Source organism: Occultella gossypii, assembly GCF_019947135.1.
GTDB lineage: Bacteria > Actinomycetota > Actinomycetes > Actinomycetales > Beutenbergiaceae > Occultella > Occultella gossypii.
Genome location: NZ_JAGSHT010000007.1, coordinates 226,591 through 281,855, shown reverse-complemented (window position 1 = coordinate 281,855; position 55,265 = coordinate 226,591). Strand labels below are relative to the sequence as shown.

The 55,265-nt window shown below is 71.2% G+C and carries 56 protein-coding genes (1 of these 56 running past the window's edge); 33 read left to right on the top strand and 23 right to left on the bottom strand.

Annotated elements, in window-relative coordinates:
• Positions 1-174: the end of an ASCH domain-containing protein gene (locus tag KCQ71_RS07990; RefSeq protein WP_223404598.1), read on the top strand. 420 nt of this gene lie to the left of the window's left edge; 174 of the gene's 594 nt are visible here — the last part of the coding sequence; its start codon lies off the left edge, out of view; its stop codon occupies positions 172-174.
• Here the strand turns inward: KCQ71_RS07990 and KCQ71_RS07985 are convergent.
• The 6 genes from KCQ71_RS07985 to KCQ71_RS07960 all read right to left on the bottom strand — a co-directional run bounded on the left by KCQ71_RS07985 (position 171) and on the right by KCQ71_RS07960 (position 6,138).
• Positions 171-1,460, bottom strand: a complete 1,290-nt coding sequence (locus KCQ71_RS07985) for a phospholipase D-like domain-containing protein (RefSeq protein ID WP_223404597.1) — start codon at positions 1,458-1,460, stop codon at positions 171-173. The two genes, KCQ71_RS07990 and KCQ71_RS07985, sit on opposite strands and share 4 nt — an antisense overlap.
• A 10-nt stretch (positions 1,461-1,470) precedes the next feature.
• On the bottom strand, positions 1,471-2,328 hold the full coding sequence (locus KCQ71_RS07980; RefSeq protein WP_223404595.1) for an ABC transporter ATP-binding protein: 858 nt from the start codon (positions 2,326-2,328) through the stop codon (positions 1,471-1,473).
• Positions 2,325-3,479 (bottom strand): putative F420-0 ABC transporter permease subunit, encoded by a 1,155-nt coding sequence (locus tag KCQ71_RS07975; RefSeq protein ID WP_372453960.1) that lies wholly within the window; start codon positions 3,477-3,479, stop codon positions 2,325-2,327. Before KCQ71_RS07975 ends, KCQ71_RS07980 begins: the two co-directional genes overlap by 4 nt.
• Positions 3,476-4,501, bottom strand: coding sequence for a putative F420-0 ABC transporter substrate-binding protein (locus tag KCQ71_RS07970; protein ID WP_223404593.1), 1,026 nt, complete (start codon positions 4,499-4,501; stop codon positions 3,476-3,478). Before KCQ71_RS07970 ends, KCQ71_RS07975 begins: the two co-directional genes overlap by 4 nt.
• Positions 4,502-4,750: 249 nt before the next feature.
• Complete coding sequence (locus tag KCQ71_RS07965) at positions 4,751-5,599, bottom strand: hypothetical protein (protein WP_223404591.1); 849 nt, start codon at positions 5,597-5,599, stop codon at positions 4,751-4,753.
• Positions 5,596-6,138, bottom strand: a complete 543-nt coding sequence (locus KCQ71_RS07960) for an RNA polymerase sigma factor (RefSeq protein WP_223404590.1) — start codon at positions 6,136-6,138, stop codon at positions 5,596-5,598. The genes KCQ71_RS07965 and KCQ71_RS07960 overlap by 4 nt, the downstream gene beginning before the upstream one ends.
• Positions 6,139-6,302: 164 nt before the next feature.
• Between KCQ71_RS07960 and KCQ71_RS07955 the strand changes: the two genes are divergently transcribed.
• The 11 genes from KCQ71_RS07955 to KCQ71_RS07905 all read left to right on the top strand — a co-directional run bounded on the left by KCQ71_RS07955 (position 6,303) and on the right by KCQ71_RS07905 (position 17,451).
• Entirely contained in the window at positions 6,303-7,004 is a 702-nt protein-coding gene (locus KCQ71_RS07955) for a hypothetical protein (RefSeq protein WP_223404588.1), read from the top strand.
• Positions 7,005-7,117: 113 nt separating this feature from the next.
• Entirely contained in the window at positions 7,118-7,903 is a 786-nt protein-coding gene (locus KCQ71_RS07950) for an SDR family oxidoreductase (protein WP_223404587.1), read from the top strand.
• 201 nt (positions 7,904-8,104) lie between these two features.
• Positions 8,105-8,953, top strand: coding sequence for a nitrilase-related carbon-nitrogen hydrolase (locus KCQ71_RS07945; RefSeq protein ID WP_223404585.1), 849 nt, complete (start codon positions 8,105-8,107; stop codon positions 8,951-8,953).
• A gap of 23 nt (positions 8,954-8,976) precedes the next feature.
• Positions 8,977-10,398 carry a dihydropyrimidinase gene (hydA, locus tag KCQ71_RS07940; protein ID WP_223404583.1) on the top strand — a complete coding sequence of 474 codons (1,422 nt, stop codon included), beginning with the start codon at positions 8,977-8,979 and terminating at the stop codon, positions 10,396-10,398.
• A gap of 22 nt (positions 10,399-10,420) precedes the next feature.
• Positions 10,421-11,458, top strand: coding sequence for a TIGR03842 family LLM class F420-dependent oxidoreductase (locus tag KCQ71_RS07935; protein ID WP_223404581.1), 1,038 nt, complete (start codon positions 10,421-10,423; stop codon positions 11,456-11,458).
• Positions 11,459-11,489: 31 nt separating this feature from the next.
• Complete coding sequence (locus KCQ71_RS07930) at positions 11,490-12,443, top strand: ABC transporter permease (RefSeq protein WP_372453959.1); 954 nt, start codon at positions 11,490-11,492, stop codon at positions 12,441-12,443.
• Positions 12,440-13,309 (top strand): ABC transporter ATP-binding protein, encoded by an 870-nt coding sequence (locus KCQ71_RS07925; RefSeq protein ID WP_223404579.1) that lies wholly within the window; start codon positions 12,440-12,442, stop codon positions 13,307-13,309. Before KCQ71_RS07930 ends, KCQ71_RS07925 begins: the two co-directional genes overlap by 4 nt.
• Positions 13,306-14,064 carry an ABC transporter permease gene (locus tag KCQ71_RS07920; protein WP_223404577.1) on the top strand — a complete coding sequence of 253 codons (759 nt, stop codon included), beginning with the start codon at positions 13,306-13,308 and terminating at the stop codon, positions 14,062-14,064. Before KCQ71_RS07925 ends, KCQ71_RS07920 begins: the two co-directional genes overlap by 4 nt.
• 86 nt (positions 14,065-14,150) lie before the next feature.
• A complete protein-coding gene (locus KCQ71_RS07915; protein WP_223404575.1) occupies positions 14,151-15,314 on the top strand; it encodes an ABC transporter substrate-binding protein in 1,164 nt (387 codons plus the stop codon).
• Positions 15,315-15,399: 85 nt separating this feature from the next.
• Positions 15,400-16,716 carry an aspartate aminotransferase family protein gene (locus tag KCQ71_RS07910; protein WP_223404573.1) on the top strand — a complete coding sequence of 439 codons (1,317 nt, stop codon included), beginning with the start codon at positions 15,400-15,402 and terminating at the stop codon, positions 16,714-16,716.
• A gap of 24 nt (positions 16,717-16,740) precedes the next feature.
• Positions 16,741-17,451, top strand: a complete 711-nt coding sequence (locus KCQ71_RS07905; RefSeq protein ID WP_223404571.1) for a GNAT family N-acetyltransferase — start codon at positions 16,741-16,743, stop codon at positions 17,449-17,451.
• Between the two features lie 25 nt (positions 17,452-17,476).
• Here the strand turns inward: KCQ71_RS07905 and pyrE are convergent, their stop codons facing one another.
• Positions 17,477-18,007 (bottom strand): orotate phosphoribosyltransferase, encoded by a 531-nt coding sequence (gene pyrE, locus KCQ71_RS07900; RefSeq protein WP_223404569.1) that lies wholly within the window; start codon positions 18,005-18,007, stop codon positions 17,477-17,479.
• Between the two features lie 104 nt (positions 18,008-18,111).
• Between pyrE and KCQ71_RS07895 the strand changes: the two genes are divergently transcribed.
• The 4 genes from KCQ71_RS07895 to KCQ71_RS07880 all read left to right on the top strand — a co-directional run bounded on the left by KCQ71_RS07895 (position 18,112) and on the right by KCQ71_RS07880 (position 22,427).
• Complete coding sequence (locus KCQ71_RS07895; RefSeq protein WP_223404567.1) at positions 18,112-18,810, top strand: GNAT family N-acetyltransferase; 699 nt, start codon at positions 18,112-18,114, stop codon at positions 18,808-18,810.
• 143 nt (positions 18,811-18,953) lie between these two features.
• On the top strand, positions 18,954-19,667 hold the full coding sequence (locus tag KCQ71_RS07890) for a hypothetical protein (protein ID WP_223404565.1): 714 nt from the start codon (positions 18,954-18,956) through the stop codon (positions 19,665-19,667).
• A 19-nt stretch (positions 19,668-19,686) separates the two neighbouring features.
• Positions 19,687-21,756, top strand: a complete 2,070-nt coding sequence (locus KCQ71_RS07885) for a sensor histidine kinase (protein ID WP_223404563.1) — start codon at positions 19,687-19,689, stop codon at positions 21,754-21,756.
• Positions 21,753-22,427: a response regulator gene (locus tag KCQ71_RS07880; RefSeq protein WP_223404561.1), complete on the top strand. Its 675-nt coding sequence runs from the start codon at positions 21,753-21,755 to the stop codon at positions 22,425-22,427. Before KCQ71_RS07885 ends, KCQ71_RS07880 begins: the two co-directional genes overlap by 4 nt.
• A 24-nt stretch (positions 22,428-22,451) precedes the next feature.
• Here KCQ71_RS07880 and KCQ71_RS07875 read toward each other — a convergent pair whose 3' ends face one another.
• Positions 22,452-22,922, bottom strand: a complete 471-nt coding sequence (locus tag KCQ71_RS07875; RefSeq protein ID WP_223404559.1) for an Rv1443c family protein — start codon at positions 22,920-22,922, stop codon at positions 22,452-22,454.
• A gap of 222 nt (positions 22,923-23,144) precedes the next feature.
• On the opposite strand from KCQ71_RS07875, the gene KCQ71_RS07870 reads away from it, so the two are divergent.
• On the top strand, positions 23,145-24,320 hold the full coding sequence (locus KCQ71_RS07870; protein WP_223404637.1) for an acyl-CoA dehydrogenase family protein: 1,176 nt from the start codon (positions 23,145-23,147) through the stop codon (positions 24,318-24,320).
• 39 nt (positions 24,321-24,359) lie between these two features.
• Positions 24,360-24,737: a VOC family protein gene (locus tag KCQ71_RS07865; RefSeq protein WP_223404557.1), complete on the top strand. Its 378-nt coding sequence runs from the start codon at positions 24,360-24,362 to the stop codon at positions 24,735-24,737.
• 13 nt (positions 24,738-24,750) lie between these two features.
• Here the strand turns inward: KCQ71_RS07865 and KCQ71_RS07860 are convergent, their stop codons facing one another.
• On the bottom strand, positions 24,751-25,581 hold the full coding sequence (locus KCQ71_RS07860) for a phytanoyl-CoA dioxygenase family protein (protein ID WP_223404555.1): 831 nt from the start codon (positions 25,579-25,581) through the stop codon (positions 24,751-24,753).
• A 50-nt stretch (positions 25,582-25,631) separates the two neighbouring features.
• Between KCQ71_RS07860 and KCQ71_RS27570 the strand changes: the two genes are divergently transcribed.
• Positions 25,632-26,468, top strand: coding sequence for a helix-turn-helix domain-containing protein (locus KCQ71_RS27570; protein WP_223404553.1), 837 nt, complete (start codon positions 25,632-25,634; stop codon positions 26,466-26,468).
• Between the two features lie 15 nt (positions 26,469-26,483).
• Here KCQ71_RS27570 and KCQ71_RS27240 read toward each other — a convergent pair whose 3' ends face one another.
• A complete protein-coding gene (locus KCQ71_RS27240; RefSeq protein WP_283248624.1) occupies positions 26,484-26,957 on the bottom strand; it encodes a MarR family winged helix-turn-helix transcriptional regulator in 474 nt (157 codons plus the stop codon).
• Between the two features lie 32 nt (positions 26,958-26,989).
• On the bottom strand, positions 26,990-28,510 hold the full coding sequence (locus tag KCQ71_RS07840; RefSeq protein ID WP_223404551.1) for an MFS transporter: 1,521 nt from the start codon (positions 28,508-28,510) through the stop codon (positions 26,990-26,992).
• Between the two features lie 96 nt (positions 28,511-28,606).
• Between KCQ71_RS07840 and KCQ71_RS07835 the strand changes: the two genes are divergently transcribed.
• Positions 28,607-29,071, top strand: coding sequence for a winged helix-turn-helix transcriptional regulator (locus tag KCQ71_RS07835; protein WP_223404549.1), 465 nt, complete (start codon positions 28,607-28,609; stop codon positions 29,069-29,071).
• 104 nt (positions 29,072-29,175) lie between these two features.
• Here KCQ71_RS07835 and KCQ71_RS07830 read toward each other — a convergent pair whose 3' ends face one another.
• Entirely contained in the window at positions 29,176-29,904 is a 729-nt protein-coding gene (locus tag KCQ71_RS07830; RefSeq protein ID WP_223404547.1) for a class I SAM-dependent methyltransferase, read from the bottom strand.
• A gap of 85 nt (positions 29,905-29,989) precedes the next feature.
• Between KCQ71_RS07830 and KCQ71_RS07825 the strand changes: the two genes are divergently transcribed.
• A complete protein-coding gene (locus tag KCQ71_RS07825; protein ID WP_223404545.1) occupies positions 29,990-31,075 on the top strand; it encodes a PIN domain-containing protein in 1,086 nt (361 codons plus the stop codon).
• Between the two features lie 9 nt (positions 31,076-31,084).
• Here the strand turns inward: KCQ71_RS07825 and KCQ71_RS07820 are convergent, their stop codons facing one another.
• Genes KCQ71_RS07820 through KCQ71_RS07810 form a run of 3 tightly spaced genes read right to left on the bottom strand, consistent with a single transcriptional unit; the run spans position 31,085 to position 32,646 of the window.
• Positions 31,085-31,228, bottom strand: a complete 144-nt coding sequence (locus tag KCQ71_RS07820; protein ID WP_223404543.1) for a hypothetical protein — start codon at positions 31,226-31,228, stop codon at positions 31,085-31,087.
• Between the two features lie 21 nt (positions 31,229-31,249).
• Positions 31,250-31,774 carry a methylated-DNA--[protein]-cysteine S-methyltransferase gene (locus KCQ71_RS07815; RefSeq protein WP_223404541.1) on the bottom strand — a complete coding sequence of 175 codons (525 nt, stop codon included), beginning with the start codon at positions 31,772-31,774 and terminating at the stop codon, positions 31,250-31,252.
• Positions 31,771-32,646: a DNA-3-methyladenine glycosylase family protein gene (locus KCQ71_RS07810; protein WP_223404539.1), complete on the bottom strand. Its 876-nt coding sequence runs from the start codon at positions 32,644-32,646 to the stop codon at positions 31,771-31,773. The genes KCQ71_RS07815 and KCQ71_RS07810 overlap by 4 nt, the downstream gene beginning before the upstream one ends.
• 118 nt (positions 32,647-32,764) lie before the next feature.
• Here KCQ71_RS07810 and KCQ71_RS07805 point away from each other — a divergent pair, with 118 nt between their 5' ends.
• The 5 genes from KCQ71_RS07805 (at position 32,765) to KCQ71_RS07785 (ending at position 38,021) form a co-directional block, all read left to right on the top strand.
• Entirely contained in the window at positions 32,765-33,808 is a 1,044-nt protein-coding gene (locus KCQ71_RS07805) for a zinc-dependent alcohol dehydrogenase (RefSeq protein WP_223404537.1), read from the top strand.
• A gap of 207 nt (positions 33,809-34,015) precedes the next feature.
• Positions 34,016-35,317 (top strand): ABC transporter substrate-binding protein, encoded by a 1,302-nt coding sequence (locus KCQ71_RS07800; protein ID WP_223404535.1) that lies wholly within the window; start codon positions 34,016-34,018, stop codon positions 35,315-35,317.
• Complete coding sequence (locus KCQ71_RS07795; RefSeq protein WP_223404533.1) at positions 35,314-36,240, top strand: carbohydrate ABC transporter permease; 927 nt, start codon at positions 35,314-35,316, stop codon at positions 36,238-36,240. Before KCQ71_RS07800 ends, KCQ71_RS07795 begins: the two co-directional genes overlap by 4 nt.
• Positions 36,240-37,070, top strand: coding sequence for a carbohydrate ABC transporter permease (locus KCQ71_RS07790; protein WP_223404532.1), 831 nt, complete (start codon positions 36,240-36,242; stop codon positions 37,068-37,070). Before KCQ71_RS07795 ends, KCQ71_RS07790 begins: the two co-directional genes overlap by 1 nt.
• Before the next feature lie 69 nt (positions 37,071-37,139).
• Positions 37,140-38,021: a hypothetical protein gene (locus tag KCQ71_RS07785; RefSeq protein WP_223404530.1), complete on the top strand. Its 882-nt coding sequence runs from the start codon at positions 37,140-37,142 to the stop codon at positions 38,019-38,021.
• A gap of 2 nt (positions 38,022-38,023) precedes the next feature.
• Here the strand turns inward: KCQ71_RS07785 and KCQ71_RS07780 are convergent, their stop codons facing one another.
• Positions 38,024-38,881, bottom strand: a complete 858-nt coding sequence (locus tag KCQ71_RS07780; RefSeq protein ID WP_223404528.1) for an amidohydrolase family protein — start codon at positions 38,879-38,881, stop codon at positions 38,024-38,026.
• Between the two features lie 145 nt (positions 38,882-39,026).
• Here KCQ71_RS07780 and KCQ71_RS27565 point away from each other — a divergent pair, with 145 nt between their 5' ends.
• The gene (locus KCQ71_RS27565; RefSeq protein WP_223404525.1) at positions 39,027-39,806 is read left to right on the top strand and encodes an IclR family transcriptional regulator; all 780 of its coding nucleotides are present in this window, start codon (positions 39,027-39,029) and stop codon (positions 39,804-39,806) included.
• 47 nt (positions 39,807-39,853) lie between these two features.
• On the top strand, positions 39,854-41,197 hold the full coding sequence (locus KCQ71_RS07770; RefSeq protein WP_223404524.1) for an FAD-dependent oxidoreductase: 1,344 nt from the start codon (positions 39,854-39,856) through the stop codon (positions 41,195-41,197).
• Here the strand turns inward: KCQ71_RS07770 and KCQ71_RS07765 are convergent.
• Positions 41,172-42,302 carry a glucuronyl esterase domain-containing protein gene (locus tag KCQ71_RS07765; protein WP_372453965.1) on the bottom strand — a complete coding sequence of 377 codons (1,131 nt, stop codon included), beginning with the start codon at positions 42,300-42,302 and terminating at the stop codon, positions 41,172-41,174. The two genes, KCQ71_RS07770 and KCQ71_RS07765, sit on opposite strands and share 26 nt — an antisense overlap.
• 77 nt (positions 42,303-42,379) lie before the next feature.
• Here KCQ71_RS07765 and KCQ71_RS07760 point away from each other — a divergent pair, with 77 nt between their 5' ends.
• Positions 42,380-43,234, top strand: coding sequence for an SDR family NAD(P)-dependent oxidoreductase (locus KCQ71_RS07760; protein ID WP_223404520.1), 855 nt, complete (start codon positions 42,380-42,382; stop codon positions 43,232-43,234).
• Complete coding sequence (locus tag KCQ71_RS07755; protein ID WP_223404518.1) at positions 43,231-45,156, top strand: AMP-binding protein; 1,926 nt, start codon at positions 43,231-43,233, stop codon at positions 45,154-45,156. The genes KCQ71_RS07760 and KCQ71_RS07755 overlap by 4 nt, the downstream gene beginning before the upstream one ends.
• A 37-nt stretch (positions 45,157-45,193) precedes the next feature.
• Here KCQ71_RS07755 and KCQ71_RS07750 read toward each other — a convergent pair whose 3' ends face one another.
• The gene (locus KCQ71_RS07750) at positions 45,194-45,766 is read right to left on the bottom strand and encodes a dihydrofolate reductase family protein (protein WP_223404516.1); all 573 of its coding nucleotides are present in this window, start codon (positions 45,764-45,766) and stop codon (positions 45,194-45,196) included.
• 480 nt (positions 45,767-46,246) lie between these two features.
• Here KCQ71_RS07750 and ileS point away from each other — a divergent pair, with 480 nt between their 5' ends.
• The 3 genes from ileS (at position 46,247) to KCQ71_RS07735 (ending at position 51,321) form a co-directional block, all read left to right on the top strand.
• Positions 46,247-49,504 (top strand): isoleucine--tRNA ligase, encoded by a 3,258-nt coding sequence (gene ileS, locus KCQ71_RS07745; RefSeq protein ID WP_223404514.1) that lies wholly within the window; start codon positions 46,247-46,249, stop codon positions 49,502-49,504.
• A gap of 101 nt (positions 49,505-49,605) precedes the next feature.
• The gene (locus tag KCQ71_RS07740; RefSeq protein ID WP_223404635.1) at positions 49,606-50,934 is read left to right on the top strand and encodes a bifunctional folylpolyglutamate synthase/dihydrofolate synthase; all 1,329 of its coding nucleotides are present in this window, start codon (positions 49,606-49,608) and stop codon (positions 50,932-50,934) included.
• A 12-nt stretch (positions 50,935-50,946) separates the two neighbouring features.
• Positions 50,947-51,321 (top strand): DUF5655 domain-containing protein, encoded by a 375-nt coding sequence (locus KCQ71_RS07735; RefSeq protein WP_223404512.1) that lies wholly within the window; start codon positions 50,947-50,949, stop codon positions 51,319-51,321.
• Positions 51,322-51,328: 7 nt separating this feature from the next.
• On the opposite strand, the gene KCQ71_RS07730 is transcribed toward KCQ71_RS07735, so the two are convergent.
• The 5 genes from KCQ71_RS07730 to KCQ71_RS07710 form a co-directional block, all read right to left on the bottom strand.
• Positions 51,329-52,213: a universal stress protein gene (locus KCQ71_RS07730; protein ID WP_223404511.1), complete on the bottom strand. Its 885-nt coding sequence runs from the start codon at positions 52,211-52,213 to the stop codon at positions 51,329-51,331.
• A 44-nt stretch (positions 52,214-52,257) separates the two neighbouring features.
• The gene (locus KCQ71_RS07725) at positions 52,258-52,971 is read right to left on the bottom strand and encodes an alpha/beta fold hydrolase (RefSeq protein ID WP_223404509.1); all 714 of its coding nucleotides are present in this window, start codon (positions 52,969-52,971) and stop codon (positions 52,258-52,260) included.
• A gap of 70 nt (positions 52,972-53,041) precedes the next feature.
• Complete coding sequence (locus tag KCQ71_RS07720) at positions 53,042-54,454, bottom strand: dihydrolipoyl dehydrogenase family protein (RefSeq protein ID WP_223404507.1); 1,413 nt, start codon at positions 54,452-54,454, stop codon at positions 53,042-53,044.
• Positions 54,451-54,621: a hypothetical protein gene (locus KCQ71_RS07715; protein WP_223404505.1), complete on the bottom strand. Its 171-nt coding sequence runs from the start codon at positions 54,619-54,621 to the stop codon at positions 54,451-54,453. Before KCQ71_RS07715 ends, KCQ71_RS07720 begins: the two co-directional genes overlap by 4 nt.
• Positions 54,622-54,626: 5 nt before the next feature.
• Positions 54,627-55,124, bottom strand: a complete 498-nt coding sequence (locus KCQ71_RS07710) for a VOC family protein (RefSeq protein ID WP_223404503.1) — start codon at positions 55,122-55,124, stop codon at positions 54,627-54,629.
• Positions 55,125-55,265: the final 141 nt, after the last annotated feature.

Below are 55,265 nucleotides of genomic sequence, written 5' to 3'. Positions count from 1 at the left end.
CCGGCCCGCCGCGCCCCGGACCTGGCCGGCATGGTCGGCCGGGAGCGGGACCCGTTCAAGCTGGACGTGCGCAAGCTCAAGAACCTCGGCCTCACCCTGAGCCTGCCGGTCGGGTACGAGCTCTCGCCCCGCGGCCGGGCCTACCTGGCCGCCCGAGCGGCCGAGTCCGGCTAGAGGAGCGGCCCGAACGGCCTGATCAGGTACTCCAGGAGCCGGGTCACCGGGCCGCGCTCGTTCCATTCCTGCGGCGTCAGCTGCCGTGCGTTGGTCAGGTCCGTCTTGAACACGTGCTCCATCTGCGCGGCGAGCTCGTCGTCGTAGAACTCGAGGTTCACCTCGAAGTTCCCGGTCATCGACATCCGGTCGATGTTGGTGGTGCCGATGGTGGACCAGCGGCCGTCGACGGTCATGGTCTTGGCGTGCACCATGGCGTCCTTGAACAGCCAGAGGGTCACGCCGGCTTCGAGGAGACGGGTGTAGTAGGACCGCGCGGCCCAGTCCGCCAGCACGTGGTTGGAGACCTCCGGGATGAGGACCCGGACGTCCACGCCGCGGCGAGCGGCCGCGATGAGGGTGGCAAGGATCTCCCGGTCCGGGATGAAGTACGCCTGCGTGATGTACACGTGGGACTCGGCCCGGTCGATCGCCTCCAGGTACAGGCCGCGCACGGGGAACAGCAGCCGGCTCGGCGCATTCTGTGCCGCACGGATCCGAGGCTCCCAACCATGCGCACCGGTGTCCGGGAGTTCGGGGAGGTCCGCCTTCCGGTGGTCGTTCCAGAAGTCGACGAAGGCGTTCTCCAGCTCCCACACCGACGGGCCCTCGACGCGCACGTGGGTGTCGCGCCATTGGGTCCGGTACAAGGATCCGATGTTGTACCCGCCGACGTAGCCGACGTTGCCGTCCACGACGAGCACCTTGCGGTGATCGAGCCCGGTCTTGCGTACGTTCATGGTGAGCATGCCGCCCCGGAACAGCGGGAAACGGAGCGCGTGCAACGTGGGCAGATCGGGCATCCGGTAGAAACGGGGGTCGACCACCAGGTTCCCGAACGTGTCCCAGATCAGGTAGACGTTCACCCCCCGGCGGGCGGCGGCGATCAATGCCTCCTTGAACTGGTGCCCGACCTCGTCGGCCTTCCAGATGTAGGTCTCGAACAGGATGGTGTGCTTGGCGTTGTTGATCGAGTCGAGCATCGCGTCGAAGACGTCCGCCCCGTAGGTGAACGTCGTCACCTCCGAGTCCGCCACCGGCATGGTGCGCGGGGCGGTGCGCGGGAACTCCCCGGTCAGCGGGGTGCGCCGCTTGCGCATGTGGTCCACGGTCATCACGGTCACGGCCGCACCGAGGTGCACCGTCACGGTGGCCGCGATCCACCAGCGCGCCGCCCTGATGAAGGTCTTGATGCTCGGCCGGGGGATGTCCAGGCGCCAGCGTCGTCCGTCCTCGGTCACAGGCATGCGCCCCAACCTACAGTCGGAAGGCCTCCGCCGACATCGTACGTTCCTGACGAGCCGAGCCGCCGCCGAGCAGGGGTGAGAACACCAGCGCGGACCCGTGTTCGCCGTCGACCCATTCGGCCCGCACACCATAGACGGCGGCGATCAGGTCCGGGGTGAGGACCTCCCGCGGTGGTCCGGCGGCCGCCACCACGCCGGCGTCCAGGACGAGCACGTCGTCGCACACCGTGGCGGCGTGGGCGAGGTCGTGGATGGCCATCAGCACGCCGGTGCCGGCCGCCGCGACCTCCCGCACCAGTGCGAGCACCTGCAGCTGGGCGGCGACGTCGAGATGGTTCGTGGGCTCGTCCAGCAGCAGCACCCGCGGGGTCTGGGCCAGGGCCCGGGCCATCTGCACCCGCTGCTTCTCCCCGCCCGAGAGGGTCGCGAACTCCCGGTCCGCCAGGTCCAGGGCGCCGGTCCGCCGGAGTGAGGCTTCGACCAGATCGAGGTCGGCGGCGCTGTCCCCGGAGAAGGCCGGCCGGTGCGGCGTTCGCCCGAGGAGCACCACGTCCCGGACCCGCAGGTCCACCTCGGCGTGTGCCTCCTGCTCCACGAAGGCCACCCGACGGGCCCGCTCGCGCCGGCTCAGTCGGGCGACGTCCCGGCCCATCAGATGCACGTGACCGCTCGAAGGCGGCAGGGCGCCCACGATCAGCCGCAGCAGGGTCGACTTCCCGGATCCGTTCGGGCCGAGCACCCCGGTCACCCGTCCGGACCGGACACTGACGTCAACGCCGCCGAGGATCTGCGTCGCGTTGATCCGGTACCGCAGCTCGCTCGTCCACAGGTCCGCGACCGTCACGGCCGGCTCCGTCGCCCCGCTCATGCCGCCCTCCTCGAGCGCACCAGAAGCCAGGCGAACACCGGGGCGCCGATCGCGGCGGTGAGGATGCCCACCGGGACCTCCTGCGGCGCGAACACGGTCCGTGCCGCGGTGTCCGCCCAGATGAGGAAGGTGGCGCCGCCGAACGCCGCGACCGGGAGCAGGCGCAGGTGCCGCCCGCCGATCAGGAGCCGCACCACGTGGGGGAGCACGAGGCCGACGAAGCCGATCGCGCCGCTGACGCTGACGAGCGCCCCGGTGAGCAACGCCGTCAGCGTCAGCAGCACCCACCGGGTGCGGGTGACGTGGACGCCGAGGGAGGCCGCCGCGGCGTCACCGAACGCGAACGCGTCGAGCGTGCGCCCGAACGCGAGCACGATGAACCCGATCAGGACCGTCGCGATGCCCGCGATCGCGACCCAGGCCCAGGTGCGGCCCGCCAGCGACCCCATCAGCCAGTTGATGATCTCCCGGTAGGCGTCCCCGCGGGCGCTCGCGAAGATCGTGAACGACACCAGCGCGGAGCAGGCCTGGGCCACCGCGATCCCGGCCAGGATGGTCCGGTTCGGCGTGAGGGCGCCGCCGATCCCGGCCAGCGCGAGGGTGGCGCCGAGCGCAAGCAGCGCCCCACCGAAGGCGGCGACGGGCAGCGCCACGCCGAGCCCGAGGAGCAGGACCGCGACCGCCCCGAGGGCCGCGCCCGAGGACACCCCCAGCAGGTACGGGTCCGCGAGCGGGTTGCGCGTGATCGCCTGCATGACCCCGCCGCACAGGGCCAGCCCCGCACCCACGAACGCGCCGGTCGCCAACCGGGGCGCGCGCCCGGCCCAGACGATCCCGTCCCGGATCTGGGTGAGCGGGTTCGGTGGCACGTCGACGCCGATTCCGAGTCCGTGCAGCCAGGCCAGGAGGTGGTGCCACGCGGACCCCGCGATCTCGGCGACGGTGATCTGCGCCGGCCCGATCGTGAGCGACACCAGCAGCGATGCGACCAGGACCCCGACCGCCACAGGTAGCCAGAGCAGCACCGACCGGGACATCGCCGCTCGGGTGCGACCGGGGCTGCTCAGCGCCGGCTTGCGAGCGCCGGCGGGGTACGGGCCGGGGTCCGCAGTGCCGGGCGCCGGGCCACCGTCGAGGTCGGTCCGAGTCATGATCCGGAGCCCTCCTGCTCCAGCTGTGCCAGTTGCGCGGCGAGCTCGGTCGCCGCGGGCACGCTGCGCACCCCGGCCTCGGTGGCCGGGAAGTCCACGATCAGGTACCGGCCCTCCTGGACCGCGGGCAGCAGTGCCGTCGTCGGGTTCGCCTCGAGCTGGCCGATCTTGTACTCGGCCGTGTTCCAGGCCGAGTCGACCAGGATGATCACGTCCGGCTCGGCGTCGGCGATCGCCTCCCAGGACAGCGACGACCAGGAGTCGTGGACGTCCGCGGCGATGTTCTCCACCCCGATCGCGTCCATCAGCATCTGCGGCGCCCCGATCCCGGCGCCGACGTACGGGGTGTCCGAGCCCGAGGAGTACCAGAGCGCGGTCAGCCCGGCCTCGGACGGCGTCACCTGGGCCAGTTCGGCCTGCTGGGCGGCCACCAGGTCCGCGGCCGCGCCCGGGGCGCCGAGCAGGTCACCGGCCTCGATGATGTCGGCGAACACGCCCTCGAACGTGAGCGGGTCTGGCTGGTAGCCCTCCTCCAGACAGGCCGATGGGTTCACGTAGGTGGCGACGCCGAGGTCGGCCAGGGCAGCCCGGTCCCCGGCCGTCTCGGCGCTCAGGTTCGACTCCCACCCGGCGTAGACGAGGTCGGGCTCGGTGCTCAGCACCACTTCGGACGACGGCGCCTGCTCGGCGAGCACGGGCACGCCGGCTCCGGCGTCGGCCAGGTCGTCCGGCAGCGGGCCGTCGGCGAAGCCGGTCCCGACGAGCCGCTCGCCGAGGCCGAGCGCCAGCACCATCTCCGTCGCTGCCGACTTGATGGTGACGATCCGCTGCGGGGGAGCGTCCAGGGTCACCTCGGTGCCGCAGTTGTCCACCGTGATCGGGTACCCGGCCACGGCCTGGTCGGTGGTCGCCGAGGAGTCGTCGTCAGGCGCGCCACCGGCGCCGGCCGAGCAGGCGACCAGCGTGAGGACGAGCGGAACCGTCGCAACGAGGCGCACGGCGGAGGGTCGAGCAGAGGACATGGGCAGGCTCCAGCGCGGGGTGGGCGTTCGGGATTGCGCATTGGACCTGCCGGCCAGATCGGGCCGGGCTGGCACGGGGCACAGTCAGCCCCGGTGTCCGTCATCTCCCACCTTACAACGGGAGCCGACCGCGCCCCCGCGCGGCCGGCTCCCTGTGGCGCCGGATGGCCCTCCCCACTCCGGTGCCCGGACCTGCTCGATCCCATGTCGACCGAGCCGTCCAAGTTCTGTTCGGTTCTGTGCTCCGCCTCAGTCGGTGTCCTCCGGGTCGGCGGTGTCGTCCGAGGTGCTCGGCACCGCGGCCACCTCCCGGGTGGTGCCGTCGCTCGTGGTCACCGTGAGATCGGTGGTCAGGTCCACGTCGCCCGGGAACCAGACGGCCCACCAGCCGTCTGCGAGCGAGGCGTGCGCGAAGCTGCCCGAGTCGGTGTGCACATCGACGGCCGTCACGTCCGTTCCGGCGGTGCCGAACACATAGGTGATCGCGTCCTCCTCCGAGGTCACGCTCCAGTCGACGCTGTCGTTGAAGACCTCCACCCCGTCGGCCGAGGACGGAGCCACCGCGGAGTCGGCCGGCAGGATGGCACCTTGTGCGGTGGTGATACCGCTGTTCGCGTCGACGAGGCACACGCTGTATGCGGGCTCACCGTCCTCACTCACGCCGGAGGAGACGGCGAACGTGTAGTCGCCGCGCTGCTCGGCCAGATGCAAGGTCAGCGGAATGTCGGTCATGTCGGTGGGGTCCTCGGGTGGACCCTGCATGACCTCCACCGTCGGGCACTCGGCGGCGCGTTCGGCCGCCACCGGGGCGGTGAGCTCCGTGGGGGTCGGTGTCCAGGAGGCGTATGCGGGCGGCTGGCCCGGATTCGCGACCGTGTACACGGCGGCGCCGAGGAGGATCGCCGCTGCCGCTCCGACCACGACCCGTCGGGTGGTGCGCGGGACCTGGCGCGGTGCGAGGTCCGGCATCTCCGCCGGCGCGTCCGCGATCGCCAGCCGCACTCGCGCCAGCAGTGCCTCGCTGTCCACCGGATCCGGATTGGCCTGCGGGTCCAGCTGCTGCACCGCCCGCAGCAGCGTCGAGTTGCGATCGGTCATGACTGGCTCCCCTGCGCCTGACGCCGCGGGCCCGACCCTGAGGATCCGGTTCCGGTGCGTTCCAATAGATGAAGGAGACGACGGCGGGCCCGGAACAGTCGCACGGCGAACGCGCTCTTGGTGCACCCCAGCACCGCGGCGGCCTCGTTGTTGCTGAGGTCATCCCATGCGGTGAGCGCGATGACCTCCTGCTCGGAGTCGGTCAGCAGGTTCCACGCCCGCACCAGGTCCGCACGGCTGGCGATCGACACCGAGAGGTCGTGCTGCGCCTCCGGCGGCTCCTGCTCGAGCCGGATTCGGAGTGCCTGTTGTCGGTTGTCCGTCCGCACGTAGTTCCGGATCGAATTCCGGGCGACGCCGAACAGCCACGGTCGCGCTTCCATCGGCACCTCCTCGATCCGTCGCCACGTGACCACGAACGTCTCGGCCAGAATGTCTTCCGCGACGTTCGGCGAGGTGCGACGGCGGATGAAGGCCAACAGCTCGTGGTGGTGAGTCCAGTACAAGGACTCGAACCGTTCCTCCGGCGTGGCCTTCATCCACCCTCTCCCCGTCCCCTACACCTTGATATGTCCGGCACCCCTGGAGTGATTACATACGTGATGTGTGTCACGATCGTGCGGGTAAGGCTTTAACCGAACTGACCCCGGTCGACCGACCGGCGAAAGGGGAGTACGTGAGTACCTCACGAATGAGGGCGGCCGTGACCGCAGTGGCCGCCGCGGCAGCACTGTTGGCCGGCGCGGTCATGGTGGCGCCGGCCTCGGCAGACGTCCAGGTTCTGGAGCCGGAGGTCGGCAACCAGCCGGCCGCCGACGCGACCGACGCGCAGTGGTACGCGTGGGCAGAGGCGGAGCGCAACGCCGCGCGCGCCACCGATTGGGCAGCGGATGCGGCCCAGCGCGGCTGCACGCTGGTCTCGGTGGAGATCACCGACACCACCATGCCAGACGTCGCCGCCCAGATCGGCGCACCGGCGGACGTGTTGCTGCCGGTGGTCGACCGTCAGGAGAACTGCGCCGCAGCGACGGCCACAACCTTCAGCGACTCCGCCAGCCAGGGGCTCGCCAGCGCCGAGGCACACACCCAGCAGTTCGGCGTGGCCGCCGCCGACTGCTCCACCACGAGCGGGCCCGGTTCGATCTGCGTGAGTCGCAGCGGCAACTATGTGGTGAGCAGCTTCGCCTACTACGGCAGCGGCAACATCTCCGGCTACATCAGCATCTACAAGAGCTGCGGGACGTCCCCGAGGCTCGTCAGCGGCAGCGTCGCGAGCTACTCCTATGGGACGCAGCGCAGCGTCAGCGTCTACTCGGGGGCCGGCACGAACTACAGTGCCCGGTTCTGGCGGCACGTCGGGCTGGGTCACTACACGAACTGGGGCACCGCCTGCGGCTACCTGTGAGCCTCCGCTGACGTCGGTGGGCGTCGTCGACCGACGTCCACCGACCAGTGGCGTGTGTCCCGCCCCGTGGACGGGGCTACCCCAGCAGCCACGGCGGCGGGCACGATGACGGCATGAGCCAGCCACCGGCCACCCGGCCCGACACACCGACCGCACCGCGCGCCGTCGTCACCGGCGCCTCCACCGGCATCGGTGCGGCAACGGTACGCGCGCTACGGGCGGCGGGCTACGCCGTCGTCGCCACCGCCCGACGTGAGGACCGCCTGGCCGCGCTGGCCGCGGAGACCGGCGCCGAGTACGTCGTCGCCGACCTCACCCGGGAGTCGGACGTGGCCGCGCTGGCGGAGGCGGTCGCGGCGGGCGGCCGGCTCGACGCCCTCGTGAACAACGCCGGCGGCGCCCGCGGCGCCGACCGGGTCGAGTCCGCCTCCGTTGCGGACTGGGAGGAGATGTTCCGGATCAACGTCTCCGCGACCCTGCGCGTCACCCAGGCGCTGCTCCCGCACCTTCGCGCCGACGGCGGCGGGGACATCCTGCTGCTCACGTCCACGGCGGCGCACGGCACCTATCCCGGCGGCGCCGGGTACGTCGCGGCCAAGCACGCCGAGCGGGTCATCGGCAACACGCTCCGCCTGGAGCTGAACGGTGAACCGATCCGGGTGATCGAGATCGCCCCCGGCATGGTGCGCACGGAGGAGTTCGCGCTGAACCGGCTCGGCGACCCGGCGCGGGCCGCCGCGGTGTACGACGGCGTCACGCACCCGCTGCTCGCCGAGGATGTCGCCGACGCCATCACCTGGACCCTGACCCGGCCGCGGCACGTGAACATCGACTCGCTCACCATCCGCCCGGTCGCGCAGGCCTCGAACACCCAGGTGGCCCGCGGCGTCGGACTCTGACGCGCCCCCGGGTAGGGCACCAATCGTTGAAGACGGTGCCAGACTGCCCGCCGTTCGATTACGTTGGGACGGACACGAGGGCGTGTCACCCGTGTGACACCGAGTGAAACGTCGTCGTAACACGCACGCCGAAGAATGACCAACCACGAGCCGGGTGTGGGTCGATCGGGCACACATCCGCCGGTAGACGGGAGCCACAGCATGACCGTTGTACGCGCCGCGATCACCCAGACGACCTGGACCGGGGACAAGGAGTCGATGCTCGACAAGCACGAGCAGTTCGCCCGGGACGCGAAGGAGCAGGGGGCGCAGATCATCTGCTTCCAGGAGTTGTTCTACGGCCCGTACTTCGGCATCACCGAGGACCCGAAGTACTACGACTACGCCGAGCCGGCGGACGGGCCGATCGTGCAGCGCTTCGCCGCCCTCGCCAAGGAGCTCGGCCTGGTGATGATCCTGCCCATCTACGAGGAGGACCAGCCCGGCGTCTACTACAACACCGCCGTCGTGGTCGACGCGGACGGCGCCATCCTCGGCTCCTACCGCAAGCACCACATCCCGAACCTCGACAAGTTCTGGGAGAAGTTCTACTTCCGTCCCGGCAACCTCGGCTACCCGGTGTTCAAGACCGCGGTGGGCCCCGTGGGGGTGTACATCTGTTACGACCGGCACTTCCCCGAGGGGTGGCGCGAGCTCGGCCTGAACGGCGCGCAGATCGTGTTCAACCCGAACGCCACCAAGCCCGGGCTGTCCAACCGGCTGTGGGAGATCGAGCAGCCCGCTGCGGCGGCCGCCAACGGGTACTTCGTCGCCGCGCCGAACCGGGTGGGCACCGAGGACAACGAGTACGGGGACCTGGCCGTCACGTTCTACGGCTCCAGCCAGTTCGTGGACCCCCGTGGCAACCACATCGGCGACCTGGGTTCGTCCGAGCACGAGGAGATCGTGGTCCGCGACCTCGACCTGGGCCTGATCCGGCAGGTGCGCAACGAGTGGCAGTTCTACCGGGATCGCCGCCCGGACTCCTACACCTCGATCCCCAAGCCCTGACCGCGATCAGAGAGGAGCACACCATGGCCACCACCCTGATCAGCGGAGGCACCGTCGTCTCCAGCACCGGCCGGCGCGAGGTCGACGTCCTCGTCGACGGCGAACGGATCGCCGCCCTCCTCGAGCCCGGTTCCACCGTGCTCGGCTCGGACCTGCGGTCCACCGTGGACTCGGTGATCGACGCGTCCGGCAAGTACGTGATCCCCGGCGGCATCGACGCGCACACCCACATGGAGATGCCGTTCGGTGGCACCTTCGCCTCGGACACGTTCGAGACCGGTACCCGCGCCGCGGCCTGGGGCGGCACAACCTCGATCGTGGACTTCGTGGTGCAGTACCCGGACCAGGGCGTCCTGGACCAGTACCACGCCTGGCACGAGAAGGCCGCCGGCAACTGCGCCATCGACTACGGCTTCCACCAGATCCTCTCCGACGTGCAGGACTCCTCCCTGAGTGCCATGGACGAACTCGTCAACGAGGGCGTCACCAGCTTCAAGCTGTTCATGGCCTACAAGGGCGTGTTCCTCTCCGACGACGGGCAGATTCTGCGGGCGTTCCAGAAGGGCGCCAGCAACGGCGCCATGATGATGATGCACGCCGAGAACGGCGCCATGATCGACGTCCTCGTGCAGCAGTTGATCGCCGAGGGTAAGACCGACCCGTACTACCACGGGATCTCGCGCCCGTGGCAGGCGGAGGAGGAGGCCACCCACCGGGCGATCATGATCGCCGACCTCACCGGCGCGCCCCTGTACGTGGTGCACGTGTCCGCGAAGCAGGCCGTGGAGCAGATCACCGCCGCCCGGGACCGTGGCATGAACGTCTTCGGCGAGACCTGCCCGCAGTACCTGTACCTCTCCCTCGAGGAGCAGCTGGGTGCGCCCGGTTTCGAGGGCGCCAAGTGGGTCTGCTCCACACCGCTGCGGTCCCGGGCCGAGGGCCACCAGGACCACATGTGGCGCAGCCTTCGCACGAACGACATCCAGATGGTCTCCACCGACCACTGCCCGTTCTGTATGAAGGACCAGAAGGACATGGGCATTGGGGACTTCTCCAAGATCCCGAACGGCATCGGCTCGGTGGAGCACCGGATGGACCTGCTCTACCAGGGCGTCGTCGAGGGTCGGCTCAGCCTGGAGCGGTGGGTCGAGATCACGTCCACCACCCCGGCGCGGATGTTCGGCATGTACGGGCGCAAGGGCGTCATCGAGCCGGGGGCGGACGCGGACGTGGTGGTCTACGACCCGAACGGGCACACGTCCATCGGGCTCGGCAAGACCCACCACATGAACATGGACTACTCCGCGTGGGAGGGGTTCGAGATCGACGGGCACGTGGACACGGTGCTCTCCCGGGGCACCGTGGTGGTCGATGACGGCGAGTACCGCGGGCGGGCGGGTCACGGTCGCTACATCAAGCGCGGCCTGTCCCAGTACCTCGTCTGAGCCCGACCCCGAAGGAGCGCACATGGATCTCGGCATCGTCCTGCAGACCAACCCGCCCGCCTCGCGCGTGGTCGATCTCACCGTGGCCGCGGAGGAGGCCGGTTTCTCCCACGTGTGGACGTTCGACTCGCACGTGCTCTGGGAGGAACCGTTCGTCATCTACTCCGCGATGCTCGCCCGCACGCAGCGGGTGATCGTCGGCCCGATGGTGACGAACCCGGCCACCCGGGACTGGAGCGTCCTGGCGTCGATGTTCGCGACCCTGAACGAGATGTACGGCAACCGCACCATCTGCGGGATCGGGCGCGGGGACTCGGCCGTGCGGGTGCAGGGCGGCAGGCCGACCACCCTCGCCAGCCTGCGGGAGTCGGTCGGGGTGATCCGCGAGCTCGCGAACGGCCGCGAGGCGACCGTTGGCGAGACGACGATACGGATCCCGTGGATCACCTCCTCCGAGCTCGAAGTGTGGGTGGCCGCGTACGGGCCGAAGGCGCTCGCCCTGGCCGGGGAGGTCGGGGACGGGTTCATCCTGCAGCTGGCCGATCCGGAGATCGCGTCGTGGATGATCACGGCGGTCCGGGCCGCCGCCGAGGCGGTGGGCCGGGACCCCGCGGCCATCACGTTCTGCGTGGCTGCGCCGGCGTACGTGGTGCCCGACGGCGGCGCCGAGGCTCGGGCGCATGCGCTGGAGCAGTGCCGGTGGTTCGGTGGGATGGTCGGTAACCACGTCGCCGACATCGTCGCTCGCTACGGCGCCGTGCCGGCCGGCGATGGTAGTGCGGGGGTGGTGCCGCAGGCGCTCACCGACTACATCAAGGGCCGGGAGGGCTACGACTACGCCGAGCACGGCCGGGCCGGGAACACGCACACGCAGTTCGTGCCGGACGAGATCGTGGAACGGTTCTGCATCATCGGCACCCCCGACGAGCACATCGCCAAGCTCCAGGCGCTCGCCGATCTCGGTGTGGACCAGTTCAGCGCCTACCTGCAGCACGATGCCATCGACGCCACGCTGGCCGCCTACGGCGAGCACGTGATCGACACCTTCACCACCGCATGAGGGCACCGGTCGCGATCGGGCGGGGCCGCCGATGAGCGAGCACACCACGGCCACGGCGATCGCCGAGCACAGCGCAGGCCCTGCGGCGGCCCTGACCACACCCACCCGGGAGGGTTCCGGCCGGGCGCGGCGCCTGCTGATGGGCCTGCTCGGGGTCCTGGCCGTCGGCGTGCTGTGGGAGGCGTACAAGTTCCTCGGCCCGGACGACGGGGTCGTCGTGGCTGGGGTGCGGATCCTGCCGCGGACCACGGACATCGCGATGCCGCACCTGTGGGACATGGCCATCCGGATGACCGAACCGGTGACCCGGGCCGAGGGCGCGGACCTGCTCTGGGTGGCCACCGCCAAGGCCGCGGCCTTCAGCCTCGGGGTCGCCGCGCTGAGCTGGGTCATCGGTGTCACGGTCGGCCTGGCGCTGGCCCTGCTGATGCAGCGGCTGCGCACCGCCGAGTCCGCGATCCTGCCCTGGGTGGTGCTGTCCCAGACGGTGCCGCTGATCGCGCTGGCACCACTGGTACGGAACTGGGGCTCGAAGCTGTCCCTCGGCCCGATCTCCTGGGAGAACTGGATGTCGGTGGCGGTCATCGCGTCCTACCTGGCCTTCTTCCCCGTGGCGGTCGGTGCGCTGCGCGGCCTGAAGTCCCCGGACGCGATCCACGCGGACCTGCTGCGCTCCTACGCCGCGTCCTGGTGGCAGACCCTGATCAGGCTGCGGCTGCCGGCGAGCGTGCCGTACCTGCTGCCGGCGCTGCGCCTGGCCGCCGCGAACGCCGTCATCGGCACCGTGGTGGCGGAGGTGTCCATCGGCCTTCGTGGCGGCATCGGCCGGATGATCCTCGAGTTCGCGCAGTCCGCGGCCGGGGACCCACCGAAGTCCTGGGCGCCGATCTTCGGCGCCATCTGCCTCGGCCTGCTCGCCGCCGGTGCAGTCGCGCTGCTCGGCCTGGCGCTGCGCCGCTACCGACGAGGAGAGGAACCAGCATGAGCACCATCGAGACGACCGCGCCGCCCGAACGTGCCGGCGCCGGCGCCCCGGCGGTCGCCGTCACCGGCCTGGACAAGACGTTCACCACCTCCGACGGCCCGACCCAGGCCCTCAAGGGCATCGACCTGGAGGTGGCGGCCGGGGAGTTCGTGTCCCTGATCGGACCGTCCGGATGCGGCAAGAGCACCCTGCTGCGGATCATCGCCGACCTCGAGCGGCCCACCACGGGCGAGGTGCGGGTGTTCGGGACCTCGGCGCCGCAGGCCCGCCTCGACCAGGCCTACGGCATCGCGTTCCAACAGGCCGGGCTGCTCGGCTGGCGCACGGTGGCCGCGAACGTCGAACTGCCCCTCGAACTGCACGGCGTGGGTAGGGCCGCGCGGCGCGCCCGGTCCACGGAACTGCTCGAACTGGTCGGCCTGAGCGACTTCGCGGCCCGGTTCCCCGACCAGCTCTCCGGGGGCATGCAGCAGCGGGTGGCGATCGCCCGGGCACTCGCGGAGCGACCTCGGCTGCTGCTCATGGACGAACCGTTCGGTGCCCTGGACGAGATGACCCGGGAGCGGATGCAGACGGAGCTGGCGCGGATCAGTGCCGAGACCGGCGCGGCCGTCGTGTTCGTCACGCACTCCATCTCGGAAGCCGCCTTCCTCTCCGACCGCGTCGTCGTGATGTCACCTCGGCCCGGCCGGATCACCACCACGGTGACCACCGGACTCGGGCCGGTCGGGGAGCGCACCGACGCCCTGCGCGAGGATCCGCGCTTCTTCGAGGCGGTCACCGCGGTCCGCGAGGGTCTGCACGCGGGCAGCGCCGGCGTGGCGGGCACCGGCGGCGGGTCCGGCGGCACCGGAGCGGCGACATGAACGTCATCGCCCGCCGGATACTGCCACCAGTGCTCCTCGGGATCGTGGTGCTCGCGGCGTGGCAGATCCTGGTCACGGCGCTCGCGATCCCGCAGATCGTGCTGCCGAGCCCGGCGGCCATCCTCGCCGAGACCCTCGCCTACATCCCGGTGCTCTTCTCGGCGGCGCTGGTGACCGGCTGGAACGCACTCGTCGGTCTCGTGGTGGGCAGCCTGCTCGGGATCGGGTTCGCCCTCGTGGCGGCGAGCATCCGGGTCTTCGACGAGCTGACGACGCCGCTGGTCGCCGCGCTCGCCGTGATCCCGATCGTGGCCCTCGCGCCGGTGCTCTACACGATGTACGGCGCGGACGTGCAGTCCGCCCGGCAGGCCGTGGCCGGCATCAGCGTGTTCGTGCCGGTGTTCCTGAACACCCTGCGCGGGCTGCGCCAGACCCGGCCCGTGCACCGCGACCTGATGCGCGCCTATGCCGCCACGCGGTGGCAGGCGATGCGCACCGTGACCCTTCCGACCGCCCGTCCGTTCATCTTCACCGGTCTGCGGATCGCATCCTCCCTGTCCGTGATCGCCGCCCTCGTGGCCGAGTACTTCGGCGGACCACGCGGTGGCCTTGGCACCTTCATCACGGCCTCCGTGGCCGGCAGCGACTACGCGCGCGCCTGGTCCTACGTGCTCGCCTCGATCGTGCTCGGCCTCCTGTTCTACCTGGCCGCGCTCGCCGTCGAGACCCTCGCGGTGCGGCACCGCCCCGCCTGAGGCGACCATCGCCGTCGACCCCTACCCAGGAGCCACCCCGGAACGAACACCCCGACGCACCGCACCACCAACCGGAAGGAACCACGATGAGGCACTCCAGACGACTGGCCATCGGCGCCAGCGCGATCGCGGCGGCGCTGCTGCTGGCCGCCTGCACCGTCGACGACGGCGGTGACGACGGCACCGGCTCGGGCGCGACCGGCGGAGGGGACGACGGTGAGCTGACCCAGGTCCGGCTGCAGCTGCAGTGGCTCACCCAGGGCCAGTTCGCGGGCTACTTCGCCGCCCAGGACCAGGGCTACTTCGCCGACGAGGGCCTCGAGGTGGAGATCGTCGAGAGCGGCGGCGACATCGTGCCGCAGGACGCACTGGTCAACGGGGACGTCGACTACGCGATCGCCTGGGTGCCGAAGGTGCTCGGCTCCATCGAGCAGGGCGCGAACATCACCAACATCGCCCAGATCTTCGAGCGGTCCGGGACCCTGCAGGTGTCCATGGCCGACTCCGGGATCGAGACGATCGCCGACTTCGAGGGCCGCCGGATCGGGTCCTGGGGCTTCGGCAACGAGTGGGAGATCTTCGCCGCGCTCTCCCAGGAGGACCTGACCGTCGACGACATCGAGCTCGTCACCCAGGGCTTCGACATGCTCGGCTTCCTCTCCGGCGACATCGAGGCCGCGCAGGCGATGACCTACAACGAGTACGCGCAGGTGCTCGAGACCCTCAACCCGGACACCGGTGAGTTGTACCAGCCGGAGGATCTGAACGTCATCGACTACAACGAGGTCGGGTCCGCGATGCTGCAGGACGCCATCTGGGCGGACACCGAGCGGCTCGCGAACGAGGATGGCTTCGCCGAGACCACCGTCGCGTTCCTGCGCGCGGTGATCCGCGGGTGGGTCTACGCGCGGGACAACCCGGCCGAGACCGCCACGATCGTCACGAGCGCCGGGTCCACCCTCGGTGAGAGCCACCAGCTCTGGATGACGAACGAGACGAACCGGCTCATCTGGCCGTCCACGAACGGCATCGGGCTCGTGGACCAGGCCACCTGGGACAACACCGTGGACATGGCCCTGCAGACCCAGAACGAGACCGGGTCCACGCTGATCACCACTGCGCCGCCCGACACCGCGCTGGACATGCAGTACATCGAGCAGGCGCTCGAGGACGTGGAGGCGGAGGGCCTGGACGTGATGGGCGCCGACTTCCAGCCGATCGAGGTGGAACTGGTCGAGGGCGGTAACTAGCGGCCACCTGCCAACCTCTCCCACGCGGGCCGTACCCGGCGATAGCCTCACCGGGTACGGCCCACTCCAGAACAGAAGGTCATCGATGACGGAATCCGATCTCGGCGCCGAGGCATTGGCGCTGGACAAGCAGGTCTTCCACTCCTGGTCCGCGCAGGCGCACCTGAACCCGATCGCGATCGCCCGCGGCCAGGGCTCGCGGCTCTGGGACCACGCCGGTCGGGAGTACCTGGACTTCTCCTCCCAGATGGTCAACGTCAACATCGGGCACAGTCACCCGAAGGTGGTCGCCGCGATCGCCGAACAGGCCGCCGAGCTGGCCACCATCGCGCCGCCGACGGCGAACCTGGTGCGGGGCCGCGCCGTCGCCGAGATCCTGCGGCACGCACCGGAGGGCTTCACGAAGGTGTTCCTCACCAACGGGGGGGCGGACGCCGTCGAGAACGCGATCCGGATGGCGCGCCTGCACACCGGACGGGACAAGGTGTTGTCCACCTACCGCAGCTACCACGGGAACACGGGCGCCGCCGTCGTCGCCACCGGGGACTGGCGGCGGATCCCGAACGAGTACGCCCGCGGGCACGTGCACTTCTTCGGGCCGTTCCCGTACCGCTCGGAGTTCTGGTCGGACTCCGCGGAGCAGGAGACCGAGCGCGCCCTGCACCACCTCGAGCGGGTCATCCTCAGTGAGGGCCCGAACTCGATCGCGGCGATCCTGCTCGAGACCGTGCCCGGCACCGCCGGCGTGATCGTGCCGCCGCCCGGGTACCTCACCGGCGTCCGGGAACTGGCCACCCGGCACGGCATCATGCTCATCCTGGACGAGGTCATGGCCGGGTTCGGCCGCACCGGTCACTGGCTCGCCCTGGACGGGGTCGACGGCGGCACCGTGGCCCCGGACCTGGTCACCTTCGCGAAGGGTGTCAACTCCGGCTACGTGCCCGTCGGCGGGGTGATGATCTCCGAGCCGATCACCAAGACCTTCGATGACACGGTGTTCCCCGGTGGGCTCACCTACTCGGGGCACCCGTTGGCCGCGGCGTCCATCCTCGCGGCCCTGCAGGCCATGGAGTCCGAGGGCATCGTGGCCAACGCCAACCGGATCGGGACCGACGTGCTCGGGCCGGGTCTGCGCGCGCTCGCCGCCAAGCACCCGATCATCGGCGAGGTGCGGGGGATGGGCGTGTTCTGGGCCCTCGACCTGGTCACCGATCCCGAGGCACGCACCCCGGTGCCGCCGGCCACGATCGGCGCGATCAAGGCCGCGTGCGCCGACCGTGGCCTGCTCGTGTTCGCCGCGGAGAACCGGATCCACGTGGTGCCGCCGTGCATCGTGACCGACGACGAGGTGGCCCAGGCGCTCGCGATCTACGACGAGGTGTTCGGTGTGATCAGCGTCTGAGTGACCTCTCGTTAGGGTGCAGGAGTGCTGGAGCATCCCATCGAGTCCGACCACGAGACCACCACGCAGGACGCGGAGCCGAGTGCAACCGTCCCATGGCCGTTCCCGGACCTCTCGGCGCGCTCGGGCGGCCTCGAACTGCGCTACCCCGACGACGAACTACTGGTAGCGGTCGCGACCGTGGCCGCCGCCGGCCTGCACGCCGAGCACCTACTCCCGTTCAACAGCCCATGGACGCGTGGGACCCCGGTGGAGGTGGCTCGCAGGGTGCTCGCCTACGCGTGGGGCAAACGAGCCGCGATGTCACCCGCGGACTGGACGATCGACCTGGCTGTCCTCGTCGACGGCGTCCCGGCCGGGCTCCAGGGAATGACCGCACGGGACTTCGCGGTGGCGCGCACGGTCAAGACCGGTTCTTGGCTGGGCCGTGCCCATCAGGGCCGTGGCCTGGGCACTCGGATGCGCGCGCTGATGCTGCACCTGGCGTTCGCCGGGCTCGGGGCCGAGGTCGCCAGCACCGCCGCCTGGGCGGACAACGGCCCCTCCATCGGGGTCACCCGCAAGCTCGGCTATATGCCGAACGGCCGGCAGGTGGAGTCCCGGGACGGCAGAGCCGCCGAGAAGCTGCAGTACCGGCTCACCCGCGCCGACTGGGAGGAGAACGCGGCTGTTCGGCTTCCGGACGTCACCCTCACCGGAACGGAGCAGGTGCGGGAGTTCCTGCGGATTCGCTGAACCTCTGCTCGGCGTCGGGGTCGGCTCAGCCGCGGCCGGCGTCCAGTTGCGCCTTGGTCAGCACCCGGCGCACCTCGAGGCCGACGTCGGCCAGCGGGTTCAGTCCGGCGGCCGAACGGTCGATCGCGCAGACCACCACGGTCACGACCGCGCCTCGTTCTCGCAGTGCCGTCGTCGCGGCACGGACCGCCCCACCGGTGGTCAGGACGTCCTCGATCAGCGTCACCCGGCGGCCGGCCACGTCCGGACCCTCGGCCAGCTTGCGGGTGCCGTACTCCTTGGCCTCCTTGCGGACGAAGAGCGCGGGTAGGCCGGTCTTCGCCGACACCATGGTCGCGATCGGCACGCCGCCGAGCTCGAGTCCACCGAGGAGGTCCGTGCCTTCGGGCAGCAGGTCGACCATCTGGAGGGCGACCCGGTCCAGCAGCCGTGGGTCGGCCTCGAAGAGATACTTGTCGAAGTACTCGTCCGACACCTGACCGGACCGGAGCGTGAACTCGCCGCTCAGGCGGCAGACGGCGTCGATGTCAGCGGCGAGGGTCTGATCAGCGGCCATGCGCCAGAGGCTACCGGTGCGCGGGCAACCGACGGTCGCCGGCACCACGGGCAGGCGCGAATTCAGCGTGATCGAGGCTAAGGGACGCCGTTAGGGTGGCGCCCATGCCCGCTCCGATCGAACCCGAGACCGCCGACGAACCGGACCTGAGCCCTGCGGCACTCTGGCCCTTCACACGCCTGTCCGCGCGGTCGGGCGACCTCGAGTTGCGCTACATCGACGACGAACTGCTGGCCGCGGTCGCCGCAGTGGCCGCGCGAGGGGTGCACGCCGAGGACTTCATGCCCTTCGACTTCCCGTGGACGCGAGGCACCCCGGTGGAGGTGGCTCGCAGCGTGCTCGCCTACGAGTGGGGCAAGCGGGCCGCGATGTCACCGGATGCGTGGACCATCGAGCTCGCGGTCCTCGTCGACGGTGTCCCCGCGGGCATCCAGGCGATCGACGCCCGTGACTTCGCGGTGGCGCGCACGGTCGAGACCGGCTCCTGGCTGGGCCGCGCCCATCAGGGCCGGGGCATCGGCACCCGGATGCGCACGCTGATGCTGCACCTGGCGTTCGCCGGGCTCGGGGCCGAGGTCGCCACCACCAGCGCCTGGGCGGACAACGGCCCCTCCAACGGGGTCACCCGCAAGCTCGGCTATTCCCCGAACGGGGTGCGGCTGGAGTCCCGCGAGGGCAACCCGGCCGAGAAGCTGCTCTACCGTCTCGCCCGCGCCGACTGGGAGGCGAACGAGGCTGCCCGGCTTCCGGACGTCACCCTCACGGGCACCGAGCAGGCGCGGGAGTTCTTGCGGATCTCCTGAGCGCACCGGTCCCACCGGAACTGCCCGGAGTCCCGGGACAGCATGCCCTGCCGGCCGGGACAGTGGGCCGTTCAGCATGACTCCGAAGGGCCCGCACGCCTCGGTCACGGTGACCGACCCCGTCGGGTCGAAGGAGAACGATCATGTCCACACACGCCGTTGCGCCCCGCACAGTTCCGCCTGGAGGTCCGGTATCGGAGCCACCGTCTCGCAGTTGGGCCCTCGCCGGCATCGGCGCCGGCCTTGCGGGGATGCTGAGCATCTACCTGTCGCTGTCACTCAGCCCGGCGTACGACCCCGCGGCACCGCCCACCCCGGAGTCGATCACCGAGCACCTGTCCACCCAGGTGCCGCAGTTGCTCGGCTTCCACGTCGCGACCATCGTGGCGGCACTCCTGCTGATCCCGTTCGCGGTCGGCCTGCACCGTCACCTGGCCCGCCGGTCCCCGGCCGGATCGCTGCTGCCGGGCGTCGCCGCGGCGGGACTCGTGGTGCTCGCCACCGTGCTGGTCCTGGGGTCGGGCCTGAACACCGAGTTCGTCTTCGGGTTGACCGAGCCGGAGCTGCTGATCGCGACCGACGTGTCGTTCTACTCGCACTGGGTCGCGACGATCCCCTGGCTCTGGGTCACGGCCGGCGTCACCGGCCTCGCGCTGGGTCTGGCGGCCGTCCGGCACCGCGCCTACCCACGCGGGATCGGCGTCGTCAGCCTGGTGCTCGGCGCCCTGATCGTCCTGGTCGGGGTGTCGCCGCTGCAGTACATGGCGGGCTTCGTCGGACCGGTCTGGCTGTTCGTCGTCGCGCTCGCCGCGCTGCGCACGCAATCCCGGCCCGATACGACCACGCCGGGACGCTGACCGTCCCTACAGTTTGCTCATGTCAGAGCCAACCGAGCTCGGGCGCGGCGGTCACGGACTGCCGCGCCTGGCCGTCCTCCTGGGCGGGACAGCGTGGCTGCTCGCCCTCGCCGGGCTGCTGCTGTTCCTGTCCTCCCGGCCGGCCGGCACCGTCGACGACCTGTTCCTGATCGTGGACGTCATGGTCGGGCTCGTCTACGGGACGGTCGCCACCGTGGTGCTGCTGCGCCGCAGCCACGTGGTCGGCTACCTCGCGGCGCTCACGGCGGTCGGTGGTGGGCTGTCCGCGCTCGGCGGCGGCTGGCGCATGTTCGCCGAAAGCCGGGGCCTGACGCCCGGCCCGCTCGCCGACACGTTCGGCTGGGCGTGGGTCCCGGGCACCCTCGCGCTGTTCCTGGTGGTGCCGTGGCTGGTCCGGGAGCGGCCGCTCGGCCGCGCCTGGTGGGGACCTGCGACCGGCGGCCTGATCGCCGCGGCCGCCCTGGTGGCGAGCCTGGCCGGCAACTACGCGGTGCTCGCCGGGGTGCTCGTCGTCGCCGTGGTCTTCGGGCTGACCACCGCTGTCGCGGTCGAGGCCCGACGGCGCAGGTCGCCCGAGTCCGAGGCCGTCGGCCTGGGCTGGCTCGGCCTGGGCACGCTGGTGCTGGCCGTGTCCTTCGTGCCGCTCCTGCTCCCGGTGGGAACGGTGCCGGACTGGCTCACACCGGCGCTGCACCTCGCGAGCCAGGCGCTCTTCCCGGCAGCGATCCTCACGGTGGTGCTGCGCCAGCGGTTGTGGGGGATGGAGCTCGCGGTGTCCCGGGCACTCCTGGCCGGGGTCCTGACGGCGGCGCTCGCGGGCATCTACCTCCTGGCGGCGCTGCTCGCCGGGGTCCTGATCCCGGGACAGGGCATCGCCCAGGCGGTTGCCGCCGCCGCCGTCGTTATCGCGGTCGGCCCCACCCGGCTGTGGTTCGCGGCACGGATCCGGCGGCTCGTCTACGGTGTCGCCCACGACCCCTGGCGCGTGGCTAGCTCGATGGGGACCCGGATCGGGCGAGGCGGCACGGACGACGGCCTGCTCACCTCCCTCGTGGAGAGCGTCGGGACCGCGCTCCGGCTCGAGTCGGTCACGGTCCGCGGCACAGACCCGGCCGAGACCTCCACCGGCGGCGACCTCAACCCGGAGGTGGCCCCGGTGCTGGCCGCCTGGGGCCTGCCGACCGGCGGCCCCGTCGCCGTTCCACTGATCTCCGGGGACCGGACGATCGGCACCCTGGAGGCCACGCCTCGACCCGGCGAGACCCTCGACGCCACCACTCGCCGCGCATTGGACGAGCTCGCCGCCGTCGTCACCGCCGGCCTTGTGCTGATCCGCACGGCCGACGAGCTCACGCGGACCCGTCGCCGGCTGACCGACGCGCGGCTCCAGGAACGCCGGGTGATCCGACGCGAGCTCCACGACGGGCTCGGCCCCTGGCTCGCGGGCCTGCGCCTGGGCCTGCAGGGCGTGGCCAACACGATCCGAACCGACCCGGACGGCGCCACGAAGATGCTCCGGGCGCTGCAGGGCGAACTCGATCAGCGGATCGAGGATGTCCGCACCATCGCCCGCACCCTGCTGCCGCCGGTGCTCGAGGAGCTCGGACTCGAGCCCGCGCTCGCGGAACTGGCGGCGCGGCACCGGCGCAGCGGCTTCGACGTGCGCCTGCGCTTCGCCGTCGACGCCGACCTCCCCGACCCCGTCGCCGCGGCCTGTTACGGGATCGCCGCCGAGGCCGTGTTGAACGCGGCCCGGCACAGCGGCGCCGCCGAGTGCGAGCTGGAGGTGTGCGAGGTCGAGGCCGCGGTGCGCGTGTCCTGCCGGGACGGCGGCGTCGGCTATCGCGAGGACGCGCGCGTCGGCGTCGGCACCCTTTCGATGCGTGAGCGGGCCGAGGAGCTGGGTGGGGCGGTCGAGGTCCGCCACCTGGCCCCACACGGCACCGCGGTCGAGGCCACGATCCCGGTTCGCCCGCCGGGCATGGCCCTGCCCGACTCGCAGGTCGGTACGGGCGCCGGTGCCGGGGTGAACGCGGCAGGCACACTCGGAACCGCGGGCTCCACATGACCGGGCCGATCCGCGTCGCCATCGTCGACGACCACCCGGTCTTCCGGCTCGGCATGACCGGGCTGCTCGACTCGCTGCCCGGGGTCACGGTCGTGGGTCAGGCGGCCGACGCCGCCCAGGCCCGGGTGGCGATCACCCCCGAGGTGGATGTGGTGCTGATGGACCTGCACCTCGGGGACGACTCCGGCATCGAGCTCACCCGGGAGATCGTCCGCGAGCACCCGGGTCTCGGGGTCCTGGTGATCACCATGAGCGACGACGACGAGGCCGTCGTCGCGGCCATGCGCTGCGGCGCGCGTGGCTACCTCCTCAAGACGGCCGGCCCGGACGAGGTGGAACGTGCGATCCGCGCGGTCGCCAACGGGGAGATGATCCTCGGCCCGCAGGTCGCGGCCCGGGCGATGTCCACGCTCGTGTCCGGGCGCACCGCCGTCCGGTTGCCGTTCCCGGAACTGTCCGCCCGGGAACGGGAGGTCCTCGATCTGGTCGCACGCGGCCATGACAACGCGGCCATCGCTCGCCGGCTGGTGCTCAGCCCGAAGACCGTCCGCAACCATGTGACGACCATCCTGACGAAGCTGTCGGTATCGAGCAGGCCAACACTGATCGTGCGCGCCCGGGAAGGCGGTCTCGGCGGCACGGATCCCACAGCTGTGACGGATCCGGCCTGAGACCGGCCCAAGCCGCGCACACCGTCAGCGCGAGTCGGCCCACGCCCGCAGCCGGCGGTGGCGGTGCGCGAAGAGGGCGTCGATCAGCGCGTGCACGGCACGCCCGGGCAGCGGGAATCGGGGGATCATCGTCACCTCGTCGGTGACCCGGGTGAGCCCATCGGCGAGGCTGACGAGTTCGCGCCGGTGCTCCCAGACGCGGGCCGTGAGCATCTCCGAACGCTCATGGAACATGGTCGGGGCCGACACCGCGACGAGGAACAGGTCGTCGTACTCGACCGGGATCAGGCCGGCCAACCGGAGGTGGGCCTTGCCCAGGTGTTGGCCGACCGGCGCGGTCGCGATCGTCCCGGCCTGCCAGCGCGCAGGCATGGTCATGGTGAGGAACGGCGCGAGTTCGTCGTTGATGCCGGCAGGGGTGGTGACCCGGTGCCACACCTCGGCCAGCGGTGCGGCGACGCCGACGCCGCGGGTCACGTGCACGGGTGGGCTCACCCTGTCGATGGTAGGTGCCGGGTGCCTTTCCCGGCCCACCGGGCGGTGCCGCCGGTAGACTCGGGCCCGGACGCCGTCGTCGAGGAATTGCTCTGGCGGAGCACCGGTCAGAGGTGACCGGGCGCCGCGGACCGGTCGATCGCCGTCGACGCCCCCCGGGACCGACCCACAAGGTCACCACCCGGGCCACGATCCACAAGATCCGACGAGGGAGTCATGAGCATGTCCTATGGGTTCACGCCGCAGCAGCAGGAACTGATCGAGCAGGTCCGCGAGTTCGCCGACACGGTGGTCCGGCCGGCCTCCTACGAGTACGACACCAAGCGCGAACTGCCGTACGGCATCATCAAGCAGATGGGGGACCTGGGCCTGTTCGGCCTGCCGTTCCCCACCGAGTACGGCGGCAGTGGCGGTGACTACGTCTCCTTCTGCCTGGCCGTGGAGCAGATCAGCCGGATGGACCAGAGCCTCGGGGTGACCCTGGAGGCCGGCGTCGGGCTCGGCGCCATGCCGATCATGCGGTTCGGCACGGAGGAGCAACGGCGCGAGTGGATCCCGCGGTTCGCGTCCGGTGAGGCACTCGGCGCGTTCGGGCTCACGGAGGCCGCGGCCGGCTCCGATGCGGGCGGCACCTGCACGACGGCGGAACTCGTCGACGGCGAATGGGTCATCAACGGCTCGAAGCAGTTCATCACGAACTCCGGCACGGACATCACCCGCCTCATCACGATCACGGCGGTCACGGGCCGGACCACCCGGGCCGACGGCACGGTCAAGAAGGAACTCTCCGCGATCCTGGTGCCGGTCCCGGCCGAGGGGCTGACGGTCGGGCCCGCCTACGACAAGGTCGGTTGGCACACGTCCGACACCCACCCGCTGACGCTGACGAACGTGCGCGTGCCCGAGGCGAACCTGCTCGGCGAGCGCGGGCGCGGGTACGCGAACTTCCTGGAGTCCCTCGACGAGGGCCGGATCGCGTTCGCGGCCTTGTGCACCGGTGCGGCGCAGGGGTGCCTTGAGGAGGCGATCCGCTACGCCCAGGAGCGTGAGGTGTTCGGACGGGCGCTTGCCGAGAACCAGCACACCGCGTTCATGATCGCCAGGATGCAGGCGCGGGTGCATGCCGCCCGGCTCACCTGGCTGAACGCCGCCCGGCAGATGGCGGCGGGGGAGCCGTTCAAGATGCAGGCGTCCATCGCGAAGCTCACCGGCAGCGAGGCGGCGATGGCGAACGCCCGGGACGCGTCCCAGATCTTCGGTGGCTACGGTTATCTCAACGAGAACCTCGTGGCCCGGCACTACCGTGACTCGAAGGTGCTGGAGATCGGCGAGGGCACCACGGAGGTGCAACTGATGGTGATCGCCCGCGGACTGGGCCTGGCCGGCGCCGGGCTCTGAGTCGGCGCGAGGGTCGCGTCGCGGGCGAGGAAAGGAACCATGACCGATCGACCGAGTCTGACGCTGACCACGATCAACATCGGCTCGCCCGACCCGGCGGCGCTCGCGCACTTCTATGCGGAGCTGTTGGACTGGGAGGTGGCCCGGGTGGAGGAGACCGACGCCTACCTGCGCAATCCTGCCGGCGGGATCTCGGTGGCGTTCCAGCTCGAGGACGTCTTCACGCCACCGGTGTGGCCCAACACGGCCGACCACCAGCAGATGATGATGCACCTCGACATCATGGTCACCGACCTGGACACCTCGGTCGAGTTCGCGCTCAGGTGCGGTGCCACGCTCGCGCAGTACCAGCCGCAGGAGGACGTGCGTGTCTGCGTCGACCCGCACGGCCACCCGTTCTGCCTCTGGCTCGGCTGACACGGCCCGGGCATCAGGGCCCGGACGCGCCGACCCCATCCCCGCATGGGCCGCCGCCGAGCGCCTCGGCGATGAACACGTCCCTCCGGTCGGGGTGCACCAGCGGGTGGTAGAACGAGGCGATCTCGGTGCTGGCCTCCGGGACGTAGTGGAAGATCAGAGACCGGCGGAACCGGTCCGGCGAGGTGTTCGCGAGCGACCCGTGCACCACGCTGCCGTGGAAGAACAGCACGTCGCCGGCCCTCATCACGGTCTGCACCTTCGACATGCCCTCCGGGATCGGCACCTCGGCGTTCGTGAACGACTGGGTCATGTCGGCAGGTTCGGGACAGACCAGCTCGGTCCGGTGCGAGCCCGGCACCACGGCCAGCCCGCCGTTCGCAGCGTCCACGTCGTCGACGGCGATCCACGCGGCCAAGCAGGTCTCCGGGTGGGTCCGCAGGAACAAGTTGTCCTGGTGCATCGCCTGGCCCCGGGCGGTGGGCGGCTTGAAGTAGAACATGGACTGGGCGCCGAGCGCCGGCCCGATCAGTCCGGTGACCACGTCGAGTAGGCGCCGGTCCAACATGACATCAAGGGCCAACCGGCCCACCGCGAGGTCCGGGCGCCGGTGGGGATGGATGAACCGTGGGAAGCGGGCCAGCACGTCGTCGTCCGGCACGCGGTCGTCGATGGCCAGCGAACGGTCCGCGTCGACCTGGGCCATGAAGGCTGCGCGGATCCGCTCAACCTCCGCGTCGCTGAACACGGCGGGGACCTGCTGCACGCCGTCGCGATCGTAGTCGGAGAACTCTGTCCTGGCCGGGGCGCACACTGCGACCGGGGTACTCGTTACGGTAGACATACCGTCGAGTCTGCCGCCGCGTTGCGTCGGGAATAAGAGGTGATGCGCTTGTGACCCTTCAAGATTCTGCTGCCCGACCGGAGTCGCACACGCCCATCGTGCGCCGCGTGGTGGCCGGCGAGTTCGACGAGGATCCCCGGTACGCCACCTACCGGGAGCGGGGCACCACAGACTGGCTTCTGGTACACACCCTCGAGGGTGCCGGCCGGTTCGGTGCCCGCAGCACGGATGTGCCGGCCGTCCCCGGACGCACGCTGCTGGTACGGCCCGGCACCCTGCACGACTACGGCACCGCCGTCGGGCAGGAGCGCTGGCACTTCCTGTACGCCCACTTCCACCCGCGCGACGACTGGCTGCCGTTGCTGTCCTGGCCGCAGGCGGCGGCGGGCATCGGCGCCATCGAGGCGACCGGTGAGGTGCGGCGCGGCATCGAGGTGGCTCTGCGCGCCGCAGTCGGCGGGCGGGGCACCGCCGGTCGCAACGGCGAGCTCGCCGCCGTGAACGCACTGGAGTCGGCGTTGCTGTGGTGCGACCGGGTGAACCTCTCCCGGGAGTTGGCGGGCACCGACGAACGGCTGCTCCGGGCGGTCGCCCTGATCGATGCGGACCTGCGGGCCGCTCTGCGGGTGGCCAACCTGGCGCGGGCGAGCTCGCTCTCCCCATCCCGCTTCGCCCACCTGTTCGTCAGCCAGTTCGGGGTGAGCCCGCAGCGGTTCGTGGAACGCCGCCGGCTGGCGGAGGCCGCCCGGTCGCTGGAGCTGACCAGCCGCACCGTCACGTCCATCGCCGCGTCGTGCGGGTTCGAGAGTCCGATGTACTTCGCCTCCCGGTTCCGGGCCCGGTACGGGATGAGCCCCAGCGAGTTCCGGGGCCGGAGGGAGCTCTGACGACGCCGTCGGGCGCTAGTCCCCGGCCCCGCCGGTGCCCAGCGTGCGGTCGACCGCCGCAACGAGCTGGGCGTCGGCCGCGGCGAGCGCACGGAGCGCGTCGGTGTCCAGGCCGGCGAGGATCTCCCGGCCGAGCCGGGATCGGGAGTCCTCGAGGTCCCGGAACAGCCGCCTGCCCTCAGTGGCCAGGCCGATCAGCCGCACCCGGCGATCGGTCGGGTCCTCGCGGCGGCTCACCAGGCCGCGCTCCACGAGTCGGTCGACGGCGGCGGAGACCGTGGGCGGCGAGAGTCGCATCGCGTCGGCGAGCGCCGTCATCGTCTGTTCGCCATGGAAGTGCACGACGGCGAGCAGCCTGAACTGCTGCATCGTCAGCGTGCTGTCCAGCAGTGGCTCGAGCTGCGAGGCCAGGCTCGCGCGCATCATGGCGTGCTGGGCCTGGAAGATCTCCTCGACCAACCGGTCGCGCTCACTGGTGGAGGGTCGCAAGGAGCGACGGGCGACCCCCGGGCCGGGACCGATCAGCGCGCCGGCGCCGGCGCGGACTCCGGACCGGACGGGTCGGGTTCCCGGGGCAAACACGCGGCGGACAATTCGTCCGATGTGGAAGTCGCGACCGCGCCCGTCGACCGATGCGGGTCGCCGCGCCGGCCCGAGTGGGGCCGGCCGCCGACCGTGATCACCACGGCACCGAGGAGCACGAAGACGATCGGCACTCCGATCGCCGTACGGATCGCGTCCAGCCCTGCTTCCGGTCCGGTCGCCGCCCCGAGCGCCGCGACCTGAACCGCGGTGGCGGCGGAGATCCCCAGCGCCGCCCCGAACTGCAGGGACGTGTTGAGCAGCCCTCCGGCGACCCCTTGCTCAGACCCGGCCACCCCGTCGGTCGCGGCGATCGCGAGCGGGCCGTAGACGAGAGCGAACATGAAGCCGATACCGACCATGGTCGGCACCATCGCGGCATAGGCCCAATCGAGGTCCGCACGGAGGAACAGGGTGTAGGCGACCAGGCCCGCGAGGAGCCCGCCCGCGATCACCCGACGCACCCCGAACCGCTGCACCAGCCGGGGCGCGAGCGTCGGTGCGAGGACCACGTCGAGCGCCATCAGCAGCATCGCGAGCCCGGTCTGCAGCGCGGTCCAGCCGCGCAGCTCCTGCAGGTACAGGGTGGTCAGGAACTGGAACCCGTAGAACGAGCCGGCGAACAGCAGCGCGGTCACGTTCGCGGCGGCCAGGCCCGGTGCGCGCAGCAGTCCCGGCCGGATCAGCGGGTCCGCGGCTCGGCGTTGGCCGAATGCGAAGACGACCAGCAGCGCGGTGGCCAGGAGCAGCGTGCCGACGGCCTGCACACCCATCTCGTGGACTCGCTCGAGGAGGGTCAGCCCGTACGCGAACAGCACCATCGAGGCCGTCAGCGTGAGCGCCGCGGGCACGCCCAGCCGGCCACGCCGCCCGCCGTCGGGCGGTTCGGTGAGCAGCGGGATCGCCAGTGCGAGCAGCACCGCGGCGATCAGCACCGGGGCGAAGAACACCCATCGCCAGCCGATCGCGGTGAGCAGACCGCCCGCCACGAGACCCAGCGAGAACCCGGCGGCGCCGGCCGCGCCGTAGATGATCAGGGCACGGTTGCGCGCCGGCCCTTCCGCGAACGAGGTCGTGATGAGCGAGATCCCGGCCGGCGTGAGGAAGCCCGCGGCGATCCCGGTCACGAACCGGGCGAGGAGCAGCATCCAGCCCTCGGTGGCGAACCCGCCGAGACCGGAGAACAGGAGGAACACCACCAGCCAGGTCAGGAACATCCGGCGCCGTCCGAACACATCGGCTGCGCGTCCACCGAGCAGCATGAAGCCGCCGTAGCCCACCACGTAGGCGGTGATCACGCCGCTCAGTTCGGTGGTGGTCAGACCCAGGTCCGTGCGGATCGCAGGAAGGGCCACGTTCAGCATCGCGACGTCGCTGCCCTCAAGGAAGATCGCCCCACACAGGACCACCAGCACCCCGAGGTCCCGCGCGCTCATCCTGGTGGCTGCCGGCTGTTCCATGCCACGTCCTTCCCTTCGCCCCGGGGTCTGTGGTTCCCCGATTGCTGGTCGGTTACTTCTTGTAACCTCGCCAAGCGTGCGGCACGATGGGCGACTATGGAAGAAGGCACTTCTCAGTCACTCGGTTCTCCCGCGGATACCGCAGGCCATCGCTCCGACTACGACGTCTGGCAGTGGGACGCCCGCGAGGACTGTGAGGTGCGCCAGATCCTGGATCGGGTCGCGGACAAGTGGTCGCTGCTCGCCATCGCGCTGCTCGACCGGCGCAGCCTGCGGTTCACCGAACTGAAGCGTGAGATCGACGGGATCAGCCAGCGGATGCTGACCCGCACGCTGCGCCACCTCGAGCGGGACGGACTGGTGGAGCGCACCGTCCACCCGGTCGTGCCACCCCGAGTCGACTATGCCCTCACGCCGCTCGGGCGCACCCTGCACGCGACGATCAAGTCGCTCGTGGTGTGGACCGAGGCTCACCAGGAGGAGATCGCCCGGGCCCGCGCCGACTACGACAAGCGTGAGGCGGATCTGCGCGAAACCTCCGCGGCCGGCGCGGCGGACTAGACCGGGAGTCGACGAAGCCCCAGGACGGGCAGCGGACCTCTGCGCGATCGGCGCGGAGCGGGTGTGGACAACTCCATACGTCACCGGCGCCTGGTGCGTGCCGCTCAGGCCGCGTGCCGGCCCGGCCCCCGCGGGCGCCAGGTGTGCACCACGTAGCCGTAACTGAGTCCGAGCCGGTGCCGGTGCGCGCGCAGCCACGGGTCGGCGACGGCTGGCGGGAACTCCAGCCGGAGCACCGTTTCGAGGTCGGCCCGGGACTCGAAGCTCCAGCTGCTCAGCACCGCTTCGCTCGTGGCTCCGTGCTCGCGCCACCAGTCGAGGATGTAGGTCCCGGTGCCCTGCTCGGCGGCCCAGGGGCTGACCGCGAGCAGTTCGGCGAACTCGCCGTCGTCGTGGTCGTTGTCTATCACCACGAGCGCGCCGCCGGGGGCGAGGACCCGTTGGACCTCGAGGAGGCCGGGGGTGGCATCGAAGTCCGGGCCGGGGAAGAAATAGGCGAAGCGGGCGTGCACCACGTCCACGGAGTCGTCCGGGAGCGGGATGTGCTCGGCGGAGCCGTGCCGCACCTCGGCACCGCCGGGCCGCGACTGCGCGAGCGGCAGCAGGGCGGGATCGGGTTCCACCCCGATCACCTGGGCCGCGTCGGCGTAGCGGGGCAGCCAGAATCCGCTGCCGCAGCCGAGGTCGAGGAGCCTGCGCCCGGCCCACGGCGCGACCGTCTCCAGGCGCGCCCAGAGCGTGCCGTCCGGGTCGATGGCCGCGTTCTCGATCTCGTAGGCGGCAGGGTCCATGCCCTGGTTGCCCGCCCTGACGAAATCGCTCAACTCGGTCATGGTGCCTCACCCTGCCACACGCCGCCGACCCCGCCATCCGGCCCTGGGTCGGCGCACTCGGCGGGACCCCCATAGGCTGGCGGGTATGGATTCCGAAGAGCGCCTCGCCGTATTCCTCGACTACGAGAACCTTGCGCTCGGCGCGCGTGAGCACCTGGGCGGGATGACCTTCGACTTCGGTCCGATCGCGGACGCCCTGGCTGTGCGCGGACGGGTGGTGGTGCGCCGCGCCTACGCGGACTGGTCCTACTTCGACGAGGACCGTCGCTCGCTCACCCGGCACCAGGTGGAGCTGATCGAGATGCCCCAGCGCATGGGCGCCTCCCGTAAGAACGCCGCCGACATCAAGATGGTGGTGGACGCGATCGAGATGGCGTTCGAGCGCGACTACATCTCCACCTTCGTCATGTGCACCGGGGACAGCGACTTCTCCCCACTGGTGCACAAGCTCCGGGAACTGAACAAGCGCGTCATCGGCGTGGGCGTGGAGAAGTCGACGTCCCGGCTGCTGCCGCCCGCCTGCGACGAGTTCCTGTTCTACGACCGACTCGAGGGTGTGGAGGTCCCGGAGCCCACGCCGGCCAGGCGCGCCGAAGCTGCCCCCGCCACCCGCCGGGAGACGCGGCTCAAGGCGGCCCCGGATCCGGCGCCGACCCCCGAGACCCTGGACGAGGACGAGAGCGACGAGGAAATCGCCGACGACACGACCGCGCTGGACGTCCTCGTCGCGCAGACGCTCGCGGGGTTGCAGTCCTCCACGAGTGCGACGGTGACGGCCTCGGTCCTCAAGCGCACCCTGCTCCGCAAGGACCCGACCTTCAGTGAGTCCGACCACGGCTACCGCACGTTCGGGGAGGTGCTCCGCAACCTGGCCGAGCGCGGCATCGTCGAGTTGGGCACGGGCCCGGCCGCAGGCGACCCGGAGGTGTCCCTGCCCGAGCGCGACGAACGGGAAGATGCGTTCGCGCTGGTCGCCGCCGTGGTCTCCGAGTCGGACGGGCCGTCGGCTCTGTCCGGCCTCAAGAACCACCTGCGCAAGCGTCGCCCGGACTTCTCCGAGAAGGCGCTCGGCTACCGCAACTTCCTTCAGTTCTGCCGGGCCGCGGCGGAGGCCGGTGCGGTGACGTTGCGCTGGGACGACGACACCGAGGACTATCTGGTCAGCACCTGACCGCTCACCTCACCCGGGCGGGCTCAGCAGGCCCCGCGCCGCGGCGACGTAGCGCCGGCCCAGTTCACGTTGGCCCACGGCGTCGTGGTGGAGCGGGTCCACCTCGGAGTTGTAGGCGCCGAGCGGGCCGGGCACGAAGGCCGTGTTCGGCACCCGGTCCAGGGTCTGCGCGATTCAGAACAGGGTCGATCCCCGGGACTCCAGGTCCAGGAGGAACTTCTTGGCGTCGATGCCGCCGCCGTAGCCGGTCAGGTTGCCGCCGGCGCCGATCACCCGATGGCACGGCACGATGATCGAGATCGGGTTGCGGTTGTTCGCGAGGCCGACCGCGCGGGCCGCGCCGGGCTGCCCGAGCGCGTCCGCGATCTGGCCATACGTGCGGGTCTCGCCGAACGGGATCAGCAGCAGCTGTTCCCACGCCGCCTTCTGGAAGGTCGTTCCCACCGGGGCGAGGGGCACATCGAACACCGTCCGCCCACCCGCGAAGTACTCCTCGAGCTGGGTCTGCACGTCCCGGAACGGCGCTGGGTCTGCGATGGCGCCGTCGGCGAGGGTGATGGTCCGGTGCCCCGGGTAGAGCAGCCCGGTGAGCGCGCCGTCGGCGTCGGCGAGCAGTACGAGCGTCCCGATGGGGGAGTCGAGGTCGTGGCGGTAGGTGGTGCCGGCCCTGCTCATCCCGGCCTTGGCGATCTCGGTCATGTTGCCTCCAGTTGGGCGTACCGCCACAGGTGGTGGGCGGCATAGGTGCGCCACGGCGAGAACTCCGTGCCGATCGGGTCCACCGTCGCGCCCGCGAGCCGCTCCGCCGCCCGCCGGAGCACCAGGTCGGTGCCACAGTAGGCGTCCGGGTCGCCGAGAGCGCGCATACGTACGTACTGCGTCGTCCACGGCCCGATCCCGGGAAGCGCGAGCAGGCGCCGCTCGGCCTCGTCCGCGTCGAGTCCGCCGTCAAGGTCGAGTCCGTCGTCGGCGGCCCGGGCGAGCGCGATCAGGGCCCGACGGCGCCCGGCTGGCATCGCGAGCGTCTCACCGTCGTCCGGGTCGACCCGGGCGAGCTGCGCCGGGGTCGGGAACATGTGGGTGAGCGCGCCGCTCGGTGCGGCCAGCGGAGTCCCGATCGCCCGGGCGAGGCGGGAGGTGTGCGTACACGCGGCAGCGAGTGAGACCTGCTGGCCCAGGACCGCCCGCACCGCGATCTCGAACCCGTCCGCCTGTCCCGGTGCGCGCACTCCGGGCCGCGCACGCACGAGAGGTCCGAGCCACGGATGCTCACCCAGCCCGGCGACGATCGCGGCCGGATCGGCACCCAGATCTGCGATCCGGCCGGCCGCGGCGGCCGCGGCATCGAGGTCCCCGGCATGTGCGCAAACCTCCAGGCTCAGGCTGGACGCACCCGGTGCCGGCCGCGCGATCGTGATCACGCCGGGACCGTGCGGCAGCGCCAGCGTGCGCCGGTAGGTGTGCGCGTCGATCTCCTCGACGCCGGCGATGATGCGCGCGGCGAGGTAGTCCCACATCGCGTCACCGTCGAGCGGGGGGGTGAACGGGAGCGCAACGGTCGTCAACGGCATGCGGCCCATCGTGTCACTCACCTCCGACACCGCCTCGGCACGTCGACACCGGCAGTGCTAGCCCGTTAGGGTGGTTCCGCATCTAGAAACGCAGTTCACAATAGAGAACGAGGCACCGATGCCCACGACCGTCCCCGCACAGATGCGCGCACTCGTGCTCGCCGACTTCGGCACCCTCCTCCTTGAGGATCGACCCACCCCCCTCCCGGCGCCGGGGGAGGTGCTCGTGCGCATCGTGGCGACCGGGATCTGCGGCTCCGACCTGCACGGCTACACCGGCGAGAACGGGCGTCGCCAGCCCGGTCAGGTCATGGGGCACGAGACGGTCGGCATCGTCGCGGCGCTCGGTGACGGCGCCACCGGCCACGCGCTCGGTGACGTCGTGGTACTGAATCCCAACCTCGCCTGCGGCACGTGCGCGCGCTGCCTCGAGGGCAACGCCCACATCTGCGCCCGGCGCCGCGTGATCGGCGTCGACCCCGCCATCTCGAGCGCGTTCGCCGACTACCTCGCGGCCCCCGCGGCCAACCTCGTACCGTTCGCCGGCGATGTCGCCGTCGGCGCCCTCGTCGAGCCCCTCGCGGTCGGCTACCACGCGGCATTGCGCGGCGGCGTCGACTCGGACTCGCGGGTGCTCGTTCTCGGAGGCGGCCCGATCGGGCAGGCCGTCGCGATCGCCTGCCGCCGGCTCGGCGCGGCGTCCGTCCTCGTCTCGGAGCCCCACCCCGCCCGCCGGACGCTCGTCGCCCGGCTCGGGTTCGCCGTCGTCGATCCCGGCGCCGACGACGTGCACGAGTCGGCCGGCGAGATCGACGTCACCATCGACGCCGTCGGCGTGAGCGCGACCCTGGCGACCGCACTCGCCGCGACGGCGGCCGGCGGCACCGTGGTGCTCGTCGGCATGGGCGCACCGACCGTCGAGCTACCCGCCTACGCGATCTCGACGGCGGAACGCACCCTGGTCGGCGCGTTCTGCTACGCACCTGTCCACTTCGCGGACACCGCCGCATGGGCTGCCGGGGCGAGCGCGGAGCTGGCGCCGCTCATCTCGCGCACCGTCGGCCCCGAACAGGCGCAGGCCGCGTTCGCCGGCCTGGCCGACGGCTCGGACCCCGCGAGCAAGATCCTCGTCGCGTTCGCGCCGGATCGACTCCGGTCATGAGGGACACGGCGGCGGGCCTTCGACGGGCACCGGTTCGACGCCTGGGCCGATCCACCTGAACGGGGTCACCGGAGCTGTCGTCATGAGCCGGTGCTAACGTGGGTTCACCTGAACAAACTGCAGTTCAACATATGGAACGCCACCGATGGTGTTCCGTTCGGCCCGGAATCCGAGCCGGAACCACATCTCGCATCAATGGAGGGCGTTATGTCTCGTCGGTCCCGCTCGCGCGGACTCTTTCCCGTGGTTGCGCTGGCGCTCGCCGGCACGCTCGTCGCGTGCGGGTCAAGCACTGGACCAGGCTCCGATCCCGACGGATCGGGAGACGGGGAGATCGGTGGTGAGCTCACGCTCGCGACGAGCCCCGAGCAGAACCGCGGCCTGGAACTCTTCTACGACCAGTTCGAGGAGGAGACCGGGGCGACCATCGACGCCGAGTTCCAGCAGGTCGACTCCCTGAACGAGCAGCTGCGGATCCAGATCACGTCCGGGACCGCGCCGGACATGTTCCGTTCGGCGCCGGGTTCGTCGGTACCGTCGGCCGTCCTCTCGCTGGCCGGCGAGGGCAACGTCATGGACCTGTCCGACCAGCCGTGGGTCGAGCAGGTGCCGGACTCGTTCCTGCCCCTGATGAGCAACGACGACGGCCTGTTCGCGTACCCGATGAGCGGCCAGGGGCTCCTGATGTTCTACAACCGGAGCGTCTTCGAGGAGGTCGGCGTCGAGGTGCCGACCACGTGGACCGAGTTCCTCGACGTCTGCGAACAGATCAAGGCCGCGGGCACGACGCCGATCGCGCTCGGGCTGGGCACACCCGCGTACATCCAGTTCATCCCGTACATGCTCTCGGCGTCGCTCGTGGCGAACCTCGACCCCGACTTCATCGAGCAGCGTGCGGCCGGCGAGACGACGTTCGCGGAGTCGGAGGGGTGGCATGAGACCTGGGAGAAGTTCCTCTCCCTGATCGAGCTCGGCTACACCACCGACCAGCCGCTCGGCGTCGCGAGCGACCAAACGATCCAGCAGGTCGGAACCGGGGATGCCGCGATGATCGCGCTCACCTCCGGGTCGGCTGCGGTGCTCGCGGACTACGCGCCCGGTGGGCTCGACGACATCGGCATCTTCGCCCTCCCGGCCACCGACGACCCGGCCGAGACCTGGACCCCGTTCTCGCCCGACTACCTCGTGGTGAACGCCAATGCTGAGAACGCCCCGACTGCGCTGGCCTTCCTGGAGTACCTCTCCGACCCGGCCCGTGCGGCGCAGTATGCGGAGGAGACCGCGATGGTGCCCGCGCTCGCGAACGCGGACCCGGTCGACAACGACCTGAACGACGTGCTGCAGGTGTTCCGGGACGAGGACCGGACCACGCCGTTCGCCAATCACCTCTGGCCGAACGGTGAGGTGCAACAGGTGCTGATGGCGACCGGCCAACAGGTGGTCGAGGGAACCAAGACCATCGATGAGCTGCTGGCCGAGATGGATGCGGCCTTCGGGGACGGCGCGTGACGTCAGTCCAGACTGCGCCGCTGGGTGGCCTGGCACGTCAGCCGGAGCGGCGGCGCCGACCACGGACCAGGGTCTCGTGGTGGTTCATCGTGCCCGCCCTGGTCGCCTACGGCGTCGTGGTCGTCTACCCGAGCCTGTCCGGTGCTTACTACGCGTTCACCGACTGGAACGGTGGGCCCTACCCCTCGTTCATCGGCGGCGCGAACTTCGCCGAGCTCGTCCAGGACGAGCGCGCACTCGCCTCGCTGCGAAACACGCTCGTACTGTCCGTGGCGGTGGTGATCGGACAGAGCCTGCTCGGGCTCGTGCTGGCACTGGCACTGAACACCGCCATCCGCTCGCGGAACCTGCTGCGCACCCTGTTCTTCGCCCCGATGCTGTTGCCCCCGATCGCGATCGGCGTGCTCTGGCAGTTCATGTACTCGCGAGGCGGGCCGATCGACACGGTGCTATCCGGTATCGGGCTCGATGCCCTGGTCCAGAACTGGCTGGGGGACTCGTCGGTCGCGCTGTGGTCGGTCATCGTGACCGTCGTGTGGCAGCACGTGGGGCTGTCCATGGTGATCTTCCTCGCCGGCCTGCAGGGGGTGCCGGAGGAACTGTACGAGGCTGCCTCGCTCAACGGGGCCGGCCGGTGGCGCCGGTTCTGGAGCATCACCAGGCCGATGATCGGGCAGGCCACCACGATCGTGCTGGCGCTGACCATGATCGGCGGACTGAAGCTCTTCGACCAGGTCTTCGTGATGACCAGCGGTGGGCCCGGATACGCCACCGAGACCCTCTCCCTGCTGATGTACCGCGAGGTGTTCGTGCTCGGCCACTACGGCTACGGCACCGCGATCGCACTCGTGCTGACGATGATCGTGGCGATGATCGCCTTCGTGCAGATCTCGGCGACTCGACGCGGCGAGGTGGAGGCGTGATGTCCCGGATTCGGTACGGAGCGAGCAACATCTGGCTCGAGATCGTCATGATCGCGGCCGTCGTCGCGTTCATCTTCCCCGTCTATGTGATGGTGACGATGGCGTTCAAGTCCTCGGCGGAGGTGGCTGAGTCCGCGATCGCGCTGCCGCAGTCGCTGAACCTCGAGAACTTCACCAACGCCTGGGCCGAGGGAGAGTTGGGCCGCGCCCTGGCCAACTCGGTGGTGGTCACCTCGCTCAGCATCGTGCTGCTGGTCCTCATCGGCTCGGCGGCCGCGTTCACCATCGTCCGGGGAGGCCGTCGCATCCATGGGGTGCTGCTCATGCTGTTCCTGCTCGGGATGATGATCCCCTTGCAACTGGGCATGGTGCCGCTCTACACGTTGATGCGCGACCTCGGTCTGCTGCAGACCTACACCTCGCTGATCGTGTTCCACGTCGGGTCGCTGCTGCCGATCACGATTTTCCTGTACACCGGCTTCCTGCGCGCTCAGTCACCGACCTACGAGGAGGCGGCTCGGGTGGACGGCGCCTCGCAGTGGCAGGTTTACTCGAGGATCGCGTTCCCGCTGTTGCGGCCGGTGACCGGCACGGTGATCATCATCAACGCCATCAATATCTGGAACGACTTCCTGACCCCGCTGCTCTACCTCGGCGGCTCGGACAAGCGAACCCTGACCGTGGCGATCTACGCGTTCCGCGGTGAGTACGCGACGAACTGGGGCATGACGTTCGCGGGCATCGTGATGGCGATCCTGCCGGTGCTGATCGTCTACTTCCTGCTGCAGAAGTACATCATCAAGGGCTTCGCGAGCGGCTTGAAGGGCTGACGGGTACCCCGTTCCTGCAATCCAGGCGGCGCGCGCGACATAAGCCCGGTAGGACGAGGGAGGCTCGGCATGGGGCGACGGTGGGTGGGAGCGGCACTGGGCGTGGTCGCGGGGCTGGTGCTTGCGGCGTGCGGTGGGCTCGGCGGTTCACCGGGCAGCGGCGGCCCGTCGGACGGTGGTCCGACGATCAGTGGCACCAACTCCGACCCGGCCGGCGAGGTCCTGGTCGGCGTCGGCACGATCATGCAGGTCGATGGTGAGCCGGCCGAGATCTGTCTCGGCGGCATCCTGACGTCGTACCCGCCCCAGTGCGCTGGACCCGAACTGATCGGCTTCGAGCGCTGGGACACGCTGGACCACGAATCGGCCTCTGGACGGACCTGGGGCGACGCCTGGGTAGTCGGCACCTACGACGGGACCTCCTTCACGTTGACCGAGCCGCCGACCTCCGAGCCGCCGGCCGGGTGGGTGGCGCCGACGCCCGAACCCCTCGAGTTCCCGGAGCTGTGTGACGACGAGACCCAGGCCGGCGGTGGGCCCGAGGGCACCGACCTGCTCACCCAGCAGTCGGACCTGATGATGCTCCTCGAGGCCTACGACGGGTACGTGCTCAGTTACGTCTCCGGCGGTGGCGACGTGATGAACGTGCTCGTCTCCGGCGACGCGACCGAGGCCCGGGAGGATTTCCGCGAGGTCTACGCCGGGCCGCTGTGCGTGCAGACCAGCGACCTGCCGCTGCAGTCCGAGATCCGCGCGGCGCAGGACGCTCTCAACGCCGTCTGGGAGGAGTTGGACCTGCTGTCGACCGGCAGCGGCGTCAGCGGACTGCTCGAGGTGCAGCTCGTGGTCGCCGACTCAACGCATGTCGAGGCCGTGACCGAGGTCGTGGCCCAGTGGCTCGAGCCGGACGAACTGGACTTCAGCGGCGCGCTGGAGCCCTTCTCAAGCTGACCTCAGCCGAGCCCGAGCAGCCCCGCCATGGTGCCGCCGAGTACGGCGGCCGAGGATCCGCCGTCGAGCCCTGAATGCGCCCGGACTGCCTCCAGGGTCTGCCGATAGGTCAGGTGCGGACGGGAGACCGGGAAGTCCGATCCCCACGCCAGCCGCTGCGGCCCGAAGTGCTCCAGCAGATCCGCCAGCACGCGCCGGTCGGGGTAGGGGAAGTCCCACGTGCGCTCGGTGAGGTAGTGGAACCCGCTGACCTTCACGTACACGTTCGCCACCGTTGCGAGGTCACGCAGGGCCGCGACCTCGCCCGGTGCATCGGCATCGACGTGGCCCTGATGGTGGATCAGCACCGCCACGTCCGGGTGCGCTCGCGCCGCCGCGGCGACGGCCCCGAACCACGCCGGCCGCGCGTGCAGCGAGAGGAGCAGACCATGTGCGGCGAGCGTGGAGAGGAAGCCGTCAGCGTCGTCGCTTCCGAACCAGTCGTCGGTCTCGTCCGTGAGGTAGTGGGTCACCCCGACCACCTGCCCGACGGCGTCGCCCGCCTCCGCGAGCGCCCTCGCCAGCCGCTGGGGCGCGCCGGGAAGGTGGTACTCGGGTGTCCATCGCGAGTCCACGTCGAGGGCGACACTCAGGCGATCCGGGTGCTCGGCCGCGGCGGTCAGGACGTAGTCGTTGTTGCGGGTGTTGTCAGTGCGGTCCTCACCGCCGCCGATCCCGGCGCAGACCACCAGCGCCCGGTCCACGCCGGCCGCGTCCATCTCGTACAGCAGCGAGCCGACGCTGCCGCGGGTGAGCGGGTCCGGCACGGCGGCCGGATAGGGCCAGCGCGCCCAAGCGTGGGCGTGCGCGTCGATGATCACGGGACGACTCCTCGGGCCGGCGGGGCGTGCGCGGAAAGCCTAGCGAGCCGGCCCTTCGCGATACCACGGGGCTGCGTGGCGACGGGGCGGCCAGGTTGTCCATGGTGAAGTATCGTTCGACAGAGTGAACGACAGGGGATCAGTAGTGGACACCGAACGACGCACCGGCGCACCTGCGCTCGCCCGCGGCCTGCGGGTGCTGGAGCTGCTTGCCGACTCCGAGAGCCTGAGTCTCACCGAGGTGGCGGTGGCGCTCGATCTGCCGAAGTCGAGCGCGCATCACCTGATCGGCGCACTGGTCGAAGCCGGCTGGGCCGAGCGCGATCCCGTCACCATGCGGGTGACCCTTGGCCTGCGCGCCTGGGAGGTCGGCCAGGCCTACGACGGCGCACAGAGCCTGAGCCAACGGGCGCGCCCGTTCATGGACGCCGTGCGGGACTCGACGGGCGAGACGGTCCGGCTCGCGATCCGGTCCGGCGCGGACCAGGTCTGCCTCGCCAAGAGTCACGGCACCCACAAACTCGTGTTCGACCAGCGCATCGGAGCGCGCCTGCCCTGCCACGCCACCGGCCTCGGCAAGGCGCTGCTCACGGCCCTGGACGATGCCGGCCTGACCGAGCTCTACGGGAACGGCGGGCTCGAGGTCTTCACCGAGCACACCCGGCCCGACGTCGCGTCGTTGCGGGCGGACGTCGCGGCGGCCCGGGAGCGGGGCTGGGCCGAGGACGACGGCGAGTACATCCTCGGCGTCCGCTGCGTCGCCGTGCCGGTGTTCGACCGCGACGGCGAGGTGGTCGCGGCGCTCTCCGTGAGCGGCACCACCGCGCGGTTCTCCGCGGAGCAGGCGGACCGGTGTCGTCACGAGCTGCAGCAGGCGGCCGGGGAGCTCGCACAGCGTCTCGGCGAGCACACGCTACCTGCGTAGGACGAGCGTGTTCACCAACGAGACATCGACGTCGAGGGAGACGATGAGTGGGTACCGCACCTGACCTGGCCGAGCCGTACGACGTGGTGGTCATCGGAGGAGGCCCGGCCGGATACCCGGCTGCGGTCCAGGCGGCCCGGATGGGGGCGCGCACGCTCCTGGTGGAGAAGAACGGCGCCCTCGGCGGCACCACCACCGTGGCCGGCGTGTTCACGACGTCGCTCTTCCACGCGTGGGGCCGGCAGGTCATCGCAGGCATCGGCTGGGACGCCGTGACACGAGCGGTGTCGCTCGCGGGAGACGCGCTGCCGGACTTCACCGACTGGGATCGTCCGCACTGGAAGCTGTCCGTGCGGGTGACGCCGGTGATCTACTCCGCGGTCCTCGACGAGCTGGTGACAGACGCCGGGGTGGACGTCCTCATGCACACGATGCTCGGGGACATAGCGCAGGATCCGGACGGCTGCGACCTGACCCTGTGCACCAAGGAGGGGCTGGTCCGGGTGCGCGCCGCGATGGTCGTCGACGCCACCGGCGACGCGAATGTGGTGGGTCAGGCCGGTCTGCCCCGCCGCCAGCACGAGGAGCTGCAGCCGGGCACGCTGATGGTCCGCCTCGGTGGGTATGACTTCGAGGCCCTCGACCTGGACGCCCTGGACGTGGAGTACACCCGGGCCGTCGCCGACGGGCGACTGCGGGCGCAGGACTTCAGCAGCGCCGATGCGCCGCTGCGGACGCTGCTGCGCAACAGGGGCCTCAACGCGATCCACGTGACCGGCATCAAGGGCGCCACCAGCGCCGAACGAACGGACGCGGAGATGGCCGGCCGGGCCGCGCTCCTGCGGATCCTCACGTTCCTCAAGGGCCAGCCGCGTCTCGGCGCCACCACGGTCGACTGGGCTGCCCTCGAGACCGGTATCCGCGAGACCTCGATGATCGAGGGTCTGGTCACCGTCACCGGCGAGGACTACGCGTCCGGCCGGCTGTGGGAGGACGCCGTGAGCTACAGCTACTTCCCGATCGACATCCACCGCGCGGACGGCGCCGGGGTGGACTTCCGGATGCTCGAGGTCGGCACGTTCCCGACCATCCCGCTGCGGGCGCTGATCCCCGCGGGCAGCGAGCGGATCGTCGTGGCCGGCCGCTCGCTCAGCGCGGACCGGGTCGCGAACTCCGCGGCCCGGGTGCAGGCTTCCTGCATGGCGATGGGACAGGCCGTGGGTGCGCTCGCGGCCCTTGCCGGGCCGGCCGGGGGAGCCACCCGGGTGGGCGTGGCGGAGGTCCGGAACGCCATCCGCGCGCAGGGTGCGATCGTGCCAGGTGACCCCGGGACGCCGCATGCCCCGCAGGCGTCCGGGCCGGCCGTCACCGGTGCGGCCCTGCGACCTTGAGCACGCCGTCGGCCGCGTCCAGCGCGTGGCCCCAGTCCTCGGCGGTGAGGTCGTGGCCGCCGGATCGCACGTGATAGGAGAGGCGGCCCTCGACCCGCTCACCCAGGGCCGGTAGTGACACGGGCTCCTCGCCATCGACCCGGGTGCCCGTGAGATCGAACGATTCGTAGGCCGGCGAGGCGGCCACGGTGGCCAGGTACTCGCCGAGCGGGTCCGCCCACGCGTCCTCGACCGCGCTCGCCACATGCAGGGCGCGGGGTGCGATGAGCGCGAGCAGCTGGTGGGCATCCACCGGCAGGTCGTCCTCACGGTCGGCGTAGCGGGCGAAGCCGGGCGCGAACCAGTGCGGGAAGCTCGTGGTGATGGCGGCGATGGTCTCCTTGCCTGGCCCGCGGTGCCGGTGCAGGGCCGCTCCGCCGCAGCCGGAGTCGTTGGACACCACGACGGCGAACCGCTCGTCCTGCGCGCCCGCCCAGAGGGCCGCCTTGCCGAGCCGGGAGTGCCCGATCGCCACGGCCGCGGCCGGGTCGATCCCGGGGACCTCGGCGACGGCGTCGAGGATCCGGCTGAGCCCCCACGCCCACGCACCGATCGTGCCCCAGCCCGCGGGGTCGGCCGGGTCGCCGGGGAACAGGCCCCGCACGCCGTCGTCCGCGTGACCGGGAGCATCGACCTCGAGGTCGTCGCAGTGCGCGGTGGCGACCGCGTAGCCCCGACGCAGGATCTCCTCGTACGGCCACCGGGACGCCCGCGCGCCCCGCTCGGTCCCGGCGTTGCGGTGGATCCGCACGCCCGGTGCCGGTGTCGTGGTGTGGTTGCCGGCGAAGTTCAGGCCGATGACCACGGGGACTGGGCCCGTTGCCCCCTCGGGCACGTGCACGAGGACCGGCACGACGCGTTCCCCGAGCGGGCCGGTGACGGTGACGTCCAGGTCCGACCGGCGCCCGCCCCGCACCGCCACGGAGCCGCGATCCTCGACTCCTGCGGTGGTCCCGCCGGTGGGTGTCCGCCCGTACACGTGCCGCGCGAACGCGTCGACGAGCTCCGCGCGGCGGTCGGGCCACTCGCCGGAATGCGTCAAGGGCAGGGGCGGCAGTTCGCGCATGCGTGGCACTGGCATCTCCTCGACGGTCGGATCGGGTCGAGCGTAGTTGACCTCGCGTGGCGGTTAGGCTCGCGGGCATGCGGGGGAACCAGGGGTGGCCGGTGGCCGTGCGCGCGCTTCTCGGCATGGCCGGCTTCGGGCCCGGGCCGGACGCGGTACGCGAGGTCGTGACGGGGCGAACCGTGCTGATCACCGGCGCGTCGCGGGGCGTCGGCGAACGGATCGCGATCCGCCTCGGGGCCGTCGGCGCGCACGTGGTGCTGCTCGCCCGCGGCGAGGAGGTCGAGGACGTCGCCGGGAGGGTCCGGACCCTCGGCGGACGCGCCGACACCTACCGCGTCGACCTGCGCGACACCGACGCCGCCCGCACCACCGCCGAGGCGGCCCTGCGCGAGCACGGCACCCCCGCCGTCGTCATCTCCAACGCCGGGCACAGCATCCGCCGCAGCCTCGCGGACTACACCGACCGCTTCCACGACGTGCAGCGCCTCGCCGGCGTCAACGCGCTGGGTCCGATCGCCCTGCTGCTGCCGCTGCTGCGGGAGATGACGGCCGACGGCGCCGGTCACCTGATCTCCGTGGCGTCCGCGAGCGTGGACGTGCCCAGCCCGGGCTACTCCGCGTACGCGGCGAGCAAGTCCGCGTTCGAGGCCTGGCTGCGGGCCGTGGCACCCGAACTGGCGGCCGACGGCGTGGCCACCACGTCCATCCACCTACCTCTTGTGCACACCGCCATGAGTGCCCCGACCGCGCGGTACGCCACGGCGCCGGGCCTCGGTGCCGACGACGCGGCCGCGCTCGTCTGCCGGGCGATCGTGGACCGGCCTCGGCTGATCTCACCCTGGTGGGCCCGGCTCGGCGGCGCGGTCAGTGCGCTCGCTCCCGCGACCTCCGACCTGCTCCTGCGCACCGCGCTGCGGAACCGGTGGTGAGCCACCGGTCCGGTTGGCACGCCGTCACCGAGGCCGCCGCGGTGCTGAGCGCGATGGCACCGCGGGTTGCGGAGCTGCCCGCAGTGGGCCCACTGTGGCGCTACGGCACCACCCTGCCCGGCGCGGCCCTCGCGGCAGCACGCCGGAGCCCGCACGGCCCGGTCCTCGTCGATCACCTGGGCCCGCTCGACGGCGAGGGGTTGGCCCGCGCGGTCGACGTCGCCGCCGCGCGGCTCACCGAGGCGCTGCGCTCGGCCCGCGCCGCCCGGCGCGCGGCCGGCGGCGATCCTGCGCCACGGATCGCCGTGCACGCCCGCGACCACCGCGGCCAGGTCGCGACCATGATCGCCGCGGGGGCCCTCGGCGTGGACGCCGTGCTCATCGGCCCGAGCATCGGCACCGATCGGCTGCGGTCGATCCTTGACCAGGCCCGCCCCGACCTCCTGGTCCATGACGACGCAACTGCCCCCGGCCTCGCCTCGGCCTTCGGTCCGGGCGCCGCCCTCGCCTCCGTGATCCGCCGCTACGACTGCTCGCCGCGGCCCGACCAGGGCACCGTTCGTGCGAGCCTCGCCCATCCGGCCGATCGGTGGCGACGGCGGCGGGTCGGGACGCTGCACCTGCTCACCTCCGGGACCACGGACACCCCACACGCGACCGCCCGGCCGGGGGTGCGACGCGCGCAGCTCGGCACCGTGCTCAGCCTGCTCGCGGCGCTCGGACTGCGCCGCGGCGAGCCGGTGCTCGTCACCGCGCCGCTGTCGCACGGGCATGGGCTCAGCGTGTTCTCGGCCGCCCTGGTGATCGGGGCGCCGGTCGTGCTCGGCCACGGCCAGACCCCCGAACGCTGGGCCGAGCTCATCCACACCCACCGGGTCGGGGCAGTGCTCGGTGTTCCGGCGCAGCTCCTGGGGCTCACGGAGGTGCTCGAGGCGCACGCGCCACGCCCACCGCTGCGTCGGATCGCGGCAGGCTCCGCGCCGCTGCCCGTCGACCTCGCCACCCGGATCGAGGCGCTCTACCCGGGCGCTCTCGTTGACTTCTTCGGTACCAGTGAGACCGGCACCGCCACGATCGCCACGGCCGCCGACCTCCGGGACGCCCCGGGCACGGTGGGCCGGCCGGCCACCGGGGTCCGCCTGCGGATCCGCGACGACGACGGTGACGACGTGCCCGACGGTGTCACCGGACGACTGTGGCTCCGCTCGCCGTGGCGGGCCGCCGACACCCCGGGCGGCTTCGTGGCCACCGGGGACGTCGGCCACCTGGACGCCAAGGGCCGCCTGTTCCTGGCCGGGCGCGCGGACGACGTCGTCGTGGTCGGTGGCCACAACGTCCACCTGGGTGAGGTGCGGGACTGGTTCCTGGGCCAGCACGAGGTGAGCGACGCCGTCGTCCACGCGGTGCCCGACGAGCGGCTCGGGCAGGTGATGCACGTGGAGGTCAGCGGCGTCGACGTCGACGCCGCGGCCCTGCTCGGGCGGGCCCGGGACGAACTGGGCTCGGCCCGCGCACCGCGGCGCGTTGATACGGTGGGTGCGGGGCAGTCACACACAACGCCCGGGCATCGAGGCCCGGGGCCATCACGTCACGAGGGGAAGTCACGGGTGAGCCAGACCGAGGTACCGACGATCGTCCGCAACGACGCGGAGGGGCAGTACGAGATCTGGGTCGGAGGGACCAGGGCCGGGATCGCCGCCTTCCATACCGAGGCCGCCGGCACCGCGTTCAGCCACACGGTCGTCGACGACGAGTTCGCCGGCCAGGGGCTCGGTAGCGCACTCGCGCGCGGTGCCCTCGACGACACCGTCGCCCGGGGCGAGACGATCGTGCCGTACTGCCCGTTCATCGTCGCCTACCTGCGCCGCCACCACGACTACGACGACTCGGTGCACTGGCCGGACCCCGACCAGGGGCGGTGACCCACGCCGTCGGTGGGTGAGGCGGCGGCTCGTGGAGCTACGCGGGGGCTGGTGCGCCGGGCGGCCCGTCGAGCACCGTCGGCCGGTACTCGAGCATCTGAAGCCGGCCGTCGAACACCTTCTGGTCCAGCAGGTCGAGCCGCACGTCGGGCCAGTCTGCGTAGATGTTGTCGTAACCGGTCGCCCCGTTCACCACCGGGAACACCACGACCCGGAACCGGTCGACCAGCCCAGCGGTGAGCAGCGCGCGGCACAGCGAGAGGCTCCCGAGGGTACGCAGCGTGGCCCCGTCCTGCTTCATCGCCCGGACCGCCTCGACGGCGTCTCCGCTGACCAGCCGAGTGTTCCGCCAGCCCAGCGGCTCCGAGAGCGTCGATGAGAACACGACCTTCGGCAGGCTGTCCAGCGGTCCGACGTCCTCCGCGCCACTACTGGCGAACCCGGACATCAGCTCGTAGGTCTTGCGACCCATCAGCACTGTGTAGTCGGTCGGTTCACTCGCCATCCACTCGAAGTACTCGGGGCCCTCCATGCCCCAGAACCCCGGCCAGCCCTCAGCGGCTCCATAACCGTCGAGCGAGGTGATCACGTCCACCGTCAGTTCAGACATCGTCGTCGCCCTCCATGGGTCTCGGTGACCATTCACGCTAGTGCGGGCGGTGATGCCGGTAAAGGGAACTTCCGGGTCGCTGGGATCTCGGTCCAACCCGCTGGAAATCGGGCGCGGCACCGACCGGGCGTGACTCTGAGCCGTCGGGCGATGATTGTGCGGACGCAGGCGATGTCGGTCAGCGGGACGCCGGGTCCGGTCCTGGCTGCGGGCTGCTTACGAATCAGCGTGACGTCGGCGCTAGACTCGCACACAGAGGCATTGACCCGGCCATCACCGGTGAGCCTTCCGGAAGAACGGTCGACCCGCCCGCGGGCCGGCTCAGTAGAACCGGAACGGGTGGGCCCGTCATAGCCTTCAAGGAGCGGTCGGGTGTCCTCGGGCACGCGGCAAGCGAGGTGGTACCGCGGTACGTCCCGAACCCGGGCGCGCATCGTCCTCGTGCGGCAGGCAACCCGTACCCACGAAGGATCCGCGCAGATGGCCACCCAGCCGAGCGAGCAGCACTACCCCCGCCACACCCAGGCCGACGGCGTAGCACCCTCCCCGAGTTTCCCCGCGCTCGAGCAGGAGGTGCTCGCGTACTGGAAATCCGACGGGACCTTCCAGGCCTCGATCGACAACCGGCCGGCCGGGGAGAACGGGTCCAACGAGTTCGTCTTCTACGACGGGCCGCCGTTCGCGAACGGGTTGCCGCACCCCGGGCACCTCCTCACCGGGTACGTCAAGGACGTCGTGCCCCGGTTCCAGACCATGCTGGGCAAGCGGGTGGAGCGCCGGTTCGGCTGGGACACCCACGGGTTGCCCGCCGAGCTGGAGGCCGAGCGGATCCTCGGCATCACGGACAAGTCGCAGATCGAAGAGATGGGCATCGAGGCCTTCAACGCCGTCTGCCGTGAGTCCGTGCTCCGCTACACCAAGGAGTGGGAGGAGTACGTCACCCGGCAGGCCCGGTGGGTGGACTTCGAGAACGACTACAAGACCCTCGACCCCTCCTACATGGAGTCGGTGATCTGGGCGTTCAAGCAGCTCCACGACAAGGGCCTGGCCTACGAGGGCTACCGAGTCCTGCCGTACTGCTGGCATGACCAGACCCCGTTGTCCAACCATGAACTGAGCATGGACGACGACGTCTACCAGATGCGCCAGGACCCGGCGCTGACCGTGGGCCTGCGCCTGGAGACCGGGGAGCTGGCGCTCATCTGGACCACCACCCCGTGGACGCTGCCCTCGAACCTGGCGATCGCCGTCGGGCCGGAGATCACGTATCTGGTGGTCACGCCGACCGAGGGAGCATTGGCGGGGGAGCGGGTCCTGCTCGCCTCCACCCGGCTCGAGGCCTACGCCCGCGAACTCGGCGAGGAGCCCGAGGTGGTGGCCACGCTCACCGGCGCCGAGTTGGCCGGACGGACCTACACCCCGCCGTTCCCGTACTTCGCCGGCCGTGAGAACGCGCACCAGATCCTGCTCGCCGACTTCGTCACCACCGAGGACGGCACCGGCCTGGTGCACCTGGCCCCCGCTTTCGGCGAAGACGACATGACGGTCTGCGGCGACGCCGGGATCACGCCCGTGGTGCCGGTGGACGATGCCGGCAAGTTCACCGCCGAGGTGCCCGACTACGAGGGCCTGCAGGTGTTCGAGGCGAACCCGAGGGCGATCGCCGACCTCAAGGCCGGAACCGGCGCCGTCGGGACCTTCGCGCCGGCCGTGCGCCCCGTGGTGGTGCGGCACGAGACCTACGACCACTCCTACCCGCACTGCTGGCGGTGCCGGAACCCCCTGATCTACAAGGCCGTCTCCTCCTGGTTCGTGCGGGTCACGCAGTTCCGGGACCGGATGGTGGAGCTCAACGAGCAGATCACCTGGGTGCCCGAGCACATCAAGCACGGGCAGTTCGGCAAGTGGCTCGCGAACGCCCGGGACTGGTCGATCTCCCGGAACCGGTACTGGGGCACACCCATCCCGGTGTGGGTCAGCGACAACCCGGAGTATCCGCGCACCGACGTCTACGGCTCGATCGCGGACCTGGAGGCGGACTTCGGCGTGCCGGTGCCGGACCTGCACCGCCCGTTCATCGACGAGCTCACCAGGCCGAACCCCGACGACCCCACCGGGGCGTCCACGATGCGCCGGATCCCGGAGGTGCTGGACGTCTGGTTCGACTCCGGGTCCATGCCGTTCGCCCAGGTGCACTACCCGTTCGAGAACGCCGACTGGTTCGAGCACCACTACCCGGGCGACTTCATCGTGGAGTACATCCCCCAGACCCGCGGCTGGTTCTACCTGCTGCACGTGTTGGCCACCGCGTTGTTCGACCGGCCCGCGTTCCGCACCGTGGTGGTGCACGGCATCGTGCTCGGCAACGACGGGCGCAAGGCGAGTAAGTCGCTGCGCAACTACCCGGACGTGAGCGAGGTGTTCGATCGTGACGGCTCGGACGCGATGCGATGGTTCGAGATGGCCTCGCCGATCCTGCGCGGCGGCAACCTCGTGGTCACCGAGGAAGGCATCCGGGACGCCGTGCGGCAGATCCTGCTGCCGCTGTGGAACACCTGGTACTTCTTCGGCCTGTACGCGAACACCACGAACGACGGTGCGGGCCTGGATGCTCGCGCCCCGCGCCCCGACGAGGTGCCCGAGCTGGACGACATGGACCGGTACCTGCTGGCCCGCACGCGCACCCTGGTGGCGGTGGTGCGCGCCGACATGGAGGTGTACGACATCTCCGGCGCGTGCGCCCGGGTGCGCGAGTACCTGGACCTGCTCACGAACTGGTACGTACGGACCTCCCGGCAACGGTTCTGGGACGAGGACGCCGACGCGTACAACACGTTGTACACGGCCCTGGAGGTACTCACCCGGGTGATGGCACCGCTGGCGCCGATGGTCACCGAGGAGGTCTGGCGTGGGCTGACCGGCGGACGCTCGGTGCACCTCAGCGACTATCCGGACCCGGAGAACCCGGCCGACCACACGGCCTCGGCACTGCTCGCCGCCGACGACCTGGTGGCGGCAATGGACGCGGTCCGCGAGGTTGTCTCCACCACGCACGGCCTGCGCAAGGCGAACAAGCTCCGGGTGCGGCAGCCCTTGCGCAAGGTCCGCGTGGTGGTGGAGGACACCGCCGCACTGGGCCCGTTCACGGACCTGATCGCCGAGGAGGTCAACGTCAAGGAGGTCCAGGTGATCGACCTGGCCGACGGAGCCGCCTCCGACTACGGCGTGTACACGAAGCTCACCGTGAACGCCCGCGCCGCCGGCCCACGGCTCGGCAAGGACGTGCAGAAGGTCATCCAGGGCGCCCGGACCGGAGCGTGGGCGCAGTCCACCGACGGCGCGGTGACGGTCTCCGGGATCGCTCTGGAGGAGGGGGAGTACTCGCTGAGCACCGAGATCGAGGACCGGTTCGGCGACTCGATCGCCGCCGGGGTGTTGGACGGTGGTGGGTTCGTGGTGCTCGACCTCGAACTGGACGACGAGCTGATCGGTGAGGGCTACGCCCGGGACGTGGTCCGTCAGGTGCAGGACGCCCGAAAGGCGGCCGACCTGCACGTCGCAGACCGGATCTCGCTGCGACTGTCCGTGCCCGGCCAGTGGGTGCAGGCCGTGACGGACCGTCAGGAATTCATCGCCGCCGAGACGCTCGCGCTCTCGGTCGCCGTCGACGTGTCGCCGATCGTCTCCGAGGACGGCGACCACGGCGTCGGCATCGATCTGGAGAAGGTCAGCCTGTGAACGTCACCAGCCACCGGTACGGATTCGGTGAAGAGGACAAGCCGAAGGTCTCGCCGGCCGAGCGTGCCGCGGAGGCGGCCGCCGAGGCCGAGGCCAAGGCGATCTACTCGGCGATCCTGACGCGAGCGCCCGAGCACGACATCGATCCGACGATCGACCGCGTCGCGGCGCTGGTCGAGCTGCTCGGCGACCCGCAGAAGTCCTTCCGGGCGATCCACCTGACCGGCACGAACGGAAAGACCTCCACCTCGCGGATGGTGGAACGGCTGCTGCGCGAGCTCGGGCTGCGCACCGGACGGTTCACCTCTCCGCACCTGCACACGGTCCGGGAGCGGATCGCGATCGATGGCCAACCGATCTCCGCCGTCCGGTTCGTCGAGGTCTGGCGCGACATCGAGCCGTACGTGGCGATGGTGGATGCCCAGCTCGAGGAGAAGGGGCAGTCCCGGCTGAGCTTCTTCGAGGTGCTGGCCGGGTTCGCGTTCGCGGCCTTCGCCGATACCCCCGTGGACGTGGCCGTGGTCGAGGTGGGGCTCGGCGGGGAGTGGGACTCCACGAACGTCGTGGATGGCGAGGTGGCGGTGTTCACCCCGATCTCGCGGGACCACGAGCGCTGGCTCGGGCACACCATCACCGAGATCGCGACCGTGAAGTCCGGCATCATCAAGGCGCTCGACCCAGCCGCCATCGTGGTGACTGCCGAACAGCCCGAGGACGCGGCCGTCATCATCGCGGGGGCGGCGCACGCGCGTGGGGCACGGGTGGTGGCCCAGGGCTACGACATCGAGGTGGTCAACCGGACCGTCGCGGTCGGCGGGCAACTCATCGACCTGCGCGGCACCGGCGGGCTCTACACCGAGATCTTCCTGCCGCTGCACGGAGCCCACCAGGCGCAGAACGCTCTGCTGGCGCTGGTCGCCGTCGAACAGTTCACCGGCGGGGGAGCCCTCGACGGCGGTGTGGTCGAGGCCGCGTTCGCGGACGTCGACTCGCCCGGCCGCCTCGAGGTGGTCCGGCGCAGCCCCACCGTGCTCGTCGACGCCGCGCACAACCCGGCCGGCGCCCAGGTGCTCGTCGACGCGCTCGGCGAGGCGTTCGCGTTCCATCGGCTCGTCGGCGTCGTCGGGATCATGGCGGACAAGGACGCCGAGGGCATCCTGAGCGTCCTCGAGCCAGCCCTGGACGAGATCGTCATCACCCGCTCGTCCTCGATGCGGTCCATGGACATCGACGACCTGGCCGATATCGCCAGGGACATCTTCGACGAGGACCGGGTGCACACGGCCGAGCACGTCGGGGAGGCCGTGGCACTGGCCGCGGACCTGACCGAGCAGGGCGACTCCGACCAGATCGCGTCCGGCACGGGCGTGCTGGTGGCGGGATCGGTGATCCTGGCCGCCGAGGCACGGGCGCTGTTCCGGCGGGACTAGGGGGCGAGTTCCATGGAGTGGACGGTGGAGGACCATCTGCGGGACAAGCCGGCCGACGCCGTCGCGCTCTACGAGCGGTTCGTCGAGCTGGTCGCCGCGTGCGGCCCGTTCACGTACGCCGTCGCCAAGACGACCATCACGGTCAAGGGCACGCGGCGCGGGTTCGCGGGCGCCCGGCCCACCGAGAAGGGCCACCTGGTCGGCTACCTGGACCTGCAGCGTGTGGTCTCCGACCCGCGGATCCGCAGCGCCGCGCCGTACACCAAGCGACTGTTCGTGCATCACTTCCGGGTCAGCGACCTGGCGGAGCTCGACGAGGTGTTCGCCGGCTGGGTCGCGGAGGCGTATCAGGTGGGCGCGGGGGCACACCTGGACCGACCGGTCTAGGTGACGGTCAGCCGCCGGGCACGATGACGACCGGTGCTCCGGCGCCGCCGATGATCTGACGGCGGGTCGCTCGGGACGACGCGTGCGGCGGCCCCTGGAGCCGCGGCCCGACGACGACCAGTGCCGCGCGAAGGCTCTCCTTGGCGACGGATGCCGCGAGCGGGGTGCGGACGAGGCGCCCGCGGACGTCGACCTCCGGGAACGTGGCGAGGTAGGGCTGCAGGATGTCGGCCAGGAGGTCCGGCCCCGGTCCGCCCACGTCCCACGTGTGCAGCACGGTGAGCCCGGCGCCGCGATGAAGCGCCGCCCGGAACGCTACCTCGAGCACACCGTCGGGCTGGTCACGTGGGTCGAGCGCGACGACCACCCGGCCGGTCGCACGCAGGGCCGAGCGCGGGGACGGCGGCGCGTCCGCGAGGCGGACGACCACCATCGCACTCTGCAACCTCTTGGCCGTCCACATCGCCATCGGGCTCGGCGCGCGGCCGGGTCCGAGCCGGCGACCGGCGACCACGAGCGCGGTGTCCCCGATCGCCGCGCCGGGTGCGGAGTCCGGGCCGAACGTGTTCATGTGCGTCGAGATCGCCAGATGCGGCTCGTGGTCATGCGCGCGCTGGGCCGTCGCCGCCAGAGCGTCGAGCGCCTCGGCGTAGCTCGCCTCCGCTCCTTGGCCACCGGTGGCCAGCAGCCAGGGGTCGAAGACCACCGACAGCAAGGGGATCGCCTGGACGATACGGAGTCGGGTGCCACGTGCCGCCGCCTCGGCCGTGGCCCAGTCGACCGCGTTCAGGTCGGTGTTGGCGCCGTCCAGCGTCAGCAGGATCCCGCCGGGCGGGTCATCTCTGGATGGAGTCGTGGTCCGGGGCTGACGGAGCGGGCGGGGGTCGAACATCGATGGTGTCCGACCGCGGGCGGGGGAGTGCCTGGCGTCGGCGCTCATTGGGCCCACCCGGCGGCGGCGAGGATGCTCTCGGCGACGTGCTGCGGGTGCGAGACGGCGACCGCGTGCGAGGCGCCACGGATCTCGCGGACGTCGTTCGCCTCGGCGCGTGAGGCCATGAACCGGATCGCCTCCGCCGGGATGTTCCGGTCGTCCCCGGCGAGGACGAACCACGACGGGGCGTGCTGCCATGCGGGGATGTCCGTCGGCAGGCCCTCGGTGAGGGCGGACTCGGCGACCGGCCGCTGCGCGACTGCCATGAGGGCCGCGAGGCCGGGCTCGACATCGGCCGCGAACTGCTGCGGGAACAGGTCCTGGCGGATGGTCAGTTCCGGTCCGTCGGCCGAGGTCGGGTAGTTCGTGAGCGTGCCGCCCAGCGTGCTGCCCGGGTAGGAGCCGGAGAGGGTCAGGGCGCTCTCGCCCGTCATCGGGGCGAATGCAGCGACGTAGACGAGCGCGACGACCTCGGGATTCCGCGAGGCTGCCTCCGTGATCACGCTGCCGCCGTGGGAGTGCCCGACGAGGACGATCGGACCCTCGATGGTGGCGAGCACGTCCCGCACGTAACTGGCGTCGCCGGAGAGTGAGCGGAGCGGATTGGCGACGGCGACGACGGACAGATCCGCTCGCCGCAGGTGGGGGATGGCCCCGTTCCAACTGGAGGAATCGGCGAAAGCGCCGTGGACGAGGACGATCGTGGGACCGGGCATGGGAGTCTCCTTGGGTGATGTCGAGTGGTGTCGGGGGGCCGCCGGTGGCGGCGCGGGCAGGCCAGGAGGTTCACCTGGCCGGACCGCGCGGTGCACGAGTTCGTGCTGGAGTGCCGGGCCGGTGCGCGGTCAGCGCCTCGATCGGATGGCTCGGGTCGTTCCTGATCGCGTGCATGAGCGACCCGAGCGCGGCGATGTAGATCTCCGAGAACGTGAGGAACGGCTGGATGGTGTCCGCCAGCAGGTCGAGAGGGACCCGCGCACGGATCGCCAGGGTCGCCTGCTGGAGCCACTCGCCGGCCTCAGGGCCGACGCCGTACGCGCCCGTCAGCCGCGAGCCGTCGCTGAGCAGGGTGAGGAAGCCGCTGGAGGTCGCGTACTCACGGGTGTATGTGGCGAGCCTCGGGACGCCGGCGAGATCGGCCGTGCCACTGAACCAGTCCTCCGTCGCGCCGACGGCGGCCGCCTGCGGGTCGGTGAACACCACCCGTGGCACCGCCGTGTAGGACGCCGAGCGGTACCCACCGAGGATGTTCGCCACGGCGACGTCCGCCTGGTACTTGCCCACGTGGGTCAGCTGGGCGATCCCGGTCACGTCGCCCACCGCCCAGAGCCCGTCCCCTGCCCGGAGCCGGTGATCGACCTGGATGCCGCGCGGATCGGGCTCGACGCCGACGCGCTCGAGGCCGATCCCGCGAACCCGGGGCCGGCGTCCGGTCGCGACGAGGAGGCGGTCCCCGCGCACCTCGCGTCCGCCGTCGAGGTCCAGCACGACGTCCGGACCGGACCTCCGGGCGCCCGTGACGCGCGCCCCGAGGACCAGCTCGACGCCGTCACGGGTGAGAGCGTCGCCGACGGCGGCGCCGAGGCGTGCCGGCTCGCGGGGAAGGACCCGTGGATCGTTGCCGACCACGACGACCTCCCCGCCGAGTCGACGCACCGCCTGAGCCAGTTCGACCCCGACCGGCCCGGCACCGAGCACGACGAGACGGCGAGGGACGCTCGTCATGGAGGTCGCCTCACGATTGGTCCAGACGCCCTCCAGGTCCGCCAGGCCGGGGATCGGCGGGACGAACACCTCGGATCCCGTCGCGATGACGACGTGCTCCGCGGTGTGGTGCTCGCCGCCGACCTGCACGGACCCCGGGCCGGTGAGGACGCCGTCACCGCGTACCAGCGAGACGCCGGCGTCGGCGAGCCAGCGCTCCTGTCCGGCATCGGACCCGCCGGAGACCATGAAGTCGCGCCAGGCCAGGGCAGCTTCGACGTCGACCTGCGCGTGCGCGCCGGCTGCCCTCGCGGCGTGCACGGCCTCGCCCGCCCGGAGCAGGGTCTTGGACGGAACGCACGCCCAGTACGAACACTCGCCCCCGACGAGCTCGCGCTCGACCAGGAGCACGTTGGCGCCGTGCCCCGCCAGGGCGCCCGCGCAGTGTTCGCCGGCCGCGCCACCCCCGAGGACGATGACGTCGGTGCGGCTCATGATGGGAGCTCCGCGCCGGCGCGCTCGCGGGCCATGTGGAGCGCGTACCAGGCGGGCCAGTCAGGATCGGGCACGCCGGTCCGCTCCTCGTGCTCGCCGTGCGCGGCCGCGGCGCGGCGCAGTGCCGCCTCCAGATCGTCCACGGACTCGTAGGTGGTCTCAGCCATCGGGGTCACCGGCCCGGTCCGCGGGACTGGATCTCCTGCAGGTACCAGGTGTTGCCGTCCGGATCCGCGAACGATGCGAACGATGCGTAGTCCGGCGCCTGTGGGCTGCGCCCCGGGACACGGGCGGATGTGCCGGAGTGGTGGAAGACTCCGCCCGCGTCATGGAAGACGGGACTGACCACGGCTCCGCGGGAGATGAGTTCCGCTCGGGCGGCGTCGATGTCACGCACGGCGAGCAGCAGGCTGTCGATCGAGCCCGCAACTGCCGCCGTGACCTTGTCACCGAAGATGATCGACGCACCGGAACCAGGCGGGGTGACCTGGACGACCCGGAGCCCGTCGTCGACCGTGAAGTCGGCATCCACGCGCCAGCCGAGCGCCCCGGCGTAGAACTGCAGCGCGCGGTCGACGGAGACGACCGGGATGACGACGACCTCGAGCCGGAAGTCGCCGGCGTTCGGAGCGGGTGTCCTGGCTTGATCTGTGGCTGGGGTGGTGGTCATGGTGACTCCTCTTCCTCGTAGTGGCGTCCCTTCGTGGGGACATCCCTACGGTCCTGCCCACGCCCGGACGGGCGCGCCCGTCGGAGCCACTGGTCTCGACACACCCGTGCCCCCCGGGCCCACTGGTCTCGACACACCCGT

Bases quoted from the DNA above. Each gene is read 5' to 3' on its own strand.
- KCQ71_RS07985 (WP_223404597.1), bottom strand. From the start codon at position 1,460: ATGCCTGTGACCGAGGACGGACGACGCTGGCGCCTGGACATCCCCCGG.
- KCQ71_RS07980 (WP_223404595.1), bottom strand. From the start codon at position 2,328: ATGAGCGGGGCGACGGAGCCGGCCGTGACGGTCGCGGACCTGTGGACG.
- KCQ71_RS07975 (WP_372453960.1), bottom strand. From the start codon at position 3,479: ATGACTCGGACCGACCTCGACGGTGGCCCGGCGCCCGGCACTGCGGAC.
- KCQ71_RS07970 (WP_223404593.1), bottom strand. From the start codon at position 4,501: ATGTCCTCTGCTCGACCCTCCGCCGTGCGCCTCGTTGCGACGGTTCCG.
- KCQ71_RS07965 (WP_223404591.1), bottom strand. From the start codon at position 5,599: ATGACCGATCGCAACTCGACGCTGCTGCGGGCGGTGCAGCAGCTGGAC.
- KCQ71_RS07960 (WP_223404590.1), bottom strand. From the start codon at position 6,138: ATGAAGGCCACGCCGGAGGAACGGTTCGAGTCCTTGTACTGGACTCAC.
- KCQ71_RS07950 (WP_223404587.1), top strand. From the start codon at position 7,118: ATGAGCCAGCCACCGGCCACCCGGCCCGACACACCGACCGCACCGCGC.
- KCQ71_RS07945 (WP_223404585.1), top strand. From the start codon at position 8,105: ATGACCGTTGTACGCGCCGCGATCACCCAGACGACCTGGACCGGGGAC.
- hydA (WP_223404583.1), top strand. From the start codon at position 8,977: ATGGCCACCACCCTGATCAGCGGAGGCACCGTCGTCTCCAGCACCGGC.
- KCQ71_RS07935 (WP_223404581.1), top strand. From the start codon at position 10,421: ATGGATCTCGGCATCGTCCTGCAGACCAACCCGCCCGCCTCGCGCGTG.
- KCQ71_RS07930 (WP_372453959.1), top strand. From the start codon at position 11,490: ATGAGCGAGCACACCACGGCCACGGCGATCGCCGAGCACAGCGCAGGC.
- KCQ71_RS07925 (WP_223404579.1), top strand. From the start codon at position 12,440: ATGAGCACCATCGAGACGACCGCGCCGCCCGAACGTGCCGGCGCCGGC.
- KCQ71_RS07920 (WP_223404577.1), top strand. From the start codon at position 13,306: ATGAACGTCATCGCCCGCCGGATACTGCCACCAGTGCTCCTCGGGATC.
- KCQ71_RS07915 (WP_223404575.1), top strand. From the start codon at position 14,151: ATGAGGCACTCCAGACGACTGGCCATCGGCGCCAGCGCGATCGCGGCG.
- KCQ71_RS07910 (WP_223404573.1), top strand. From the start codon at position 15,400: ATGACGGAATCCGATCTCGGCGCCGAGGCATTGGCGCTGGACAAGCAG.
- pyrE (WP_223404569.1), bottom strand. From the start codon at position 18,007: ATGGCCGCTGATCAGACCCTCGCCGCTGACATCGACGCCGTCTGCCGC.
- KCQ71_RS07895 (WP_223404567.1), top strand. From the start codon at position 18,112: ATGCCCGCTCCGATCGAACCCGAGACCGCCGACGAACCGGACCTGAGC.
- KCQ71_RS07890 (WP_223404565.1), top strand. From the start codon at position 18,954: ATGTCCACACACGCCGTTGCGCCCCGCACAGTTCCGCCTGGAGGTCCG.
- KCQ71_RS07885 (WP_223404563.1), top strand. From the start codon at position 19,687: ATGTCAGAGCCAACCGAGCTCGGGCGCGGCGGTCACGGACTGCCGCGC.
- KCQ71_RS07880 (WP_223404561.1), top strand. From the start codon at position 21,753: ATGACCGGGCCGATCCGCGTCGCCATCGTCGACGACCACCCGGTCTTC.
- KCQ71_RS07870 (WP_223404637.1), top strand. From the start codon at position 23,145: ATGTCCTATGGGTTCACGCCGCAGCAGCAGGAACTGATCGAGCAGGTC.
- KCQ71_RS07865 (WP_223404557.1), top strand. From the start codon at position 24,360: ATGACCGATCGACCGAGTCTGACGCTGACCACGATCAACATCGGCTCG.
- KCQ71_RS07860 (WP_223404555.1), bottom strand. From the start codon at position 25,581: ATGTCTACCGTAACGAGTACCCCGGTCGCAGTGTGCGCCCCGGCCAGG.
- KCQ71_RS07840 (WP_223404551.1), bottom strand. From the start codon at position 28,510: ATGGAACAGCCGGCAGCCACCAGGATGAGCGCGCGGGACCTCGGGGTG.
- KCQ71_RS07835 (WP_223404549.1), top strand. From the start codon at position 28,607: ATGGAAGAAGGCACTTCTCAGTCACTCGGTTCTCCCGCGGATACCGCA.
- KCQ71_RS07830 (WP_223404547.1), bottom strand. From the start codon at position 29,904: ATGACCGAGTTGAGCGATTTCGTCAGGGCGGGCAACCAGGGCATGGAC.
- KCQ71_RS07825 (WP_223404545.1), top strand. From the start codon at position 29,990: ATGGATTCCGAAGAGCGCCTCGCCGTATTCCTCGACTACGAGAACCTT.
- KCQ71_RS07815 (WP_223404541.1), bottom strand. From the start codon at position 31,774: ATGACCGAGATCGCCAAGGCCGGGATGAGCAGGGCCGGCACCACCTAC.
- KCQ71_RS07810 (WP_223404539.1), bottom strand. From the start codon at position 32,646: ATGCCGTTGACGACCGTTGCGCTCCCGTTCACCCCCCCGCTCGACGGT.
- KCQ71_RS07805 (WP_223404537.1), top strand. From the start codon at position 32,765: ATGCCCACGACCGTCCCCGCACAGATGCGCGCACTCGTGCTCGCCGAC.
- KCQ71_RS07800 (WP_223404535.1), top strand. From the start codon at position 34,016: ATGTCTCGTCGGTCCCGCTCGCGCGGACTCTTTCCCGTGGTTGCGCTG.
- KCQ71_RS07790 (WP_223404532.1), top strand. From the start codon at position 36,240: ATGTCCCGGATTCGGTACGGAGCGAGCAACATCTGGCTCGAGATCGTC.
- KCQ71_RS07785 (WP_223404530.1), top strand. From the start codon at position 37,140: ATGGGGCGACGGTGGGTGGGAGCGGCACTGGGCGTGGTCGCGGGGCTG.
- KCQ71_RS07765 (WP_372453965.1), bottom strand. From the start codon at position 42,302: ATGCGCGAACTGCCGCCCCTGCCCTTGACGCATTCCGGCGAGTGGCCC.
- KCQ71_RS07760 (WP_223404520.1), top strand. From the start codon at position 42,380: ATGCGGGGGAACCAGGGGTGGCCGGTGGCCGTGCGCGCGCTTCTCGGC.
- KCQ71_RS07750 (WP_223404516.1), bottom strand. From the start codon at position 45,766: ATGTCTGAACTGACGGTGGACGTGATCACCTCGCTCGACGGTTATGGA.
- ileS (WP_223404514.1), top strand. From the start codon at position 46,247: ATGGCCACCCAGCCGAGCGAGCAGCACTACCCCCGCCACACCCAGGCC.
- KCQ71_RS07735 (WP_223404512.1), top strand. From the start codon at position 50,947: ATGGAGTGGACGGTGGAGGACCATCTGCGGGACAAGCCGGCCGACGCC.
- KCQ71_RS07730 (WP_223404511.1), bottom strand. From the start codon at position 52,213: ATGTTCGACCCCCGCCCGCTCCGTCAGCCCCGGACCACGACTCCATCC.
- KCQ71_RS07725 (WP_223404509.1), bottom strand. From the start codon at position 52,971: ATGCCCGGTCCCACGATCGTCCTCGTCCACGGCGCTTTCGCCGATTCC.
- KCQ71_RS07720 (WP_223404507.1), bottom strand. From the start codon at position 54,454: ATGAGCCGCACCGACGTCATCGTCCTCGGGGGTGGCGCGGCCGGCGAA.
- KCQ71_RS07715 (WP_223404505.1), bottom strand. From the start codon at position 54,621: ATGGCTGAGACCACCTACGAGTCCGTGGACGATCTGGAGGCGGCACTG.
- KCQ71_RS07710 (WP_223404503.1), bottom strand. From the start codon at position 55,124: ATGACCACCACCCCAGCCACAGATCAAGCCAGGACACCCGCTCCGAAC.